The organism is Streptomyces sp. NPDC012769, from assembly GCF_042901205.1.
Taxonomy (GTDB): domain Bacteria; phylum Actinomycetota; class Actinomycetes; order Streptomycetales; family Streptomycetaceae; genus Streptomyces.
Genome location: NZ_JBIBCP010000004.1, coordinates 800,524 through 858,194, shown reverse-complemented (window position 1 = coordinate 858,194; position 57,671 = coordinate 800,524). Strand labels below are relative to the sequence as shown.

Here is a 57,671-nt window from a genome sequence, read left to right as displayed (position 1 = left end):
GTGTCTGGACCCCCTGATTCGCGGTTGCGCACGATGCCGGGCCACCCTACCGGGCACCGGTGTCAGTCGCTGCAAGTAGGATCCTGGTCGTCTCGGGGGTCCGCATTGCACACAGCCGACGGGGGCGCCGGTGCGGAAGTTCCCTCCACGAGCCCGCCCGTAACGAGGGATTGATGCGCCGGTGAGCCAGATCGTCGTCAAACGCCCGCCGAGGTCCCTTCCTCCGGAAGTACCCAGTGAGGAACTGGTCCTGGAGTCTCCGCCGGAACTGCCGCGGGGACAGCAGGAGTCGGCCCTGATGCAGCTCCTGCCGATGCTCGGCATGGGCTCCTCGGTGGTGTTCTTCTTCATGACGCCGTCGCCGATCATGCGGATCATGGGCACGCTGATGCTGGCGTCGACGGTCGGCATGGCGATCGCCCAGTTCGTGAGATTCCGCCGGGGGTCGCAGGGGCAAATGGCCGATGTCCGGCGGGACTACCTCAAATACCTCGCCCAGACCCGGCGTACGGTGCGGCGCACCGCGCGCAGGCAGCGGGACGCGCAGCTGTATCTGCACCCGTCGCCCGAGCAGTTGTGGTCGGTGGTCGCGGAGGGTTCGCGGGTCTGGGAGCGCCGGGTCGGCGACAGCGACTTCGCGCAGGCGCGGATCGGGCTCGGCGCCCAGCAGTTGGCGACGCCGCTCGTGGCGCCGGAGACGGCGCCGGTCGACGAGCTGGAGCCGCTGTGCGCGGGCGCGATGCAGCAGTTCCTCGCGGTGCACGGAACGCTGGACGGGCTGCCGATGGCGGTCTCGCTGCGGGCCTTCTACCACGTGACGGTCTCCGGTGACCCGGAGTCGGCGCAGTCCGCGGCGCGCGGTCTGGTGGCGCAGCTGGTGACCCTGCACTCCCCCGACGACCTGATGCTGGCCGTGGTGGCGGCGCGGGGCGCGCAGGAGCGCTGGGACTGGACGAAGTGGCTGCCGCACACGCAGGTGCCGGGCACCGTCGACGGGGCGGGCACCAAGCGGCTCTTCGGGGACGACCTGGGCGAGCTCGAGCAGCTGATCCGTTCGAAGCTGGACGGCCGGCCGCGGTTCAGCCGGGAGAACCAGCCGGTCCTGGACCAGCCGCATGTGGTGGTGATCCTGGACGGCGGGATGGTGCCGCCGGACTCGCTGTTCGCGGCGGCCGAGGGCCTGCAGGGCGTGACCATCGTCGAGGTGGTCTCCGGCGAGCTGGACGAGCCGCGCGGCGGTCTGTCCGTGGTCGTACGGCCGGGGCGGCTGCGCCTGGAGGCCGGCGGCGGTTTCGCGTACGAGGGCGTGCCGGACGTCATGTCGCCGCAGGCGGCGGAGGCGCTGGCCCGGCAGCTGGCGCCGCTGCGGATGGGCGGCGGGGACGACGACGAGCCGCTGCTCGCCAACCTGGACTTCACGGATCTGCTGAACCTGGGCGACGCGGCGTCGGTGGACGTGGCGCGCACCTGGCGGCCGCGGTCGGTGGCGGAGCGGCTGCGGGTGCCGATCGGTGTCGGCGAGGACGGCCAGCCGGTCATGCTCGACCTGAAGGAGGCCGCGCAGGAGGGCATGGGCCCGCACGGTCTGTGCGTGGGTGCGACGGGTTCCGGTAAGTCGGAGCTGCTGCGCACGCTGGTCCTCGGCCTCGCGGTGACGCACTCCTCGGAGACGCTGAACTTCGTCCTCGCGGACTTCAAGGGCGGCGCGACCTTCGCGGGCATGTCGCAGATGCCGCACGTGGCGGCCGTCATCACCAACCTCTCGGACGACCTGACGCTGGTCGACCGCATGGGTGACGCGATCCGCGGCGAGCTGCAGCGGCGCCAGGAGCTGCTGCGTTCGGCGGGCAACTACGCCAACATCCACGACTACGAGAAGGCGCGGGCGGCGGGTGCGCCCCTGGAGCCGCTGGCCTCGCTCGTGCTGGTCATCGACGAGTTCAGCGAGCTGCTCACGGCCAAGCCGGACTTCATCGACATGTTCATCCAGATCGGCCGCATCGGCCGCTCCCTGGGTGTGCACCTGCTGCTGGCCTCGCAGCGCCTGGAGGAGGGCAAGCTGCGCGGCCTGGACACCTACCTGTCGTACCGGATCGGTCTGCGGACCTTCTCGGCGGCCGAGTCGCGCACGGCGATCGGTGTGCCGGACGCGTACCACCTGCCGTCGGTGCCGGGTTCGGGCTATCTGAAGTTCGGTACGGACGAGATGACCCGCTTCAAGGCGGCGTACGTCTCGGGCACCTACCGCACGGGCGGTCCGCGCCTGGAGGCCGGGCAGCTGCCGATCGAGCGGCGGCCCGCGCTGTTCACGGCCTCGCAGGTGCCGGTGGTGTACGCGGCGCCGGACCCGGCGTACCTGACGGCGCAGCGGGCCGAGGAGGACGACGCGCTCGCGGACACCGTCCTCGACGTGATCGTGCGCCGGCTGGAGGGCCAGGGCGTGCCCGCCCACCAGGTGTGGCTGCCGCCGCTCGACCAGGCGCCGTCGCTCGACCAGCTGCTGCCGGGTCTCGCGCAGACCGCGGACCGGGGCCTCACGGCGACGGAGTACACGCGTCCGGGCGGCCTGACGGTCCCGCTCGGCCTGATCGACAAGCCGTTCGAGCAGCGGCGCGAGGTGCTGTACCGGGACTTCTCGGGCGCGGCGGGCCACATGATGGTGGTCGGCGGTCCGCAGTCCGGCAAGTCGACGCTGATGCGGACGCTGATCTCGTCGTTCGCGCTCACCCACACGCCGGCCGAGGTGCAGTTCTACTGCCTGGACTTCGGTGGCGGCGGCATGTCCTCGCTCGCCGACCTGCCGCACGTCGGCGGGGTGGCGTCCCGGCTCGACCCGGAGCGGGTGCGGCGGACGGTCGCCGAGGTGCTCGGCGTGCTCAACCGGCGCGAGGAGTTCTTCCGTTCGCAGAACATCGACTCCATCGCCACCTACCGGCGCAAGCGGGCGGCGGGCGAGCTGCCGAACGAGGCCTGGGGCGACGTGTTCCTGGTCATCGACGGCTGGGGCGGTTTCCGCAACGAGTACGAGGGCCTGGAGTCCCTGGTCGCCGACCTCGCGGCGCGCGGCCTCGGCTACGGCATCCACGTCGTGATCACCGCGGCCCGTTACATGGAGGTCCGTGCGGCGCTCAAGGACCAGATGCTGGGGCGTCTGGAGCTGCGGCTCGGTGACGTCATGGACTCCGAGTTCGACCGCAAGGTCGCGGCGAACGTGCCGACGGGCGTGCCGGGACGCGGCCAGGTCCCGGAGAAGCTGCACTTCATGGGCGCGCTGCCGAGGATCGACGGGTCGAGCTCGGCGCACGACCTCGCGGCGGGCACGGCGGCCTTCGTCGAGGCCGTGCGCGGCGCCTGGCACGGACCGGCGACGCCGCCGGTGCGCCTGCTGCCGCACAAGCTGCCGGCCGACCGGCTGCCGAAGGGCTTCGAGTTCCCGCAGCACGGCATCGCGATCGGCATCGACGAGACGCGGCTCGAGCCGGTCTTCGTCAACTTCGACACCGACCCGTTCTTCCTCATCTTCGGCGAGAGCGAGTCCGGCAAGACGAACCTGCTGCGCCTGATCGCCAAGCAGATCGGCGAGCGCTACTCCCCCGACGAGGCGAAGCTCGTGGTGGGCGACTACCGCCGTGCGCTGCTCGGCAGCCTGCCGGAGGAGCACCTGCTGGAGTACGCGCCGATGGCGAGCTCCATGCAGATGCACATGGAGGCGCTCTCGGGCGTCTTCGCGCGCCGCCAGCCGCCGCAGGACGTGACGCCGCAGCAGCTGCGGGACCGCAGCTGGTGGTCGGGTCCGCAGGTCTTCATCATCGTCGACGACTACGACCTGGTGGCCACGAGCGCCGGGAACCCGCTGGCCCCGCTGGCGGAGTACCTGCCGTTCGCCCGGGACACCGGCGTGCGCTTCATCATCGCGCGCAACAGCGCGGGCGCCTCGCGCTCGATGTACGAGGCGTTCATGCAGCGCATCAAGGAGCTGGGCGCCCAGGGCGTGGTCCTGTCGGGCGACCCCTCGGAGGGCGACCTGCTCGGCAACGCGCGGCCGCGGCCGATGCCGCCGGGCCGCGGGTACTTCGTGTCGCGGCGCGGGGCGACTTCGCTGGTGCAGACGGGCCGAATGCCGGAAAGGTAAGGCTCGTGACGTACGGACCGGCTTCGCCACCGTCGTGGCGGAACCGGTCCGTACGGTCCGTACACGTCGTTGGACGTGAGCACTTCAGAAATGCAAACATCGCCGTATCCCAGCCCAAGGCCAGCCAAGGGGGAATCCGTGTCGTTCGACGACGAGTGGGCACAGCAGAAGAGCACCGTCATGGAGCGTCAGGCGACGAGCATGCAGCTCAACCAGCTGCCCGCCGACCCGGGCGGGGGTGGCGGCGGGGGCGGACAGCCGGATCTCGCGACGTCGCCGGCCAAGAAGAAGGCCGCCGCCAACACCATCGAGACCCAGATCCAGCCGGACCTGAAGTCCGCCGCGGACGCGGCCGACGAGGGCACCAACGGCGCTGTCGCCGAGTTCAAGGGCTGGGAGACGGCGAGCGGCCTGAAGAAGGCCCACGAGCACTGGGACAGCCAGGTGAAGCGTCTGAACGCGCGCCTCGAATCGGAGAAGAGCTCGTTGCGGAACACCTCGACGCTCTTCCAGAACAACGACCTGACGACGGGGTACAGCTTCGCCCCGACGCAGTCCAAGGTCTCGGGAATCTAGGGGGAATCGCGATGCCGACGTACCAGGAGATCATGCAGACCGACCTGGGCAAGCTGAGCACCGCCGCCGACGGCTGGAAGAGCATGGCGGAGAAGCTCAAGAAGGTCGAGGACCTCTACGAGAAGGAGGTCCAGAGCGTCGCCACCAAGAACCCGCTGTGGACCGGCCAGGCCCAGCAGTTCAGCGCGCAGAACTTCCAGATAACGCGCAACGAGCTCGACGCGTCTCAGAAGGAGGCGCTCGCGATGGAGTCGCTGCTCCGCGACGCGCACGGCACCTTCACCGAGCTCAAGGGCCGGGTCAAGGCGGCGGTCGACGAGGCGATAGCGGCCGGCATGAAGGTCTCCGAGTCCGGCAGCGCGAGCTACGACTTCAGCAAGGTCAGCGCCAAGGAGGCGTACACCATCCGCCACGACCCGGATCTGCGGGAAGTGGAGATGTCCTACACGCGCAAGATCAACGACGCGGTGAAGGCGGTCACCGACTTCGACGCCGACGTCAAGGTCGCCCTCCTCAACGCCTCCGGCGCCGACGGCACCGCCCCGTTCGGCTTCAACTCCAAGCCGGTCAACGACGTCGAGGCCGTGGAGGCGCTCGCCCTGTCGGAGAAGGTCCGCGAGGGCAAGGCGTCGAAGGAGGAGCTGGAGCACTACCGCGACCTGCTGAAGCAGAACTCCGACGACAAGCACTTCAGCGAGGCGTATCTGAACGGCCTCGGCGCCAAGGACACTCTGACGATCGCGGACCGCATGAACCTGGCGGCGAACGAGCGGGGCATCCCGGCCGACCAGAAGAAGCTGTACGAGTCGATCCAGGCGGGCCTGGCGGACACGATCGCCTCGGGCACGAAGGACCCGAACAGCTATGCGTACCGGCCGTTCGTGGACGGGCTGAAGGAGTTCGGCGACAAGAACGTCACCAAGGACACCGGCCCCTTCGGCGACAACGTCCCGACCCAGGGATACCAGGTCCTGGTCACCCTCATGAGCCAGGGCAACCCGGACGGGTACGGCAAGGAGTTCCTCAACGAGCTCGGTCACGACATGATCGAGATCGAGAAGAAGGAACCCAACCAGTGGCAGCACTTCCGGGACGTCCACCGTCCCAACATCGCCGCCGACCCGCTGGACGGCCTGCTCAACATCATGAGCAAGGACCCGGCGGACGCCGAGTACTTCCTCGACCCGAAGGCCCCGGGCAACGAGAACGACCACCTGAAGTTCCTCCTCACGGACCGGGAGTGGCCGAAGGAGGGGATGAACAACATCTACGGGCCTCCCCAGTTCATGGACGACCCCTCCAAGGCCACGGGCCTCGGCGCGGCGATCCAGGCGGCGGCGACGGGCCAGGAGCCGGGCTCGAAGCCGGGCGAGGTGGGGGCGCACACGGAGGGGCAGGCGCGGGTGATGCACCATGCCGTGAAGTACCTCGACAGCGAGATGAACGGCGACAAGTTCCCCGAGAACCTCACGAACATCCAGAAGCCGATGGCACACGCGCTCGCGGACTACGTCGCCGACACCCACGTCGTGCTCGGCGGCCAGGAGGCGAAGTACGGCGGCATCAACGGCAACGACGACATCACAGGGTCCGGGGACAACGCGCACATCGCGGTGGGCCAGGGCAGCCTGGTCCGCGTCATGCGTGGTATCTCGGACGACAGTGAGGCCTACGCCCTGCTGTACGAGGCGGAGCGCCACTACGCGGCGGGCGAGCTCGCTTCGGCCCCCCCGTACAACGGGGACAAGACGCACGGGTCGAGCGCCGAGTGGAACGACCGTGGCCGAGACATCGGCGCGGCGATGGGCGCGCTCAACGGCATCGGCGCCGACGTCTATCGCGACAAGACGAACGACAAGGTCGAATGGGCCGAGGACACCGCCGAGTACTCCGCGAACGGCGTCAACAGCGTGGTCGGCGAGATTCCCATCGCGGGCTCGGCAGCCGGCGCCATCGTGGACACCATCAAGTACGACTGGGTCAAGGACGTCACCGACGCGGCCGAGGAGCAGGGCAAGAAGGACGCGAGCAGCAACTACGCCAGGGGCATGGAGGGCACCAACCGCATCTTCGACGCCTGGGGAGAGAAGAATGGCATCTACGGTGACGGTGCCTGGAAGGAAGCCAAGAACAGTGCCAATGACGGCTATGACGCCGGGCGAAACGCGGCGACGGCTCACCTGCAGCATGGCTCGTAAGCTGCGGACCTGGCCCGCGGTCCTGGCCGCCACCGCCCTGGCGGCAACGGCGTGCTCCGCCGGAGACTCCTCCTCCCAGGTGGAGGGCATGTGCGGTCATCCCGCCGACTCCCCGGCCGGTAAGTCGCTGCGCGAGGTGCTCGGCACGGACGACTTCAGGACCGACGTCCTCCGGTCGGATCAATCCTTCGTGAAGGAGTTCAGGAAGGACCTGAAGGAGTGGACGGGCTACGCCGGCAACTCGACCTCGCCCTCCTTCCTGTGCAGGTACGTGCCCGAGGACAGCAAGGGGCACCTCCTGATCGGCTTCGCGTGGTCTCCCGCCGACACACCCTCGAAGGAGCGGACGCAGGGCAGGAAGCTCTACGACGTGAACGCGACCCCGGGGTCGGTCTCCGACGGCGGCGCCACGCTGTACGTGAAGTGCGATCTGACGGGTGAGCTGAGCGGTCAGGCCCGCAAGGCCGTACTCCGCGCCGACGCGAACTTCCCGCTCAAGGGCAAGGAACCGGACGAGGCAGCGACCACCCAGCGGCTCTCCTTCCTGTACCTGATGACCCGCGAGGTGACGGAAAGCCTCGGCTGTCAGAACAAGCCGCTGGCGAAGGACCCCGTCGTCAAGCCCCTCACCGAAAGCACACCGTCATGATCCGCGCGAAGCACATCGTCCTGGGCGCCACGAGCGCCGTCCTCCTCGGCTCGCTGGTCGGGTGTGGGGGCGGCGGGGCCGAGGCAGGTGGGTCCCTTTCCGTCGACCGGCTCGTCCAGGTCGCGGAGGAGGTCGGTAGGGACGGGGCCGACACGTGCCCCCTGCCGTACGACACCGGTAAGGCGGCGGAGGCGGCCAAGGTCGACGCCTCCGTCGAGCCGGGCACGGCGGACGCGGAGCCGAACGAGCCGACGGCGACCGCCGAGGGCGGTAAGACGACGGATCCGCAGTCGGCGTTCGCGGGCAAGGGCGGTGCGTGGATCACGTGCTCGTACCACGTGGGCGGGGACGATCTGGTGGTCCACACCGTCGGTACGGAAGCGGGGAACGCGGTCAACGTCCTGCTGCCCACCACGCAGCAGGCCGCAGGCATGAGCGCCGACGAGGTCAAGGCCTACTACGAGAAGGCCGACAAGGCGAAGCCCGGAGAAGCGGTGCCGAGCCCGGGCGGGAACGTCGTCACCGTATCGCTCGATTCCGGCGGCAAGGGCGACGTCGCCCTGCTGCTGACCGTCGGCGAGGACGACAAGAGCGCGCTGAAGCCGGAGCAGGTCCTGCAGCTCGCGCGGACCTTTGCCGCTCAGGCCGAGTGAACCGGCGGTGCCGATTCCGGGGTCCGGCTGACAGCCGGACCCCGCGGCACCCATGATTGACCTGCAACGACGCGCGTTCCACCGCTGTACGAAGGAGCAGAGCCAGATGGGCACTCAGCAGGAGAAGGACGAGCTGTACGCGCTCGACATCAGCGGCGTCGAGTGGCAGGGCGCTCCGGGAACGAGCCCCGACGAGGAGCGCGTGGAGATCGCCCACCTGCCGGGCGGCGCCGTCGCGATGCGGTCCTCCCTCGACCACGACACCGTGCTGCGGTACACGAAGGCCGAGTGGGACGCGTTCGTCCTGGGTGCGAAGGACGGGGAGTTCGACCTCCAGTAGCCGTCGGAGAGACAAACGGAAGGGGCCCGCTCCGGGTGGAGCGGGCCCCTTCTCGTGGACCGGACGGTCCGAGTGGATCAGTACGACTCGGTGAACAGGCGCGAGGCCTTGACGTCCGTGGAGCGGTAGCTGTCCTTGCCCTGCTCGACGATCTTCGCCGTCTGCTCGAGGCGGTTCTTCATGTCCTCGGCGCGCTTCTTGTACTTGCCCTGGAGGATCTCGTACTCGCGGTGCGCGTCACCGTCCCAGGTGTCCGTGACGACGCGAAGCGCGGCGTCCATCTCCTGGATGTCCTTGACGATGTTCTGCGAGACGGTACGGATGCGGTTCGCCATCTCCTGAACGCTCTCGTACCGGACCTTGGTCCCTGCGTTGTCGGCAGACATGGTGCTCCCCCTTTACGTCAGATGTTGTTGAGCGACGAGTTGTTGACGGCGGCGAAGGTGGCACGCACCTCGTCGTCGTTGGCGTTGCTGAGGTTCTTCGTCTCGCCGACGGCGTTCAGGAGAACGTTCAGCAGGCGACGGATGACGTCGTGGTCCTCGTTGAGGAGCGTCTGGGCCTGCTTGAAGCCCACCGCACCCACACCGGTCCAGCCGGCGCTGCAGGTCTCGAGGATGTTGGCGAGCTCACGGGCCTGCTTGGTGACGGCGTCACCGGTCTCCATGATCTTGTTCTTCGCCTGGACGATCGGATCGTCTGCGAGTCCGAACCCACCCGGAGTGCTCATTGAAGCTCCTCGTTCTAGTCGATGGCGTTGTTCATGCGTCTGTCGACGCTCTCCTGCGTACGCCCGCCGCGACGACGAGGCCGATGACGGCCACGACGGCGACGGCACTCGCGACAATGGCCCAGAGCGGGAAACCGCCCTCGTCGGACCCTGCGGCCTGGTCCTTGACCTGGTCGCTGCCGCTTGCCCCCGTGTTCTCAGGAGAGGGGGAGGTCTGTGAAGCCTTGGAAGGCTCGGAAGGCTTGGACGTCGTCGGCTGGCCACCGCCTTGCGCGGCGAGCAGCGGATTGACGTTGGGGTCGCCCGGATTCCCCTTGCCTTCGAGAAGCACCTGGGCGGGACGGACGGATCCGTAGCCGATGTACTTGCTGGGCACGGGGCCGTTGTGGCCGGCCGTCTCCATCATGACCCGGAGGACCTGGTTGCCGGTCCAGTCGGGGTGGGCGGACCAGATGAGGGCGGCGGTGCCGGAGGCAATGGCGGTGGCGTGGCTGGTGCCCTTGAAGGCGCAATACTTGTTCTTGTTGTCAGTGCAGCGGCCGGGCATCTCCATGCCAGGAGCGGCGAGCGCAAGGTGGGAGCCATAGTCGGAGAACTTGGCCACCTTGCCCTTCGTGTCGAGGGCACCCACGGCGACCACTCCGGGGACGGCGGCCGGATACGACCGGCTTTCAATCCCATCGTTACCGGCGGCCGCGAAAATCAACGCGCCTTTCTTGTGGGCATAGTCCACAGCGGCAAGCCAGTCAGCGGTGGACGCCTCGTCCGCCACTCCTCCGGACGAGATGTTGATGACGCGAGCGCCGTTGTCCACGGCGTAGCGGATGCCTTTAAAGGTCGGCCCCCAGCCGTTGAACGCGAAGTCGCCCGTCTTGACCGGCAGAATAGTCGCATCCGGTGCGATGCCCTTCACTCCGCCGGCGGCTCCACTCCCAGCGATGGCAAGCGCCATATTCGTGCCGTGGCGGTCCCTGTCCTTGTTATCCACCCGCCCCGGCCCCTCCCCTGCATCAGAGAAGTTGCGGCCTGGCAGCACCTTTCCGCGCAGCTCTGACACGGTCGAGTCGACTCCGCTGTCGAGTACGGCGACTGTGATGCCCTTACCCGTGGCCACCTTCCACATCTCATCGGCCTTCATCGCGTCCAGGTACCACTGACGCGACCGCATGTCGTCGGCCTGCGCCGCCGGCGCCGCGACGGTCCACGTCGCGACGACGGCGGCCATGGCGCCGAGCAGGCCGACCGCTCGATTGCGAGCGGCCCGGGTGAGGGGGGACATCAGAGAGTGCTCCTAGTCGATGACGGGCGGGACGATCGGGCGCTGGCCCGAGTTCCACGTCTCTTCGTCCTCGGACAGGTAGTCGGGACGGCGACGCGACGCTCGCCGCTCCTCCTGGCCCGGCTCCGTCGAGGCTGGCGGACGGACGAGGCCCGTACCGCCCGGCGTGAACGCCGAGCGTCCCGTGACTCCGGACGCTGCGGGACCGCCGACGGTTCCGCCCGGCTGCGTCGCCAAGCGACGACCGGAGCCGTTGCCGACGCCGGTGGGTGCTCCCGGTCCCATGGCGCCGGGACCGTGCAGGCCGGCTGCGCCGCGGCCGTACTGGGAGCCCCTCTCCTCGCCAATGACGGTGGCCATGGGCGGTCGCCCCATCGGCGGTGCCATGCCGGGGCGGCCGGGCACCTGGCGGCCGCCGGTGATGCCCTCGGGCCGCGGCCCCGCTCCCAACGGGCTCGGCGTGAACGGGGTGGTGCGACCGGCAGGGCCCGGAAGACCCGGGTGGGCCGTCCGGCCCTGCGGACCGATCTGAGGATTGGTCTGCGGGCCGATCGGCGGAGCGACGGGCGGCAGCACCGGCTGCGGGCCGTTCGTCATCGGCGGCTGCGCGGTCGGAGGCTGCACCGTGGGCTTCGTCGGCGCGTCCGGCGTGATGGTCACCGAGTCGAGGTTGGTGTCCACCTCGGAATCCGGACGCGTCGGCGCGGTCGGCGGCAGGGTGACGCGGTCGTCGCGGACCTGACGGTCGGTACCGCTGGTCGTGGTCGTCTCTTCGGCACGCCGAAGGGACGTGTGGCTGGACTCGATGGAGCCCGTGCCCGTCCCGGAGGAGGTTCCGGAGCCAGTGCCGGTACCGCTTCCTGTGCCGTATTCCCGCTCTCCACCATCCCAGCGGGCGTCCATCGGCTTGAACTCAGGCTGCCGCTCCGCCGACATCCGGTTGTTCGTCTCCGTGTAGTACGAAGACAACCGCTGCATCGCCGCGATCGCTTCCTGAAGCTTCGGCCCCGTCTCCGCCTCCTGGCGGGCCTTCTCCTTCTCCGGGTCCGCGAAGCACATGCCCGCCGGCTTCGGCACGGAGGACTTCGCCTCCCGCAGTGCCGTGCCCGCGCGCTTCATCTCCTCGGAGACGACCTTGGTGAAGTCGCCCAGGACCAGCGTCTCCGAGACCATGCCGGCGCCCCACTTGCGGAAGGCCTCGGCACCCTCGCCCTCCCACTGCACGCGGGAGATGTAGTGCCGCAGGTCGGCCGCGATGTCGAGGATCTTCGGCACCGCCGCCGCGAGGGCCTCTCCGGTGCTGGTGATCTCCTCGGGCTTGGCGGACGCGATCATCGCGTACAGGGCGTCCAGGGACTTGCCCTCGAACTCTCCAGACATCGTTCTGCACTCCCCCGCTTAGCTGAATCCGCCGGAATCACCGGTGTTGGTCGTCGGCTTGGGCGCCGGCTGGTTCGGGCCGGTCGGGCCGGTCGCCGGCTGCTGGCCGCCGCCGTGGCGCTCTTCGTAGTGTTCCTTGGTGGCCTTCTGGATCTCCGCGAAGCGCTGCCGCTCCTCTTCGTCCACGCCCGCGTAGCCCTTGTCGGCGATCTGGGCGCGGATACCCATGGCCTCGATCGTCTCGCCGAAGATCTTCGTCAGCTCTTCGAGCCGCGTGCGCACCTTCTCGTACGCCCCGTGCAGCTCGGTGGCCGCGGCGAAGCCCGTGCCGTACGAGGCCGCCGTGACCTTCTGCTCGCCGATCTTCTTGTGCTCGGCGGGTGAGCCCTTCAGATCGTCGACCAGCTTCTGCATGCGCGACTGGAAGGTCTGGAGGGTGACGTCCCCGACTTCCAGACCCTGCTTGCCGCTGCCGTCCCCGTTCGGCCCTGCCACTTCAGTTCCCCCTCGTCACACGCTCGAACTCGCTCACTCTAACGACTTGGTACGACAGTTCCAACTGCAAAGCTACCTAGGTATTCCTACTCATGGGATGGCCCGTGAGGTGATTCATCTGACGGTTCATCGGGTGGCCCCGCGTCGCCGGCTGTCCCGGATCACGACGGCCGCTCCTGCGACGACCGCGACCAGCACCGCGCCGATGCCCAACGCGTAGGTGGCGAGCCGTTCGGAGCGCTCCTGGGGAGTCTCCGACATCGCCATGTGGGCGGGTTCCGGTGCGGGGGGCTTGGGCGGGCCGGGGTCCGGGGTGGGACCGGACTTCGGCGGTTCGGGGCCGTCGGCGAGCGCCTTCACGGGGTCGACGACTCCCCAACCCACGTGGTTGTCATGGCCGTTGATGGAGCGGATGGCCGTCTGCTCGATTCTCGTCACGATCTGCGCGGCCGTCCACTCCGGGTACTTGGCGCGCAGCAGCGCCGCCACTCCTGCGACGTACGGGGCCGAGAAACTGGTTCCGTTGTCGACGCACTGGCCGCCGCCGGGCACCGTGGAGACGATGTCGACGCCGGGTGCGGCGACACCGACGAAGGTGCCGGACTGGGAGAACACGGCGCGCTCGTTGTTGCGGTCGGAGGAGGCGACGGCCAGGACGCCCGGGAAGGCGGCCGGGTAGGTGTCCTTCAGTTTGCCGTCCATGCCGTCGTTGCCGGCGGAGGCGACGACCACCACGTTCTTGGAGAGGGCCCGGGCCACGGCCTTGGCCATCAGCGAGTCGGGGCCGAGCGGCTGGGTGGTGTCCTGGGAGATGTTGATGACGTGGGCGCCCTTGTCGACCGCGTAGTCGATGGCCTGCGCCATGGTGTCGGACTTGCCGCTGTTCTTCTCGTCGTTCTGCCGGATCGGGATGATCGTCGCCTCGGGCGCGAGACCGACGAAGCCGGTGCCCTTGCGGGGCCGGGCGGCGATGATGCCGGCGACCTTCGTGCCGTGGCCGACCTCGTCGACGGTGCCGTCGGTCTTGCCGCGCTGGTCGTTGCCGCTGCCCGGGTTCTCCTTGTCGGGCTTCAGGTAGTCCTTGCCCAGTTTGGCCTCGACGGCGGGCTTGAGCTGCGGGTTGACGTCGTCGACACCGGTGTCGATGACGGCGACCTTGATGCCCTTGCCCTTGGTGTCCTGCCACAGCTCGTCGAGCAGCACCCGCTGGAGCGACCAGGGGATGCCCTCGATCTGCTTCTTCATCGGGAAGGTGCACTCGCCGCTGCCGTCTATGTCGACCGGGCTCTCGGCGGCCGCCGGGGGCGCCACCAGAAGGCCGGTCAGGGTCGCGGCCGCGAGGAGTCCCGCCGTGCGCCGTGCCGGCACCGTGCGCCCTGCCGTCGCCGTCGCCGTGCGCGCTGCCGTCGCCGTACGCCGTGTCGTCACCTGGAGCCCCCTCACGAACCCTGCGGCTGGCGTGCGCTGTTGGTGTCGAGGCGCGGACCCTTCGACAGGAACTCCGACCACTCCAGCGGTACGAGCACCGGGGTGACCTTCTCGTAGCCGAGACGCTTCTGGGCGTCGCTGGGTTCCGGGCGTCCGTCGCTCTGCTGGTTCTGTTCGGGCGCGCCGATCTCGGAGCGGCCGGAGTCACTGTCGCCGTTGGCCTGTACCGCGTAGCGCAGCCCGGTGTCGGTGACGAGGAAGAGCGAGCCGTCGGGACGGGACTGGTTGCCCTGGATCTGGGTGTAGAGCAGGCCGGTGCCGGGGGTGACGTACGTGCTGGTGCCGCCGGCCGTGATGTCGGCCGGGTACTTGGTGCCGGCCCAGGTGGAGAGGGTGGGCCGGCCCTTGGAGTCCACGTTCTCCAGGACGGAGCAGATGGTGTCGCGGGAGCCGGCGCCGCCGACGGAGTTGACCTGGCCGGACTTGAGCTCGGGCCAGCGCAGTCCGGCGCCGAAGTTCTCGGAGTCGGGGCTGAGCGAGACCTGGTCGACGGCGGAGGGTTCGCCCTTCATGTCGAGCATGTCGGTCTGCGGGGAGTTGATGAGCAGCCAGGCGGTGAAGCCGGAGACCGGCTGCACCTTGCCCTGGAGGACGACGTAGTGCTGGGGGCCGGAGCCGGTCTGGGCGAGGAGCACCATGCCGACCCGGTCCTGGGCGGGGGTGAGTCCGCCGTCGACGTGGGCGTCGGCGCCGACCGCGCCGGGGATCTGCGGGAAGTCGACGGGGCTGCCGGTCTTCAGGGTGGCCAGCCAGTCGTCGGTGACCTGCTGCGGCTCCCGGTTGACGCCGAAGAGCGTGGTGGTGAGGCCCTTGGCCTTCTCGTTGACGCGGTACTTGGTTCCGGTGTGGTCCACCAGGTACTGGGCGCTGTCCTTCTGCCCCTTGACGTACAGGATCTGACCGGCCTTCAGCTTGTTGCTGTTCTCGGTGCGTCCGAGGTCGCGCTGGGCGAAGACGAAGGTGGCCTTCTGCACGCTGCCGCCGTTGCCGCCGCCGGGCTGTTCGCACACGGCCCAGCGCTTGGCGTTGCCGGCGTCCTGGGCGCCGGGGAGGCGGTCGGGGGCGTACGGGATGCCGAGGATCGGGCCGCGCGGCGGCTTGCCCTGGTCGAGGGTCTTGTCGTCGACCTGGATGACCTTGAAGTCGTCGGGGTTGAGCAGCAGCCGGGCGGAGGCCAGGTTGAGGACCGGGTGGAGCAGGGTCTTCTTGTCCTTGCCCTTGCCGGTGGTGAGGACCACATAGCGGGTGGTGGACTGCTTGCCCACGATCACCTTGGTGCCGGGCTCGTCCCATCCCTTGGGCGCGGTCGGCTTGAACATGCCCCAGGCGCCGAAGCCGGCGATCACGAGCGCGCCGACGATCAGCCCGGGAAGCACCGCGCGCAGCGGCTTGGGCGCCCCCTCCTCCGTACCGGAGGGAGAGGGTTGGAGGAATGCCGCGACCGTGCGCTTCTTCGCAAAGGTGTACGCGTTGAGCTCGTCCCGCCGTGATGCCATGAGTCCCCATTTTCGTCAGGCGCAGTCTTCGCGCGGGAGTCCGGGGAGCATGGCGCCCGGGCCCCGGCTGTCGGACCGGCCCCCTACTATGCCTGCTGTCCGCCGGTGCTCGTGGGGCGGGTAGGGTGATCCAGCCGCCAAAGGCCTGGCGAGCGAGGGTGATCGGGACGAATTGAGGGGGATTCTCCATCATGGCTTCCGCGACGCGGACGCGGCCCGCTGCGGCCGCGTCCACTTCCGCGCCCCCCGCTGTCCCCTCGCAGGGGTCCGGTTCGCCGGTTCCGTCCTCGGTCTCACCGAGGCTTCAGGCGCGCCCGGGACACTTCGGTGCGTTCCGATTGCAACAGCTCGTGTTGATCGAGGTGGCGGCGGCGCTGCTGTTCGTCGCCGCGGTCGTCGACAAGCTGCTGCTCGTTCCGGCCGGTGTGGTCGCTGCGCTGCTGGTGCTTCTCGCGGTGGTGCGCCGGCACCGGCGTTCGCTGCCCGAGTGGCTCTCCACCTTCCTGGCGCTGCGCGCCCGCAGCCGCCGGGCGGCCTCCTTCACCGTGCCGGAGGGCACGGAGCCGGGGCTCGCCCCGGTGGTGGAGGCGGACCCCGCGCTGCGGACGTACACGTACAGCGACCGCGACCGGCGCCCGATCGGGATGATCGGTGACGGGACCTTCCTCACGGCGGTCGTACGGGTCGAGTCCGACGGCTCGGCGCTGCGTCCCGACCGCGGGGCGCGGCCGCTGCCCGTGGGGCTCGTCCGGGACGTGCTGTCGGTGGACGGCATCCGGCTGGAGTCCGCGCAGATCGTGCAGCACACCCAGCCCGCGCCGGCGCCGCACCTGCCCGCGCAGTCCATGGCCGCCCGCAACTACGGGCCGCTGCAGGCGCAGACGGGTTCGCCCGCGGTCCGCATCACCTGGATCGCGCTGAAGCTGGACCCCGAGCTGTGCGCGGAGGCGGTCGAGGCGCGCGGCGGCGGTCTGGAGGGGGCGCAGAAGTGCCTGGTGCGGGCGGCGGACCAGCTGGCGAGCCGGCTCTCCGGTGCCGGGTTCCGGGCCACGGTCCTCACCGAGCAGGAGCTCACCTCGGCCATCGCCACCTCCACGTGCGCGAGCCCGATGGCGATAGCGCAGGCGGGCCGGGGGCAGGCGCCGGGGCGGCGCACCCAGGAGACGGCGCGCACCTGGCGGGTCGACGACCGGCGGCACACGACGTACTGGGTGGGGCGCTGGCCCCAGTTGGGCGGTGCGGGTGGCGCGGGGGCGTCGATGCCGCAGCTGGTGGCGCTGCTGACGTCGCTGCCCGCGCTCGCGACGACCTTCAGCCTGACGCTGAGCGGTGGTGACCGCCAGGAGGTGACGGTCACCGGTCATGTACGGATCACCGGGCGCAGCGACGAGGAGCTGGTGGCGGCCCGGCACGAACTGGAGCGCGCGGCGCGCGGTGTGAAGACGGGTCTGGTGCGGCTCGACCGCGAACAGGTGCCGGGCATGCTGGCGACGCTGCCGCTGGGGGGTGCGCGCTGATGACGACTCCGGCGATGGGGCCCGGTGCGGGCGGACCGGCGACGGGTGGACCCGTGGCGGGTGGCCCGGTGGTGGGCACACCCGTGGCGGGTGGGCACGTGCAGGGTGGCCAGATGACCGGCGGGCCGGTGGCCGGTGGGCAGATGACCGGCGGGCCGGGAGTGGGTGGGCCCCTCCACGGTGGGCAGATGGCCGGCGGGCCCGGCGTGGGTGGTTTTGTGGCGGGCGGGGTGTCCGGCGGGGGTACGGCCGGGGCACCCGGCGGTGCGCCCTCGCGGCGGGCCCATGCCGGACGCGGCCGGGCCGCTCGGCGTACGGGGCGGGGCGGCAAGCCCCGGTTCGGCTTCGGGCTCATCGGTCCGCGCCGCGACCGCCACTCGGTCCCCGTGGACCAACTGGGCGCGCTGGCGCTGCCGGTGGGCGACGACGGCGTGGTCGTCGGCGTGGACGCCGAGGGCCGGCCCGCGGTGCTGGGCATCAACCAGCCGAGCCCGTACGACGTCACGCTCATCGGCGGGCTGTGGACCGCGCAGGTCCTCGCGCTGCGGGCGGCGGCGACCGGTGCCCGCATCGCGGTCGAGACCGGCCGGGCCCAGGCGTGGACCGCGCTCGCCCAGGCGGCCGGCGGCGGACAGCCCTGCGTCACCCTGCACGACGTGGGCCGGGTGCCGCCGCAGGGCGCGTCCGCGGGCAGCCCCGTGGTCGTCGTCCGCGACTGCGGCATGCGGCCGCCGCGCGGCCGGGTCGTCTCCGGGCCCTGGCAGTCGGTCGTCACGCTCCTCCCCTATCTGAGCCCGGTCGCCCCGCGGCTCCTCGAGAAGTCCTCGCTCGTCGGGGTGCAGCGGGTCTCTCCCGACGAGGCCGCGCAGATCGGCCGCATCATGGGCCTGCAGCGCGCGGAGTGGGAGGCGCTGTCCACGCTGGCCGACGGCGTGACGCTGTGGTGCACGCCGGGCGACCGGCAGTTCGTGATGACGCAGGCGACGGATGCCGAGACCGGATTGCTGGGCGGCGCCCGCCGGATGGACTGACCCGGGTCCGTCCCGGGGAGACGACACGAGAAGCCGACGCGAGAACAGCTGACGCGAACACATGGAATACAGCCGAACCTGTCCGCATTTGTACGGGTTCGAAACACCCGGGGTTTCACTCTCCGGTACCTGCGGGTCACTTGGGGGTCGCGCGCCGTGGGCGCGAGGGGCAGCGGCGGGCCGTCGGCCCTGCCGGGCGGACCCGGTTGGCGTTTAGGGTGGGATGTGCCCGCCCACGACTGCACACGGGTGCGCGACCACACCAGGAGGCAAAGTGAACCGCGATCGGGACGAGATCAACGGGGGTTGGAACCCGCCCGTCGACGATCAGTCCGACGCAGATCCCGCCGAGATGACGGGTGAGTTCACCATCGACTACACCCCGCCGGCCTGGTACACGCAGAACGCGTCGTCGGGCGGTACGGGGGGCGGGGCGCCCACGCCTCCGCCGCCGACCGGCGCGCCGGTCGCGATTCCCGGCCCTCCGGCGGGCGGTGGCTACGAGGCGACCTGGGCTCCCACGCCGCCGCCTCCGGCCGCCCAGGTCCCGCCCGCCGCTCCGGTGCCGCCGGCCACACCTGCACCGGCCGCGCCTGCTCCGGCCATGCCTGCTCCGGCCGCCCCGGCCCCGCCGGCCGTTCCGGTCGCCGCCACCCCGCAGCCCGACCCCGCACCGGCGCCCGCGCCGCCGTTCGGCGGCGGGGACGTGGAGAGCGGGGCGACCATGCGCTTCTCCCCCGCCGCGCTGAAGCGCGAGATGGCGGAGCTGGCCGAGCAGCAGCAGGCCGGTCCGGCCGACGCGCCGGCGTCGGCTCAGGCAGCGTCTCCGGCTCCGGTACCCGCGCCGCTGGACACGGCCGGTCAGCCGACCGGTTCCACGGACGGCCAGGCCACGGCTGCCGCCGTGAGCTCCGATGAGGTGTCGCAGCAGGCCGAGCAGCCCGCGCGGGAGTCCGTCGACGACCACACCACCGGGCCGGTCGCGGCCGCCGGTGAGCCCGAGGCAGCCCCCGCGTCCGGCACCGGCCAGGGCACGGACCCGGAGGACGCCACGCCGTCCGACGCCCACGCCGAGGCCCACGCCCACGCCCACGCCGACACGACCGCGAGCACGAGCGCCGGTGCGGACGACACCGCTCCGGCGGCCGTCGAGAGCGCAGCGTCGGACGCACCCGAGGGCGCCGCCGAGGACACGGCCGCGGACAGCGCTGCGACGGCCGACGACACGAACGACTCGCCCGCCGACGGCTCCGGCACGGCCCTGCCCGCCCCGGCCCTGCCGGAGGCGGCCTCGGACGGTACGGACGAGAGCCCCGTCACGGCCGCGCCCGCCGAACAGCCGCAGGACGCCGTACCGGCCGCCCCGCTGCCGCCCGTCGGCGCGCCGCTGCCGCCGCAGACCCCCGGGCTGCCGCCGCTGCCGCCGTCGTTCCAGCCCGCGACGCCGGCGTCCGCGCCGCAGTGGCCCACCCAGGGGGCCCCGGGCGACCAGGCGATGCCTCCGGCCGCCCCGCTGCCCGCCGCCGCGTCCTGGCCCCCGCCTCCGGTACCGGGCGCTCCCGGACCCGTACCGCCGCAGGGTGGTTACGGCTTCCCGCACCCCGCCCAGCACGGACACCCCGGCCAGCACGAACAGCCCGGCCAGCCCGGTCAGCCGCCGGTGCCCGCGCAGGCCCAGCCGCCGCAGGGCGGTTACGGGTTCCCGCACCCCGGCCAGGCCCCGCAGCCTCCGGCCCCGGCCTCGGCCCCGGCTCCCGACCCGCAGGGCGGCTACGGCTTCCCGCACCCCGGCCAGCCGGGCCAGCCCGGTCAGCCCTACCCCCCGGCGCCGGACCCCCAGGGTGGTTACGGCTTCCCCCACCCCGGCCAGCCGGGCCAGCCCGGTCAGCCCTACCCCGCGGCCCCGGACCCGCAGGGCGGCTACGGCTTCCCGCACCCGGGTCAGCTGCCGCAGCCCGCGCCTGCGCCCGGGCCCGGTTCGCCGGCGATCGATCCGCGGACCGGGGCCGCGTGGCCGTCCTCGGTGACGCACGACCAGCGTGAGCGTTCCGTGCCGGGTGCCCCGCTCGGGTACACCGCGGCCGTCGAGCTGTCCTCCGACCGGCTGCTGCGCAACAACAAGCAGAAGCCCAAGTCCAGCCGCAACCCTGGCGCTTCGGCACGCTTCAAGCTGGGCGGCAAGAAGGAGGAGGCGGAGCGGCAGCGGAAGCTGGAGCTGATCCGGACGCCGGTGCTGTCCTGCTACCGGATCGCGGTCATCTCCCTCAAGGGCGGCGTCGGCAAGACCACGACGACCACCGCGCTGGGCGCGACCCTCGCCACCGAGCGGCAGGACAAGATCCTGGCGATCGACGCCAACCCGGACGCCGGCACGCTCGGCCGGCGGGTGCGGCGCGAGACCGGGGCGACCATCCGCGACCTGGTGCAGGCGATCCCGTACCTCCACTCGTACATGGACATCCGCCGCTTCACCTCGCAGGCGCCGTCCGGTCTGGAGATCCTCGCCAACGACGTGGACCCGGCCGTCTCGACGACCTTCAACGACGAGGACTACCGGCGGGCGATCGACGTCCTGGGCAAGCAGTACCCGATCATCCTGACCGACTCCGGCACCGGTCTGCTCTACAGCGCCATGCGCGGCGTGCTCGACCTGGCCGATCAGCTGATCATCATCTCGACGCCGTCCGTGGACGGTGCCTCCAGCGCCTCGACGACGCTGGACTGGCTGTCGGCGCACGGGTACGCGGAGCTGGTGCAGCGGTCGATCACGGTCATCTCCGGTGTCCGCGAGACCGGCAAGATGATCAAGGTCGAGGACATCGTGCAGCACTTCCAGACCCGCTGCCGCGGTGTGGTCGTGGTGCCCTTCGACGAGCACCTGGCGGCCGGCGCCGAGGTCGACCTCGACATGATGCGGCCGAAGACCCGCGAGGCGTACTTCCACCTGTCGGCGATGGTGGCCGAGGACTTCGTACGGGCGCAGCAGGCACAGGGGCTGTGGACCGGTGACGGCCAGGGCGCGATGCCCCCGCACCTGGCCCCGCCCATGCCGGGCCAGCCGGGCCACCCCGGTCAGCCGATGCCCGGTCAGCCGTACCCGCCGCAGCAGTCCGCGCCGGGTCAGCCGTACGGGGCTCCGCCCGCGCCCGGGCAGCCGTTCCCGCAGCAGCCCTACCCGCCGCAGGCGGCTCCGGGCCAGCCCGGTCAGCCCGGTCAGCCGGCTCCGGGTCAGCCGTACGGAGCACCGCCCGCACCCGGACATCCGTACGGGGCGCAGCCCGGCCAGCACGGTCAACCCGGCCAGCCCGGCATGCCGCAGGGCTGGCAGCAGCCCCCGGCGCAGCCGCTGCCGCCGCACGCCGACCCGCAGGCCGACCCCCAGGCCCAGGCACAAGCCCAGGCTCAGGCCACGGGCCAGGTGCCGCCGCCGAACTGGCAGCAGCAGCCTCCGCAGGCGCCGCCAGCCCCTCAGCAGTAGGGCGTCACAGGAGTAGACCAATGAGGCCCCGTACCGGTGTTCCGGTACGGGGCCTCGTGGCATTCCCGCAGACCACATGGGGTTTGAGGGATCGTTGACGACGGCAGACCACCGCTGATACACCTTCGCTTCATCCATCGTCAGCCCAAGATCCACGGCACTTCCCCCGACGCACGCATCCCGACGCGAGGTCACGTCCCATGGTCATGGTCACGAAGGCTCCACCCCCTCCGGCACCCACCCTCAGAGCCGTCCGCCTCCTGGCCGCGGCCGGCGTCATCGCCGCCTCGCTCGTCGCGGTCCCCCCGGCGGCCCAGGCGGCGCGGGCGGACGACAATCCCGCCGGGACGACGCTCACCGTCGCCGTCTCGCAGAGCGTCGACTCGCTCTCGCCGTTCCTCGCCCAGAAGCTCGTCTCCACCAGCATCCACCGGCTGGCCTACGAGTACCTGACCAACTACGACGCGAAGGACGCGCGCCCGATCCCGGGCCTTGCCACCGCGTGGACGTCCTCGCCGGACAAGCTGACCTGGACGTACACGATCCGCGAGGACTCGACCTGGTCCGACGGGAAGCCGGCCACCGCCGAGGACGCCGCCTGGACCTTCAACAAGATGATGACCGACCCGAACGCGGCCACCGCCAACGGCAGCTTCACGGCCAACTTCAAGAAGGTGACCGCGCCCGACCCGCGGACCCTGGTCATCGAGCTGAAGAAGCCGCAGGCGACGATGACGGCGCTCGACGTGCCGATCGTGCCCAGGCACATCTGGGAGAAGGTCGGCGACTTCTCCACGTTCAACAACGACCAGCGGTTCCCGATCGTGGGCAACGGGCCCTTCGTCATCACCGACTTCAAGGTCGACCAGTACATCAAGCTCAAGCCGAACAAGAAGTTCTGGCGCGGCGCCCCCAAGTTCGACGAGCTGGTCTTCAAGTACTACAAGGACGGTGACGCGGCCGTCGCCGCCCTCCAGAAGGGCGAGGTGTCCTTCGTACCGAACCTGACGCCCGCTCAGGCGGCCGCGCTGAAGACCCAGAAGAACATCAAGGTCAACGACGCGCCGGGCCGCCGCTTCTTCGCCCTCGCCACCAACCCGGGCGCGCGCGCCAAGGACGGCAGGACCTTCGGCAACGGGCACAAGGCGCTGCTGGACCCCGAGGTGCGCAAGGCGCTGTTCCTCGCCGTGGACCGCGCCACCCTCGTGGACAAGGTCTTCCGGGGCCACGCCGTCGAGGGCGAGGGCTACATCCCGCCGCGCTTCGGCTCGTACTTCTGGAAGCCGGCCGTCGGCCAGAAGCGCTCCTACGACCCCGCCAGGGCGGAGCAGGTCCTCGACGCCGCCGGCTACCGGAAGAACGGCGACGGCAAGCGGATCGGCAAGGACGGCAGGCCGCTGGACTTCCGCATCCTGTGCCACGCCACCGACCCCAACGACAAGGCCGTGGGCAAGTACCTGCAGGAGTGGTGGGGCAAGCTCGGCATCGGGCTGAAGGTCGAGTGCCTCGACAGCGTCTCCGACCCGTGGGTGAAGGGCGACTACGACCTCGCCTTCGACGGCTGGTCGGTGAACCCCGACCCGGACTACGTGCTGTCCATCCACACCTGCGGGACACTGCCCGCGACCCCCAAGGACACCGGCGCCACCGACAACTTCATCTGCGACCCGCAGTTCGACGCGCTCTACGCGCAGCAGGCCGTCGAGTACGACGCCGCCAAGCGCGCCGACCTGGTCAAGCGGATGCAGTCGCGGCTCTACGACACCGGGTACATGAACATCCTGGCGTACCCGAACGCCCTGGAGGCCTACCGCACCGACCAGATCGGCTCCATCACCACCATGCCCGAGGCCGCCGGCAACCTGTGGGGCCAGGACGGCTACTGGAGCTGGTGGTCGGCCGTGCCCGCCGCACAGGCCTCCGACGGGCAGTCCGGCGGCGGCTCCTCCACCGGCGTGGTGATCGGGATCGGCGCGGCCGTCGTGGTCGTCGTCGGCCTCGGTGTCTTCCTCGTGCTGCGCCGCCGCACCACCGCCGACGACCGCGAGTAGCCCGTGACGAGCGCAAGCACCCCCGCCTCCTCCGTGGCCGGCACCGACGCCGGCATCACCGACCCCGACACCGGCACGACCGACACCGGCACCACCGGCTCGGTCCGCGCCACGGAGGGCGGCGCCCGGGCCCGTACCGCCTCCGCGTATCTGCGGCACGCGGCGGGGAAGGCGGCCGGCGCGGCCGTCTCGCTCCTCGCCGTCCTGGTCACCAGCTTCTTCCTGTTCCGGATCATCCCGGGCGACCCGGTGAAGACGATGACCCACGGGATGCCCACCACGGCCGAACAACTCGCCACCCTGCGCAAGCAGTTCGGTCTCGACCTGCCGCTGTGGCAGCAGTTCACCGACTACTGCGCCAAGGCGCTGACCGGCGACCTCGGCACCTCCTACCAGTTCCGTGCCCCGGTCGGCGAGCTCATCGCGCAGAAGCTCCCGGCGACGCTGCTGCTCACCGGCACGGCCGTGCTGCTCTACTCGGCCCTCGGCCTGTGGCTCGGCACCCGCTCCGCGTGGCGGCACGGCAGCCTCGGCGACCGGCTGAACACGGGCGTGGCGCTGACCCTGTGGTCGGTGCCGTCGTTCTGGCTCGGGCTGCTGCTGATCATCGTGTTCTCGGTGGGCATCGGCCCCGTCCCCGGGCTCTTCCCGACCGGCGGCATGGAGTCCGGCACCGGCGAGACGGGCTTCGGATACGTGCTCGACGTCGCCCACCACATGGTGCTGCCGGTGCTCACCCTGGTCGCCGTGGGCTACGCCCAGACCCTGCTCGTGATGCGGTCCTCGCTGCTCGACGAGATGGGCGGCGACTATCTGACCACCGCCCGGGCGAAGGGGCTGCGCGACGACGCCGTGCGGCGCCGGCACGCCGTACCGAACGCGCTGCTGCCGACGGTGACGATGGTGTTCATCAACCTCGGCCATGTGGCGGCCGGTTCCATCCTGGTGGAGACGGTGTTCTCCTGGCCGGGGCTCGGCGGCCTGTTCTACCAGGCGCTCAGCGTGCCCGATCTGCCGCTGGTGCAGGGCCTGTTCGTCGTGTTCGCCGGAGCGATGATCGTGATGAACCTGATCGCCGACCTGCTCTATCCGCTGCTCGACCCCCGGGTGGGCCGATGACCTCGCCGAACGAGACCACACCGACGACCTCACCGACGACCTCGGGGACGACGGCCCCGACGAAGACCTCCCTGACATGGCAGCGCAGGCGCGGGACGGTCGCCCGCTTCTGGAAGCAGTACCGCGGCCACCGGGCCGGGCTGTGGGGCCTGGCCGGCCTCGCCCTGATCGGGCTGCTCGCGCTCGCCGCGCCGCTGCTCGTCGGCGCCGACGTGCAGTCGGTGACCAATGCGCCCGGCACCGCACTCGAGTCGCCGAGCGCCGAGTTCCCGCTGGGCACAGACCAGTTCGGGCGCTCGCTGCTCGGCCTGCTGATCTGGGGCGCCCGGATCTCGCTCCTGGTCGGCCTGCTCGCCGCGGCGCTGTCCGTCGCCATCGGCACCCTGGTGGGCATCGTCGCCGGGCACTACGGCGGCTGGTTCTCCACCGTGGTCATGCGGATCACGGACTGGTTCCTGGTGATGCCGGCTCTGGTCCTCGCGATCGTGCTGGCGACCGTGATGTCCCGGTCGATGTGGACGGTGATCCTGGCGATCGGGGTGACCTGCTGGCCGACGACCGCCCGGCTGGTGCGGGCGCAGACGATCGCGGTCGAGTCCCGTCCGTACATCGAGCGGGCGAGGGCGCTCGGCGGCGGGCACGGGCACGTCATGACCCGGCACGTGCTGCCGAACGTGATGCCGCTGGTGCTCGCCCAGACCACGCTCATGATCTCGGCGGCGATCCTCACCGAGGCGACACTGGCCTTCCTGGGGCTCGGTGACCCGACCGTGGTGTCGTGGGGCGGGATGCTTCAGGACGCCCGTGAGGCGGGCGCGGTCTCGTCCGGGCACTGGTGGTACCTGGCGCCGCCGGGGCTCGCCATCGCGCTGGTCGCGCTGGCGTTCACCCTGTGCGGGCGGGCGATCGAGTCCGTACTCAATCCGAGGCTGGGGGTGGGGCGTTGAGCACGCGGCCGTTGCTCGAGGTACGCGACCTGAGGGTGACGTACGGGTCGGGGGCGGCCGCCGTCCCCGCCGTACGGGGAGTGGACCTCACCCTGCCGGCCGGGCGGAAGCTGGGACTCGCCGGCGAGTCCGGGTGCGGGAAGTCGACGATGGCGCTCGCGCTGCTCCGGCTGCTCCCGGCCTCGGCCCGGATCACCGGGGAGATCCTGCTGGACGGCGAGGACGTCCTCACCATGAAGTGGGGACGGCTGCGGGCCGTGCGGTGGGCAGGGGCGTCGATCGTCTTCCAGGGCGCCATGCACTCGCTGAACGCGGTGCGGCGGATCGGCGACCAGATCGCCGAGCCGCTGCTCGTCCACGGCCGGGCCACCCCGGCGGCGGCCCGCGCCCGGGTCGGTGAGCTCCTCGAGCACGTGGGCCTGCCGGCCGCGCGGGCGGCGGCGTATCCGCACGAGCTGTCCGGTGGGCAGCGGCAGCGCGTGATGATCGCGATGGCGCTGGCCTGTGACCCGCGGCTGATCGTGGCGGACGAGCCGACCACCGCGCTCGACGTGATGATCCAGGCGCAGATCCTTCGGCTGATCGAGCGGCTGGTCGCCGAGCAGGACATCGGTCTGCTGATGATCAGCCACGATCTGGCGGTGCTCGCCGACACCTGTGACCGGCTGGCCGTGATGTACGCCGGGCGGGTGGTCGAGGAGGGCCCGGCGAAGGAGGTGTACGAGGCCGCCGCGCACCCGTACGGGCGGGCGCTGTCCTCGGCGTTCCCCCGCATCGGTGATCCGGCCTCGCGGCGCGCCCCGCGCGGGCTGCCGGGCGACCCACCGGACCCGGCCGACCTGCCGGGCGGCTGCACCTTCCACCCGCGCTGCCCGGTGGCGGTGGAGGGGTGCGCGGACCGGGACCAGGAGCTGCGGGAGGCGGGCGCGGGGCGCCGGGCGGCCTGCGTACACGTCGGAACCCAGATGGGGAGCACCTCATGAGTTCTTCCGGTTCTTCCGGTTCTTCCGGTTCTTCCGGTTCTTCGGGGCCGTCGCGGCCGCTGTTGTCGGCGGAGGGCCTGCGGGTGGTGTTCCCGGGGCGGCGGGGCGCGCCGGCCGCGCGGGCGGTGGACGGGGTGGACCTGGACATCGGCGCGGGCGAGATCGTGGCCCTGGTCGGCGAGTCCGGCTGCGGCAAGACCACGCTGGCCCGCTCGCTGCTCGGTCTGGTCCGGCCGAGCGGGGGCACGGTGCGGTTCGGGGGTGCGCCGCTGTCGTACACGGGGAAGGCGCTGAAGGCGTACCGGAAGCGGGCGCAGCTGGTCCTGCAGGATCCGAGCGGTTCGCTGAACCCGCGGCACACGGTGTACGACGCGGTGGCGGAGGGACTGCGGATCCACGGGTACGCGGGAGACGAGCGGGCGGCGGTCGCCGAGGCGCTGTCCCGGGCCGGGCTGCGGCCGCCGGAGCGGTTCTTCCTGCGCTACCCGCACGAGCTGTCCGGGGGCCAGCGCCAGCGGGTGGTCATCGCGGGCGCGCTCGTGCTGCGTCCCGAACTGATCGTCGCGGACGAGCCGGTCGCCTCCCTGGACGCCTCGGTGCGCGGGGAGATCCTGGCCCTGCTGCTGCGTCTGCGCGACGAACTGGGCCTGTCGGCGCTGGTCGTGACCCATGACCTGGGTCTGGCGTGGAACATCGCGGACCGGGTGGCGGTCATGTATCTGGGCCGGATCGTGGAGACCGGCCCGGTCGAGTCGGTCCTGACGGACCCCCGCCACCCGTACACGCGGGCGCTGTTGTCGGTGCTGCCGGAGTCCGACGGCGATCCGGTGGTGCTGACCGGCGAGCCGCCGGACCCGACGCGGATCCCGGCGGGCTGCCGCTTCCACGTGCGCTGCCCCGTGCTGGCGTCGGGCACGGCCGCCGCGGTGGCGGAGCGCTGCCGCACCGAGGACCTTACGGTCCTCGCGGCGGGCGCGGACCGGGCGGAGGCGGCCTGTCACTGGGCGCGGGAGGTGGGGGCGGGGGTGGGTCGGGGCTGACGCGGGAGGGCGGCGGGGCGGGCCGCCAGGTCCGTCTGGCTGCCCGCCCGGCCGGCCCGTGTGTCCGCTCGGCCCCTCCGGCCTAGAAGCCGGGCACGCCGAAGACCTGGGGCGGCATCCCGTGGTCCTGAGGCGGCGCCTCGTGGTTCTGGGACGGCACGCCGTGGTCCTGAGGCGGCACCCCGTGGTCCTGAGGCGGCGCCTCGTGGTTCTGAGGCGGCTTCCCCTGCTCCTGAGGCGGCGCCTCATGGTTCTGAGCCGGCTTCCCCTGCTCCTGAGGCGGCTTCGCCTCCGAGTTGGGGGCGCTGGGGTTCTGGGGCTGGCCCGCGGGCTTCTGCGCCAGGGAGTCCTTCGGGAGGATCTCGCAGGAGCTGATGGAGGTCCGGGTGGAGACGGACTTCACGGTGCAGGTGTCCTTGCCGACGCCGGCGTCCACCGTGCCCCAGTGCTCGCCCACGATCAGGACGGCGCCGCCCGGGCCCTGGATCGTGTCGTCGCCGGGGCCCGACTGGATCATGCCGCCGGACTCCGGGCCGAGCGCGGCGGCCTCGATGGTGTCGTTCTCGCTGCCGCCGAGGACCCGGCCGGAGAAGTCGATGACGCCGGTCTTGATGGTGTCCGCGCCGTCGTTGCCGGTGACGATGCCGCCGCCGCGGTTGAACTGGCCGGGCGCGCCGTGGACCGAGCCGGTGGTGATCTTGTCGTTGCCGTCGTCACCGTGGACGACGGCGCCGAGCTTGGCCCCGTCGCCGTGCACGGTGGCCACCTTGATGATGTCGTTGCCGCGGTTGCCCCGGACCATGCTGAAGGTGGTCTGCGGCACCAGGTGCTTGGTGCGGATGACGTCGTCGCCCTCGCCGCCCGTCACGGCCGAGTCGATGACCAGGCCCCTGACCTCGATCATGTCGTTGCCGTTGCCGCCCGAGATGGTGACGCCCTCGATGTCGCTGTCGCAGAAGATGTGGTCGTCCTGGGGCGTGCCGTTGACCTGGGCGCCAGGTGGCGCGGGGACGTCGTTGACCCAGCACTGGTGCATGGGCACGCGGGCGGAGGCATGGGCGGGCACGCCGGTGAGGGAGGCCGCGGCGACCAGGACCGCCAGGGCGGCGGGGCCGCGCAGCGATCTGGCGAGGGAGGGTGGCGTGGCGGACATGGGGATCTCCTCTGCGGTGGGGAGCGGGGCGAGACAGGGGTCAGGTGGGGTCGGGGGTCCGGGCGGGCCGGGAACGGGGCCTGCCACGGCCGGGCTGGCCCGGTGCGCGGTCAGGCGGCGGCGGTACGGACCGGGGAGGCGTGCCGGGGGGAGTAGCCGACGATGCGGCGGGCGTTAAGGCCGGGCTCGTGCGCGGGCTGCTGCCCGTTCGTCCACCGCCCCAGGCACATCTCGGCGGTGATGCCGGGGCCGAAGCCGGCCAGGATGCCCCGCGCGCCCTCCGGGAGGCCGCCCTCGTCGAAGAGCCGGCGCACCGCGTCCAGGACGACGGCGCTGGCGATGTTGCCGTACTCCGTCAGGGTGGCCCGGCTGAAGCGGAAGTCCTCCGGGGGGACTTCCAGGAAGCGGCTGAGGTCGTCCAGGATGCGCGGGCCGCCCGCGTGGATGATGTAGAAGTCCAGTTTCCCGGCGTCCCAGCCGTGGTCGCCGGCGAGCTCGCGCAGCGCGGGCGCGAGCGGCTCCATCGTCCCGGGGACCCGCTTGTCGAGCAGGAAGTGGAAGCCGGTGGCGCGCACGCTGTAGGCGATCCAGTCCTCGGTGTCGGGCACCAGGTAGGAGTTGTTGCGCTCCAGGGCGATGCCGGTGCCGCCCCGGCCCCGCACGACGGCGGATGCCACCGCGTCGCCGAACAGGCCGTTGGACAGCAGCGAGCCGACGCCGAGGTCGGTGGGCTGGTAGCACAGCGAGCAGAACTCGCAGGCCACGATGAGGACGTTGGCGTCCGGGTAGGCGGTGCAGAAGTCATGGGCGCGGTTGACGGCCGCGCCGCCCGCCGCGCAGCCGAGCTGGGCGATGGGCATCTGCCGGGTGTGGCTGGGGAAGCCCATGGTGTTGATCAGCCAGGCGGTGAGCGAGGGCATCATGAAGCCCGTGCACGACACGTAGACGATCATGTCGATGTCCTCGGGGCCCAGCCCGGCGTTGTCCAGGGCCTCCTTGATCACCGCGGGCACGCGGGCCTTCGCCTCGGCCTCGTAGAGCGCGTTGCGCTCCTCGAATCCGGGGTGCTTCAGGGTCTCCTCGATCGGCTGCACGATGTGCCGACGAGTGACCCCGGTGTTCCCGATCAGCCGCAGGGCGAGGGCCAGTTGGGGGTGGTCGGCATGGCGTGAGCGGGCGAGGTCGAGGGTCTCCTCCATCGTGATCACGTACTCGGGTACGGACACCGCGGGCTTGCACAGAGTCACCACGACACGCGCTCCTTCGTCTCGTTCGCCGTGAACTGGGCCCACACTCACCCCGCCGTCGCGAGCCCGCAACCGCGAGTCGACCAAGTGGTCGCTGAGCGTGAGCGCCGGGCGGGCGAACACCGGAGGGCGCGACGCCGCCCGGCGGGGCCGGGCGCGTCCTCCGTTCAGGGGGCTGTCGGCACCCGGCGTGTCGCGGTCGGGCCCGGCCGGGAACAGCCTCCCCATGACCACCGAACCCACGGCCGCGCCGCGGCCCGTCCGCACCTGGGCGGTCGAGGATCTGCCGGCCCTCGAATTCGACCCGCTGCTGCTCGAACTGCTGAATGAGGAGCCCGTCGCCCGGATCCGGCTGCCGTTCGGAGCGGACCACGAGGCGTGGCTCGTCACCCGGTACGACGACGTCCGCGCGGTGACCTCCGACCCCCGCTTCAGCCGTACGGCCCTGCTCGACCGCACCGTGACCGGGATGACCGGTCACATGGTGGCCTCCAAGGCGGCGCTCAACTACGCCGATCCGCCGTACCACACCCAGCTGCGCAAGGCGGTGACCAAGGCCTTCACCGGGCAGTCGACCAAGCGGCTGCGTCCGCTCGCCCAGGCGACCGCGGACCGGCTCCTCGGCGCCATGGAGCGCTCCGGGCGGCCCGCCGACCTGATGAAGCACCTGCACGGCCCGCTGCCGATGGCGGTGGTGTGCGACCTGCTCGGCATTCCCGAGGAGGACCGGGCGGAGCTCGCCTCCTGGCCGGACCTGATCCTGTCCTCGGGCCCGGGCCCGGAGAGCAGCCGGGCGGCGAAGGCGCAGATCCACGGCTACATCTCCCGGCTCCTCGACCGGCGCCGGGCCGAGCCGTCCGACGACCTGGCCGGAGTGCTCGCCGAGTCCCTCGCCGAAGGCCGTGTCGACATCGACGAGGCCGTGTCGCTCGCCATGGCGATCCTGATCAGCGGCGCGCACGCGGTACGGAACAACAGCGCCAACATGGTCTATCTGCTGCTCACCCGGCCGGACCTGACGGCCCGGCTGCGCGCCGAACCGGAACTGCTCCCCCAGGCGGTGGACGAGCTGCTGCGCTGGATCCCGCACCGCAACGGCGTCGGACTGCCGCGGATCGCCCTGGAGGACGTGGAGGTCGGCGGGGTGGTGATCCGGGCCGGCGAGGCGGTGTACGCCTCCTACCTGGCCGCCAACCGCGACCCGGCGGTCTTCGAGGACCCGCACACCGTCGACTTCGACCGTACGGGTGTCGGGCACGTCTCCTTCGGCCACGGTCCGCACCACTGCATGGGCGCGATGCTGACCCGCATGGAGTCCGAGGTGATGCTCTCGACGCTGCTCACCCGCTACCCGGACCTGCGGCTCGCGGACCGGCCGGAGGACACGGTGTTCCAGTCCAAGGGATTGATCCGCGGGCCGAAGGAGCTGTGGGTCACCTGGTGAGGAGGACGGGCCGGCGGGGCACCTCGTGCGTGAGCCGGTGCGTCAGCCGGTGAGCGACCGGCGGCCCCCGTCGTACGCGGCGGTCAGCTCGCGGCACTTCTCGACGTCGTCGGCCATCGCCACGAGCAGGTCGTCGAGGGTGTCGAACTTGAGCATCCCCCGTACGTAGGCGAGGAAGTCGACGGTCACGTGCAGGCCGTAGAGGTCGAGGCCCTCGCGGTCGATCGCGTACGCTTCCACGGTCCGCTCCGTGCCGTCGAACTGCGGGTTGGTGCCCACCGAGATCGCGGCGGGCATCCGCTCGCCGTCGGCGGTCAGCCAGCCCGCGTAGACGCCGTCGGCCGGGATCGCGGTGTGCGGCAGGGTCTCGACGTTGGCCGTAGGGAAGCCGAGCTCGCGGCCGCGCTGGGCGCCGCGCACGACGACGCCCTCGACGCGGTGCGGGCGGCCCAGGATCTCGGCGGCGCCCGCCATGTCGCCCTCGGCGACGAGCCGGCGGGCGAGCGTCGAGGAGAACGGCTGCCCGCCGCCCGCGGTGCCGCTCACCCGAAGGTCGATCACCTCGACGTCGTAGTCGTACGTGGCGCCGAGCTCGGCCAGGAAGTCGACGTTGCCGGCGGCGCGGTGGCCGAAGCGGAAGTTGGGGCCCTCGATCACACGCCTGGCGTGGAGCTTGTCGACGAGGACCTTCACGATGAAGTCGGCCGGGGACAGCTGCGAGAACTCCGCGGTGAACGGCAGGATCAGCACCGCGTCCACGCCCAGCTCGGCCATCAGCTCCGCGCGCCGGTGGTGCGGGGCGAGCAGCGGCGGGTGGCTGCCGGGGCGGACGACCTCGGAGGGGTGCGGGTCGAAGGTGACGACCACCGAGGGGACGCCGAGCTCCCGGGCGCTCTCCACGGCCCGCCCGATGATCAGCTGGTGCCCGCGGTGCACTCCGTCGTAGGAGCCGATGGTGACGACGCTGCGCCCCCAGTCCTGGGGGATGTCCTCCAAGCCACGCCAGCGCTGCACTGTGACCGCTCCTCGTCCGCCTGTACCCATGTCCGCGTGTACGCCTGTTGGCGCAGGTCTAAGACTGCCATGAGCATGCGACTTCGTAGGCATCGGCATGGTGTTGGCCATGTCTCGGAGCGTGAGGGCGAGCTCGGCGGCGAGCTCCCTGCGGAGGAAGCGGGAGGCGCCGGTGCCGGGGGCGGCGAGGACGGGCGCGAGGGCGGGTGCGAGGGCGGCGCGGGTCGCGGGGAGCGTCAGGAGGTGGACCACCAGGGGGTGCAGGACGCAGCGGACCACCGGCCCCTCTTCGAGGCGGCGGTCGACGAAGGCGGCGACCAGCGGTGCGCCCTCGGGGTGGCGTTCGGCGTACTCGGCGACGAGGGCGGCGGCGCGGCGGGCGAGGCGGGGCGGGTCGACCTCGGCGAGGACGCAAAGGACGGGCGCGGGGTCGGCGCCGTGGAGCCGGGTGCGGAGGGCGTCGAGAACCGGTTCGGGGTGGGCGGGCAGGGCGGCGGCGAGGGCGTCCACCGGCACGTCGGGGTCGGCGAGCGCACGCGGCAGGAACCGGCCCCGGACGTCCGGGTCGCGGAGCAGCAGTCCGAGGGCGGCGCCGTGCAGCGGCCGGTCGGCGGGGCGGGCGAGGAGGGCGAGGGCGGCGTAGCGCAGGGTGTCGCGGTCGGCGGCGGCCGTCACGTGCGGGGCGACGAGCAGTCCGTACGTCGCTGCCGCCGCGCGCCGCTCGGGGCGCCCGTCGTCGTGCGCCCACCGGTCGACGGCCCGGCACACGGCCGCCGGCTCGTCCTCGGCGAGCGCGGCGAGCAGCCCTTCGGCGAGCGGGTGGGCGGTGGCGACCAGGGCCTCGCACAGGTCGTCCACGGCGAGCGAGCGGTGGGTGTGCAGCAGCGCCTGCGCGGCGGTGCCGACGGTGGCGCCGGGTGCCGCGGCGAGGGGCCGCTCGTCCCCGAACCACCGGCACAGCAGGGGCTGCACCCCGCGCGGGTCGGCCACGAGCCGCGCGGCGGCGAGGTCGAGGTACCGGGGGTCGTGGCCGCGTCCGGAGGGCGCGGGGTCGGCGACCACGAGCCGCCGCAGCAGATCGAGCCCTTCCCCCTCCCCCACCCGCAGCCGCCCCCAGAACTCCGCCCCGAACCCGGCGACCGCCCCCTCCCCCACGCGATCCGCGAGCCGCCGCACCACCGGCAGATACGGCCGCACATCCCGCAACCCCTCAAGCACCCCCCCGAGCAACCGCGAGGCCCACCAGCTCCCTTCGCCGCGCAGACCACCCCGGGGGCCGGCACCAGGAACGGCCTCCGTGCCAGGGCGCACGGCCCTCGCCGGGGCCGAGCCGGCGGGCGCCCCGCCAGCGCCAGAAGCGGCTGGCGGCCCGGCGCACACGGCTCTCATCGAGGATGGGCCGACGGGGGCCTCGCCGCCCAAAGCAACTACCGGCCCCCGGCCCACGGCCGGGGCCGAGCCGACGGCGGGTGCGGCAGTCGGCGAGACGTCACCGGACGGCACCGCCTGGCTCGCTCCGTGAACGGCGGACGGGGGCACGGGGGCACCGCCGACGCCGAGAGCGGCCTCCGGCCCGGGGCACGCGGCCCTCGCCGGGGACACGTCACCGGACGGCTGCGCCTGCTCCGATCCGTGGGCGGCGCCCGTCCCCGGAACGACTGCCACGTCCCGGCCCACGGCCGGGGACGCGCAGACACCGGGTGCGGCTGCCGGCGACACTGCACCGGGCGCCACCGCATGGCCCGATCCGGGGACGGCGGACGCGCTCACCGGGGCACCACCGGTGCCAGGAACGGCTTCCGCCCCGGGGCTGGCCGGGGCCGAGCCGACGGCGGACGCGCTCGCCGGGGCACCATCGGTGCCAGGAACGGCTTCCGGCCCGAGGCTGGCCGGGGCCGAGCCGACGGCGGACGCGATCGCCGGCGAGGCGTCACCGGACGCCACCGCGTGGCCCTGCCCGTGGGCGGCGTATGCGGTCGCCGGGGCACCGTGGCCGAACGGCGCCGCGTACCCGCTCCCATAGGAGGCCGGGCCCGCCGGGCCGGCGTCGGCCGGAGGCCACGCCCCGGCCGCACCGCCACCGGACTCACCCGGGCCACAGGGCACCGCCCAACCGGCCCCACCCGCGCCCGGCCCCGCGAGGCCACGGCCTGCCGATCCCGGCCCAACGGCTCCCCCGAGGACCGGACCCGCCGCAGCGGCGCCCGCAGGCGGCACGACGTCGTCAGGAAGCCACGCACCGACAGCACCACCACCGGAATCACGCGGGCCACAAGGCACCGCCCGTCCAGCGCGGCCCGCACCGGGCCCCCCGAGACCACCGCCTGCCCCACGGGCCGCACCCGCCGCACCCGCCGCAGCGGCGCCCGCGGGCGGCACGGCGTCGACCGGAGACCACACCTCGGTAGCGCCGCCACCGGGCTCACCCCTGCCACGCGGCACCGGCCGTCCGGCCCCGCCTGCACCCGGCCCCGCGAGTCCGTCGCCTGCCGGTCCCAGCCCCACGACTCCCCCGGGGGAAGGCACAGGGGCGGCCGGAGCCCCGGCGTGGAACGGCACCGCGTAGTCGCCGCTCCCATGGAGGGCTGGGCCGGCGACAGCCGGAGGCCACGCGCCGGGGCCCTGGCGTCTCCCACCGCCCGCGCCACGCTCGGCCTCCTCCCCGGTGGCTACCGGGTCGGCCCTCCACGCCGCCTCCGCGGGCGCGGGGCACCCAGGGGGTTCCGTGGCCGTCGCCGCTACGACCGGTCGCCCGTCGCCGGATCCTCCGCCGGCACACGCGTCGGGGGCGGCGCCGCCGTGCACCGCGATTCCGGAGCCACCGAAAGCCGAACCGCACCCGGCCGAGTCGACAGCGAAGCCGGCAGGCTCGTCATCCGGGCCCCAGGGACTCCCCGCCACCGCCGGCGCCGCGGTGCCGAAGCCACCGCTGCCGGGCCCCACCCGACGACCGGGAGCCGCCCCGGACCCAACGGCCTCCGCAGGGGCCGGGACAGACCCGGCCTGAGCACCGGCCAGGCCGACGGGAGCAGCCCCGGACCAGGTAGACCCCGCAGGAGCCGGAAGGGGCCCGGCCGGGGCACTCGGCCCGGCCGCATCGCCAACGCTCGCCGCCCCCCGGGGGCCCGCAGCCGCAGCCACGACGAGACCGTCGACAGCCACCCCAGGCCCAGCCTGCCCGGCCACACCGCCGACCGTCCCCGCACCCCCGGATCCCGGAACCGCAGCCACGACGGGACCAGGCCCCACCCCACCAGCCGCGAAGCCCGCCCGAGCCGCATCCGAGCCGGCCGCAGGCCTCGGCCCCGAAGCCGGAGGCACGACGGGCCCGCCGGCCGCAGCCCCCGGCCCCGCGGACCGCAACACCCCAGCCCCCCGCCCTGACCCGCCCGCGCCGTCGACGGCGTCCGCCAGGTCGGGCGCCCGGTGGCGGCCCCGGGCCGGAGGTGCCGCCGGAGCGGCGGCGTCAGCATCGGCGGCGGCCTCCTCCGTCGCAGCCTCCAGCGCGTCCACCAAGTGCATCAGTCTCGGTGTCAGGCCCGCCGGGCCGTGGTCGTGGTGGAGGTGGTGGAGGGACTGGAGGACGGGGCCGATGCGGTGGTGGGGGACGGGGAGGGGGGCGGGGTGGTGGATCAGGGTGTCGAGGGCGCGGTCGATGTCGAGGTGGGCGCCCTGGAGCCAGTCGGCGAGCTCCTCGTGGGCGAAGCGGTAGCCGCCGCCCGCGGGGACGAGGAGGGACTCGGTGAGGACGGCGGAGGCCCAGCCGGTGCGCCAGGGGAAGAGTTCCTCGAAGGACGCGCGGTCCAGTTCGCCCTGGCCGGGGCCGAGACAGCGGCGGGCGGCCTCGTGGACCTGGCCGCTGACCTTCGCGGCGAGGCGTCGCACGGCGGTGCCGCGCAGGACGGGGCGGCCCGCGGCGGCGATGCGGACGGCGACGCGCAGGCACATGAGGTCCAGGTGGGCCTGGAAGATCGCGTGCCGGTCGGGCCGCCCCGGCAGCTCGCCCCGCGCGGCCGCCCGGACCTCGCCGAGGAGCCGCAGCGCGAGCGGGTGGCGGGCGTCCTCCTCGGCGATGCCGTCCTCGGGGACGCCGTGGCGCCGCCGGGCCTCGGCCGCCTCCGCCTCGGTGAGGTCGCCCAGGACGACGGTCGCCGGCTCCTTCTCGTACAGCCCGCGTGCCTGCTCCCAGTGTTCGGGGCGGCAGGCGACCACGAGACGGGCGCCGTGTCCGGCGAGCCACCGCTCGGTCGCGGCGGTCCAGGCGGCGAGGCGGTGGGCGAGGTGCGGCGGCATCTCCTCTGGGGCGTCGAGGAGCACGAGGAGGGGGCCGTGGGCGGCGGCCTGCTCGGGGGTGACGGAGGCGGGGTCGCCGGGGGTGCCGGAGGCGGCGGCGACGCGCCCGGCCCGTCGCAGGGCGCGGCCGATGGCGTCGGCGACGGAGCGGTCGTCGGCGCGCAGGTCGGCGCCGCGCAGCCAGACGGTGGGTGCCGGCTCCGGGGCCTGGGCGCGGGCCCGGGCCAGGCCGGCGAGGGCGGTGGTGCGGCCGGTGCCGGGGACGCCGACGACGGCGAGGACGGTCGTGGTGCCGTCGTCGTGGACGCGGGCGGCGGGCAGGTCCTCGTACGCCCCGGTCGTCGTCGCGGTGAGTTCCAGGACGCCGGCCGGGTTGAGGTCGTGGCCGTAGCAGGGGACGGTGGCGGCGTTGCGCCGCAGGAGCGGGCCGAGCGGCCCCTCGGGCGGGATCGGCAGGGCGTGGCCGGCGGCGCGCCGGTCGCCGTGCCGGGCGGTGCCGAGGACGGCGAGGACGGCGCCGGTGACGGGGTCGAGGACGGGGCCGCCGGCGGCCGGGCCGCCGTCGTGCAGGGCCTCGGCGCCCTCGGTGCCGATGGCAAGTTCCAGCGCGGGTCCCGGCGTGGCGCCGAGCACGCGGGCCTCGCGCCAGCCGTGGGCGGCGATCCGCACGTACGTACCGGGTTCGAGGTCCTGCCGGGTGGAGAGCGGCAGGGGGCGGGCGTCCAGGCCCTCGGTGCGGACGAGCGCGAGCCCGGTGTCGGGCAGCGGCGTGATGTCGGCGGCCCCGGTCCGGAAGGCCCGGCCGCCGGGGACCCTCAGCAGCAGGCCCTCGGGGCCCGCTCCGGCGACGACCTCATGGCCGGTGAGGACGGTGCCGTGGTGGTCGACGAGGAATCCGGTGCCGACGGCACGGCCGGACGGATCCTCGATCCGTACCAGCGTCGCCCGGTCCCCGCTCCCCATGGTTCGACGGTAGGCGGGCGGTGATCACCAGGGCACCATGCCTGCCGAACGCGCCCCCTCGCACTCCCCCCGTTCACTCCGAGCGCCTGCCCGAAGGGGTGAACGCGGACGAAGGAGGGGGCGGGGCACCCACGGTGCCCCGCCCCCCACCCCCGGGCTGCCGCCCTCCGGCGGCGCCACGCCGATACGGCTCGGCAGAAGACGGCTCAGCCGAAGACCGCCAGGCTCTTCGCCTTGCCGCGCTGCTCCTCGACCAGGGCGAGCAGCCGCCCGTCCGGGCCGAAGACCGCGACCGGACCCGCCGGATACTCCGGCATCTCCAGGCGCACGCCGTTCAGCAGCAGCCGTGCCCGCTTCTCGTCGACGTCCCAGCGCGGGAACGCCGCCGCGGCCGCCTCGGCGACCGGCATGACCGTCAGCTCCTCCTGGAGCTGGTCCAGGGTGCGGGCCGCGTCCAGCTTGTACGGGCCGACGCGGGTGCGGCGCAGCGCGGTCAGGTGGCCGCCCACGCCGAGCCCGGCGCCCAGGTCCCGGGCGAGCGCCCGGATGTAGGTGCCGGAGGAGCAGACGACGGAGACCACCAGGTCCACGACCGGGGTGCCGTCCTCCGCGGTGTCCTCCCGCACGTCGTACACGCGGAAGGAGGAGACGGTGACCGGACGGGCCGGGATCTCGAAGTCCTCGCCGCCGCGGACCCGCGCGTAGGACCGCTTGCCGTCGATCTTGATCGCGGAGACCTTCGAGGGCACCTGCATGATGGCGCCGGTGAGCTCGGCCACGCCCGCGTCGATCTGCTCGCGGGTGACCTTCGACGCGTCGACCGACGCCGTGATCTCGCCCTCGGCGTCATCGGTGATCGTGGTCTGCCCGAGGCGGATGGTGCCCAGGTACTCCTTCTCGGTCAGCGCGAGGTGACCGAGGAGCTTGGTCGCCCGCTCCACGCCGAGGACGAGGACGCCCGTGGCCATGGGGTCGAGCGTGCCGGCGTGGCCGACCCGGCGGGTCCTGGCGATCCCGCGCATCTTGGCCACGACGTCGTGCGAAGTGAAGCCCGACGGCTTGTCGACGATGACAAGCCCGTCGGGCGTGGTGGTGGTTGCCTTGCTCATTCGGCGGCTTCGTCCTCGCCGGGCTTCTTGTACGGGTCGGCTTCGCCGGCGAACCGGGCGCCCGAGGACGCCTCGCGCACCTTGGCGTCCGAGGCCCGCGCCTGGTCGAGGAGGTCCTCGATGTTGCGGGCGGTCTCCGGGAGCGCGTCGGCCACGAAGGTGAGCGTGGGGGTGAACTTGGTGCCCGCGGCCCGGCCGACGGCCGAACGCAGGACGCCCTTGGCGCTCTCCAGGCCGGCGGCGGCGCTGGCCCGCTCCTCCTCGTCGCCGTAGACCGTGTAGAAGACCGTGGCCTCCCGCAGGTCACCGGTGACGCGGGTGTCCGTGATGGTCACGTGCGTACCCAGGCGCGGGTCCTTGATGCCGCGCTGCAGCTTCTCGGCGACCACCTCCCGGATGAGGTCCGCCAGTTTCTTCGCCCGCGCGTTGTCGGCCACTGGTCCTTCTCCTTCTTTGCCTTGCTCATTCAGTCTTCATCAGTGTGGAGCCTGCGTCGCACCGACAGCAGTTCCACCTCGGGACGGGCCGCGACCAGCCGCTCACAGCGGTCGAGCACATCCGATACGAACCCCGCGTCCCCGGCGACCAGCGCGACCCCGACTCGGGCCCTGCGGTGGAGGTCCTGGTCGCCCACCTCGGCCGCGCTCACGGAGAACTTGCGCTGGAGCTCGGCGACGATGGGCCGGACGAGGGAGCGTTTCTCCTTCAACGAATGAACGTCGCCGAGGAGCAGATCGAAGGACAGGGTCCCCACGTACATGCGGTGCCGGATGTCCCGCCGGTTCGGGTTCGACGGCCTGCCGGGCGACGGCCCGGCAGGAACATCAAAACCGTACACGCAACGGCCGGGGCCGATCGACGGAAATACTTCCCGTCGACCGGCCCCGGGTCTCAGCGCTGTGCGTTACGAGCGCGGCTTCTCGCGCATCTCGTAGGTCGCGATGACGTCGTCGACCTTGATGTCGTTGAAGTTTCCGAGGTTGATACCACCCTCGAAGCCCTCGCGGATCTCGGTGACGTCGTCCTTGAAGCGGCGCAGACCCTCGATGTTGAGGTTCTCGGCCACGACCTTGCCGTCGCGGATGAGGCGCGCCTTGGTGTTGCGCTTGACCTCGCCGGAGCGGATGAGGACACCGGCGATGTTGCCCAGCTTGGACGAGCGGAAGACCTCGCGGATCTCCGCCGTACCGAGCTCGACCTCTTCGTACTCCGGCTTGAGGAGGCCCTTGAGCGCCGCCTCGATCTCCTCGATCGCCTGGTAGATGACCGAGTAGTACCGGACGTCGACGCCCTCGCGCTCCGCCATCTGCGCCGCGCGGCCCGCGGCGCGGACGTTGTAGCCGATGACGATGGCGTCGGAGCCCATGGCCAGGTCGATGTCGGACTCGGTGACCGCACCCACACCGCGGTGCAGGACGCGGATGTCGACCTCTTCGCCGACGTCGAGCTGGAGCAGCGAGGACTCGAGAGCCTCGACCGCACCGGACGCGTCGCCCTTGATGATGAGGTTGAGTTCCTGGACCAGACCGGCCTTGAGCACCTTGTCGAGGTCCTCGAGGGACACCCGGCGGACGCGCTTGGCGAAGGCGGCGTTGCGCTCACGCGCAGCGCGCTTCTCGGCGATCTGACGGGCCGTACGGTCCTCGTCGACCACCAGGAAGTTGTCGCCGGCACCCGGGACGTTGGTGAGACCGAGCACCAGGACGGGAGTCGACGGGGTCGCCTCCTCGACGTTGTTGCCCTTGTCGTCGAGCATGGCCCGGACGCGGCCGTACGCGTCGCCGACGACCATCGTGTCGCCGATGCGCAGCGTTCCGCGCTGGACCAGGACGGTCGAGACGGCACCGCGGCCCTTGTCCAGGTGGGACTCGATCGCAATACCCTGCGCGTCCTGGTTCGGGTTGGCCCGCAGGTCGAGCGAGGCGTCCGCGGTGAGGACCACGGCCTCCAGCAGGGAGTCGATGTGCAGACCCTGCTTGGCGGAGATGTCGACGAACATCGTGTCGCCGCCGTACTCCTCGGCCACCAGACCGAACTCGGTCAGCTGGCCGCGGACCTTGGTCGGGTCGGCACCCTCGACGTCGATCTTGTTGACCGCGACGACGATCGGGACGCCGGCGGCCTTGGCGTGGTTCAGCGCCTCGATCGTCTGCGGCATGACGCCGTCGTTGGCCGCGACCACGAGGATCGCGATGTCGGTCGACTTCGCACCACGGGCACGCATGGCGGTGAACGCCTCGTGACCCGGGGTGTCGATGAAGGTGATGCGACGCTCTTCGCCGTTGACCTCGGTACCGACCTGGTACGCACCGATGTGCTGCGTGATGCCGCCGGCCTCGCCCGCGACCACGTTGGTCTTGCGGATGGCGTCGAGCAGTCGGGTCTTACCGTGGTCGACGTGACCCATGACGGTCACGACCGGCGGACGCGAGACCAGGGCCTCTTCGCCGCCCTCGTCCTCGCCGAACTCGATGTCGAAGGACTCGAGCAGCTCACGGTCCTCCTCCTCCGGCGAGACGATCTGAACGGTGTAGTTCATCTCGTCGCCGAGGAGCTGCAGCGTCTCGTCGGAGACGGACTGCGTGGCCGTGACCATCTCGCCGAGGTTCATCATCACCGCGACGAGCGACGCCGGGTTGGCGTTGATCTTCTCCGCGAAGTCGGTGAGGGACGCACCGCGCGACAGGCGAATGGTCTCGCCGTTGCCGCGAGGCAGCATCACGCCGCCCACGGACGGGGCCTGCATGGCCTCGTACTCCTGGCGCCTCTGCCGCTTCGACTTGCGACCGCGACGCGCGGGACCGCCGGGACGACCGAAGGCGCCCTGCGTGCCACCACGGCCGCCGGGACCGCCGGGACGGCCACCGAAGCCACCGGGACGACCGCCGAAGCCGCCGCCACCGCCGCCGGGACCACCCGGACGACCGCCGCCGCCACCGGGACCACCGGGACGGCCGGCGAAGCCGCCGCCACCGCCGCCGGGACCGGCCGGACGACCGGCGAAGCCGGGACGACCGCCGCCGCCACCGCCGGGACCGCCCGGACGACCGCCGGGGCCACCGGGGCCACGGCCGCCGGGGCCCGGACGCGGGCCGGCAGCGGGACGCTGCGGCATCATGCCCGGGTTCGGGCGGTTACCGCCGGGCGCGCCGCCCGGACGGGGAGCCTGCGGGCGGGGCATGCCACCCGGGGTCGGACGCGGAGCGCCGCCCTGGGGACGCGGGGCGCCACCGGGGCCGCCCTGCGGACGCGGCGCACCCGGAACGGCACCGGGGCCGCCGGGACGCGGCGCGCCGCCACCCGGACGGGGCGTCTGGGGACGCGCCATGCCGGTGGAGCCGCCGGAGGTGAAGGGGTTGTTGCCCGGACGGGGACCGGCCGGACGGGCACCCGGACGCGGGGCCTGCTGGCCACCGGGGCGCGGGGCCTGCTGACCGGGACGCGGGGCCTGCTGGCCCGGGCGAGCGCCGGTCGGGCGCGGACCGGGGGCCGCACCGCCGGGGCGCGGACCGGCGGCCGGGGCCGACGGAGGCGCGGTGAACTCCGGGGTGGTCGGAGCCGGGGCGGCGGGCGCCGGCTTGGGCGCGGCCGCGGGCTTCGGGCCCGGGGTGGGACGGGGACCCGGGGCGGGGGCCGCCGCGGGCTTCTCCGCGGCCGCCGGCTTGGGCGCCGGGGTGGGCGCGCCAGGCTTGGGGGCGGCCGGACGTGCGGCCTGCGCCGGGGAGGGCGCGGGGGCCGGCTTGGGGGCAGGCGTCGCCTTGCGGGGCGCGCCAGGCTTCGCAGCGGTCTTCCCGGCGCCACCGCCGGGACCCTGCAACGCATCAGTCAACTTGCGCACGACCGGCGCCTCGATCGTCGAGGACGCCGAACGGACGAACTCACCGAGTTCTTGGAGCTTGGCCATGACGACCTTGCTCTCCACACCGAACTCCTTGGCGAGTTCGTATACCCGGACCTTAGCCACTTCGCTCCTTTTAGGTCCGGTTACCGCCGGACCGTCGCTACTTCATGGGCGTACTCATCGCGTACTCATCGAGTGCTCATCGCAATCTCGACCTACTTCCAACTCGCGAGGTACCTGACCGCACGGGGTTCCGTGCCGTACTTCTTGTTCACTGCGGTGCCGCCTGCTCGACGTGGTGGCGCAGCGCCGCCGTGTCGAGCGGCCCCTGGACCCGGAAGGCCCTGAGGAACGCCCGGCGACGGACCGCCAGGTCGAGACAGTGCAAGGCGGGGTGCACGTACGCACCCCGGCCGGGCAGCGTACCGCGATGATCGGGGACGCACTCGTCCTTGTTCATCACGATCCGCAGCAGGTCGCTCTTGGCCGCTCGCTCCCGGCATCCCACACAGGTTCGCTCAGGGCACGCGCGGGCATGCGTCCGGCCAGACACTATTAAGTCTACCTCCCCGTAGCGACCTCACCCGTTCGGGGCAAAAATCGAACAATCGTTGGCCAAAAACGATCTCCGCCGTGCGGCGGCGCCGCTCAGCGCTCCTGGCCGGACGGCCCGTCGGGCTCCGTGTCCGGACGGATGTCGATCCGCCAGCCGGTGAGTCGTGCGGCCAGACGGGCGTTCTGGCCCTCCTTGCCGATGGCCAGCGACAGCTGGTAGTCGGGCACCGTCACCCGGGCCGAACGGGCGGCCAGGTCGACGATCTCGACCTTGGAGACCCGGGCGGGGGACAGGGCGTTCGCCACCATCTCGGCCGGGTCGTCCGACCAGTCGACGATGTCGATCTTCTCGCCAAGGAGCTCCGCCATCACATTGCGCACCCGGCCGCCCATGGGGCCGATGCAGGCGCCCTTGGCGTTCAGGCCCGAACGGGTGGAACGGACGGCGATCTTGGTGCGGTGTCCGGCCTCACGGGCGATGGCGGCGATCTCGACGGAACCGTCGGCGATCTCCGGCACCTCCAGCGCGAAGAGCTTCTTCACCAGATTGGGGTGGGTGCGCGAGAGGGTGACGGACGGACCGCGGACACCCTTCGCCACCCGGACGACGTACGTACGCAGCCGCAGACCGTGCGAGTAGTCCTCGCCCGGCACCTGCTCCTGCACCGGCAGGATGGCCTCGAGCTTGTCGTCCAGCCTGACGAGGACGTTCTTCGGGTCCTTGCCCTGCTGGACCTGGCCGGCCACGATGTCGCCCTCACGGCGGGCGTACTCGCCGAAGGTGACGTCGTTCTCGGCGTCACGCAGCCGCTGCTGGATGACCTGGCGGGCGGTGCTCGCCGCGATCCGGCCGAAGTCCGACGGCGTGTCGTCGAACTCCTTCGGCTGCTGCCCCTCCTCCAGCTCGGCCGGGTCCTCCTTCGCCCACACCGTCACGTGACCGGTGCTCTTGTTCAGCTCCACACGGGCGTGGCGGCGGGCGTCGGGGGTGCGGTGGTAGGCGATGAGGAGGGCCGACTCGATCGCCTCGACCAGCATCTCGAAGGAGATTTCCTTCTCCTGTGCCAAGCCCTTCAGGAGCTTCACGTCGATGTCCACGGCTACGCCTCCTCTTCCTTCTTGTCCTTGCGGTTGAACTCGATCTCGACACGCGCCTTGGCGATCTCGGCGAACTCCACCCGGCGGGCGGTGGCCTTGCGGCCCTTCACGCCCGGCACCTCGGTGTCCAGACCGTCCTCGTCCACGGCGAGAACGCGGGTGACGACCTCGCCGCCGCCCGCCTCGGGGGTCAGCTGCAGCTTCACCAGACGGCCGGTGGCGCGCACGTAGTGACGGTGCTGGGTGAGAGGGCGGTCGGCGCCCGGCGAGCTGACTTCGAGGACGTACTCGCCCTCGCCCATCGCGTCCGTCTCGTCGAGCTTCTCGGAGATGACGCGGCTCAGCTCGGCGCAGGCGTCCAGCTCGACGCCCTCGTCCGAATCGACGATGACCCTCAGCAGTCCGCGGCGGCCGGCCCGGGACACCTCGATCTCTTCGAGGTCGAGGTCCTTCGCGTGAACGAGCGGCTCCAGAAGACCGCGCAGCCGTTCGCTCTGGGTGGTGCTCATCCGGGTGACTCCTCGGCCGCGTGTGCTGTTGTGGGTTCGTCGCGTGTCAGATCAAAGGGTATCCGGTCCAGGAGGGTGTTGCCGTCCACCGGGCCGGGGGCCGCGGGTACGCTCGCCTGCGGTGATCTTCGAGATATTCGAACACGCGAGGGAGCAGGCGTGACGACAGTGGGCAGGCGCGCGCTCCTCACGGCGGGCGCGGCGGTGACCCTCGCGGGCTGTACGTCCGGCGGGAACGACGGCCCGAGGAAGCCCGATGCCGCCGAACGGGCGGCGCGCGCCGAGGCCGCCCTGCGCGCCCGCTCCGCGAACACCAGCCGGGACCTGCTGCTCCGGTACGACGCCGTGATCTCCGGGCACCCGGCGCTCGCGGCCCGGCTCGCGCCGCTGCGGGCCTCGGTGGCGGCCCATGTGAAGGCGCTGGGCGAGGGCGGTACGGCCCGGGCGCCCGGCTCCTCCGCGTCCGACTCCCCCTCCGGGGCCCCGTCACCGTCCCACTCGCTCGCCTTCATCCGCGTGCCCGGCGATCCGGAAGCGGCGCTGAAGACGCTCGCCTCCGCCGTACGGGCGACCGCCGACACCCACGCGGCCGCGCTCCTGACCGCGCCGCCCGAGTACGCCCGGCTGCTCGCCTCCGTCGCCGCCTCCGTCGCGGCCCACGCCTATCTGCTGACCGCTCCGACCGAAGGGGGCCGGGGATGACCGCGCTCGACGCGGCCCAGGCCGCGCTCGCCGCCGAGCACGCCGCCGTGTACGGCTACGGGGTCGTCGGCGCCCGCGTCGGCGACGCCCGCCGCCCCGAGGCCACCGCCGCCTACCAGGCGCACCGTGCCCGGCGGGACGCGCTGCGCCGCACCGTGCGGGACCTGGGCGGCGCGCCGGTCGCCGCGGCCGCCGGCTACGCGCTGCCGTTCCCGGTGCCCGACAGCGCCGCCGCCGTCCGCCTCGCGGCGGTCCTGGAGGACCGGATCGCCGGTGTCTACTCCGACCTGGTGCGCGCCGCCGACGGCCCGCTGCGCCGGGACGCGGCGGCCGCGCTGCGCGAGGCGGCGGTGCGGGCGGTTCGCTGGCGCGGCAGCGACGTAACCTTTCCTGGGCTCGCGGAACGGGCCTGAGCCGAGCCGAAGGAACAACGCACGCATGGGTTTCGAACCGCCGCAGCGACTGGTGCGGGCTCTCGGCGAGACGTACGGGGACGCTGCCGCGGCCGACTGGCTCGGCAAGCTCCCGGAACTCGCCCGGGACACGCTCGACCACGCCGGTCTCGCCGCCGAGCGGGTGATGGCCCCCGGCGGGCGCAGCAGCCTCGTCGTGCTCGTCCCCGACGCCGTCGTGAAGATCGCGCCCGGATTCACCCGTCCGGACCTGGAGCGGGACGCGCTCGCGCACTGGAACGGCTGGGGCGCGGTCCGGTTCCTCCACGAGACGGAGGAGGGCGCGCTGGTCCTGGAGCGGCTGCACCCCGAGGTGTCGCTGCGCTCGCTGCCGGAGGCGAAGGCGCTTCTGGAGGCCGCCGGGACGGTGCGGAAGCTGTGGGTGGAGCCGCCCGCGGGTCACGGCTTCGAGTCGGTGGCGGAGCGGACGGCCCGCCAGGCGTCGGCCATGGACCCCTACCGCGCCGACGCCGAGGCCGGCGAGCTGGTGGCCGCCGCGCTCACCGCCCGTGACGAGCTGGTCGCCGGTGCGGCGGAGACGGTGCTGCTGCACGGCTGCTTCCGGCAGGGCAAGGTCCTGGCCGGCGACCGGGCCCCGTGGCTCGCGGTCGGGCCCGAGCCGCTGGTCGGCGAGCGCGCCTACGACCTGGCGCGGCTGGTACGGGACCGGGTGGAGGACCTGGTGGCCGCGTCGGCCGGCGCGTCGTCGGCCCGGCGCCGGGTGAACAAGCTCGCGGACTCCCTGGAGCTGGACCGGGAGCGGCTGCGCGGGTGGACCCTGTTCCGCGCCGTGGAGTCCGCGACGCGCGCGCTCGCGGCGGGGCGGCGGGCGGACGCGGAGCTGCTGCTCGAGTTCGCGGGCTGGCTGTAGGGGAATACCCTTGCTGTAACCCTTCCTGAGGGGGCCGTGATGATCGAAGAAGTCCTGATGGCGGCCGCGGGAGCGGGGGCGGCGATCGCGGCGTACGTGGGCGCTGCCGCGCGTGTGGTGAAGCAGTACGAACGCGGCGTGGTGTTCCGCTTCGGGCGGCTGCGCGGCGAGGTGCGCAAGCCCGGGTTCACAATGATCATTCCGGGCGTGGACCGGCTGCACAAGGTGAACATGCAGATCGTCACGATGCCCGTGCCCGCCCAGGAGGGCATCACCCGGGACAACGTGACGGTGCGGGTGGACGCGGTCGTCTACTTCAAGGTGGTCGACGCGGCCGAGGCGCTGGTGCGGGTGGAGGACTACAAGTTCGCCGTCTCGCAGATGGCGCAGACCTCGCTGCGGTCGATCATCGGCAAGAGCGATCTCGACGACCTGCTGTCGAACCGGGAGAAGCTCAACCAGGGTCTGGAACTGATGCTGGACTCGCCGGCGATCGGGTGGGGCGTGCAGATCGACCGGGTCGAGATCAAGGACGTCTCGCTGCCGGAGACGATGAAACGGTCGATGGCCCGGCAGGCGGAGGCGGACCGCGAGCGGCGGGCGCGGCTGATCAACGCGGACGCGGAGCTGCAGGCGTCGAAGAAGCTGGCGGAGGCGGCGCACCAGATGGCGGACGCGCCGTCCGCGCTGCAGCTGCGGCTGCTGCAGACGGTGATGGCCGTGGCCGCGGAGAAGAACTCGACGCTGGTGCTGCCGATCCCGGTGGAGCTGCTCCGCTTCCTGGAGCGCGCGGCGCCCACGCCTCCGGCACACCACGTGCCGCCGGTGCCGCCGCCGGTGCCGCCGTGGAGCGAGGCGTATCTGGCGGGGCGGGCGGCGGGGCAGAACGCGATCGAGGACCTGACCGGCACGTCCGTAGAACCGTCCCCTCACGAGGACGGCGGCTGAGGAGCCACCTTGTGCGGGCCCGCCGCCCCGCGCCCGTGCGGCCTGTGGCCCGCTCGTGTGGGCAATCGTCCCGCAGGGCGGGACGGGTGGGCACACGGGACGGCGCCCATGCGGGCGCGCTCCGCACCTGTTCCTAGCCGCACCACGAGCACGGGGCCATCGTGGTGCGGGTCAAAGCAACAGGAGCCTAGGCCCGGCAAGGGGCACCGTTCCGTTGTGCCCACCCGTTCCGCCCCAGCGGAACGTATGCCCACAACGGGGGGCGATGGCCCACGCCGGCGCCCTGCCGCCCCAGCGGGCGGCAGGGCCGCAACGGCGGCGCGTCGCGCCGGGGACGGAGGCGGGTAGGCACCGGCCCGGCGGGCGGGAAGCCCACCGGCGGGCCACAGGCCCAGCGGGCGCTGGGCAGCGCCGCCCCAGTGGGGCGGAGGGCGCCGGGGGAGGGTCAGGAGGTGAGGCGGGTGAGGGCTTCGGCTACGGTCAGTTCTTCGCGCTCGCCGGTGCGGCGGTCCTTCAGTTCCACCACGCCCTCGCCGGCCCGCCGGCCCGCCACCAGGATCTTCGGGACGCCGATGAGCTCGGAGTCGGTGAACTTGACGCCCGGGGAGACGCCGGCGCGGTCGTCGACGAGGACGCGCAGGCCCGCGGCGGACAGCTTGTCGGAGACCTCCAGGGCCAGCTCGGTCTGGAGGGCCTTGCCGGCGGCGACCACGTGGACGTCGGCCGGGGCGACCTCGGCCGGCCAGCACAGGCCCTTGTCGTCGGCGGTCTGCTCGGCGAGCGCCGCGACCGCGCGGGAGACGCCGATGCCGTACGAGCCCATGGTGACGCGGACCGGCTTGCCGTTCTGGCCGAGGACGTCGAGCTTGAGCGCGTCGGCGTACTTGCGGCCCAGCTGGAAGATGTGGCCGATCTCGATCGCGCGGTCCAGCTTCAGGCCGGTGCCGCACTTCGGGCAGGGGTCGCCGTCCTGGACGACGACGACGTCGACGTACTCGGCGACCTCGAAGTCACGGCCCGCGACGACGTTCTTCGTGTGCGTGCCCTCCTTGTTGGCGCCGGTGATCCAGGCCGTGCCCGGCGCGACCCGCGGGTCGGCGAGGTAGGTGACCTTCTCCAGGCCCTGCGGGCCGACGTAGCCGCGGACCAGGTCGTGGCGCTCGGCGAAGTCGGTCTCGGTGACCATCTCGACGGTCGCGGGCGCGAAGTGCGCCTCGACCTTGCCCATGTCGACCTCGCGGTCGCCGGGCACGCCCACGGCGACGATCTCGCCGTCGACCTTCACGAGGAGGTTCTTGAGCGTGGCGGAGGCCGGGACGCCGAGGGAGGCGGCGAGGGTCTCGATGGTGGGGGTGTCCGGGGTGGGGATGTCCTCGGCCGCGGGCACGGCGGCGGCGTCCACCGGCTTCAGCTCGTAGGAGACCGCCTCGGTGTTGGCGGCGAAGTCGCAGTTCGGGCAGTCGGCGAAGGTGTCCTCGCCGGCCTCGGCGGGGGCGAGGAACTCCTCGGACTTCGAGCCGCCCATCGCGCCCGCGGTGGCGGCGCAGATGCGGTAGTCGAGGCCGAGGCGCTCGAAGACGCGCCGGTAGGCCTGGCGGTGCAGCTCGTAGGAGTGGGCGAGGCCCTCGTCCTCCAGGTCGAAGGAGTACGAGTCCTTCATCAGGAACTCGCGGCCGCGCAGGATGCCGGCCCGGGGGCGGGCCTCGTCGCGGAACTTGGTCTGGATCTGGTAGAGGATCACGGGCAGGTCCTTGTAGGACGAGCACTGGTCCTTCACCAGCAGGGTGAAGATCTCCTCGTGGGTGGGGCCGAGGAGGTAGTCGCCGCCCTTGCGGTCCTGGAGGCGGAAGAGCTCGGCGCCGTACTCGTCCCAGCGGCCGGTCGCCTCGTAGGGCTCGCGGGGCAGCAGCGCCGGGAGGGACACCTCCTGGGCGCCGATGGCGTCCATCTCCTCGCGGACGATGCGCTCGACGTTGGAGAGGACCTTCTTGCCGAGGGGCAGCCAGCTCCAGATGCCGGCGGCGGTGCGGCGGACGTAGCCCGCGCGGACGAGGAGCTTGTGGCTGAGGACCTCGGCGTCCGCCGGGTCGTCGCGCAGCGTCTTCGCCATCAACTGGGACATGCGCTGGACCGGTGCGTTGGCCATGGTTCTCGTACTCCTGCCGGATGTTTAGGTGATGGCTAGGAGGTTAGCCGGGCGGGCCCGGGACGGTGAAATCAGTTCCGGGTGGCGGCCGCGCGCTGGAGCGGCAGCGGCGCGCCCATGACCGCGTACGGGCGGGGGGCGCTGGGGAAGTGGACGCGGCGGGCGAGGTCGGTGTAGCCGAGCGAGCGGTACAGGCCGCGGGCCGGGCTCTCGGTGTCGATGGCGGAGAGGATCGACTTCGGGAGGTCGGATCCGTCGGTGATCGTGGTGATCAGCCGGCGGCCCACTCCGCGGCCCTGGAAGCGGGGGTGGACGTGCAGCTCGGTGATGACGAAGGAGTCGTCGAGCCACTCGGCGTTGCCCTCGGTGCGCAGGTACGGCTCGACGATGGTGGACCACCAGTGGGTGCGGTCGTTGGGCATGCCGTAGACGAAGCCGACGAGCCGGTCGTCGGGGGTCGTGGCGCCGTAGGCGCGGGCACCGGGGTTGAGGAGGTGGCGCAGGACGATGTGGCGGCGGACGGCGACCTCGCCCTCGTCGAGTCCGAAGGCGACGGCCTGTACGGCGAGGGCCTCGTCGACCCGGGCGGCGAGATTGACCGGCGCGATCACGACCTCGGTGTCATCCATGCGCGCACCCTACAAGCCGGTCAGAACAGCACGCTCATGAAGGCGCCGACCTCCTGGAAGCCCACGCGGCGGTACGCGGCGCGGGCGGGGGTGTTGTAGTCGTTGACGTAGAGGCTGACGATCGGGGCGATGTCGTTGAGCGCGTGGCGCAGGACGGCGGCCATGCCGGTCTCGGACAGGCCCTTGCCGCGGTGTTCGGGGGCGACCCAGACGCCCTGGATCTGGCAGGCCTGGCGGGTGGCGGCGCCGATCTCGGCCTTGAAGACGACCTTGCCGTCCTCGATGCGGGCGAAGGAGCGGCCGGCGCCGACGAGTTCGGCGACGCGGGCCTGGTAGAGCAGTCCGCCGTCGCCGGCCATCGGGGAGACGCCGACCTCCTCGGTGAACATGGCCACGCAGGCGGGCATGATCACCTCCATCTCGTCCTTGCGGACCCGGCGGACGAGCGGGTCGGGCGCGACGGTGGCGGACGGTTCCTCGGCGATCATCAGGGGCTGGTGGGCGCGGACGTCGCGGGCGGGGCCCCAGCTGGGTTCGAGGAGGCTCCAGAGCCGGGCGGTGGGTTCGGCGGGGCCGACGATGGAGGAGCACCGGCGGCCGACCCGGCGGGCCCGGTCGGCGAAGGCGCGGACGGCCTCGGGCCCGGCACAGATGGGGACGAGGTTGGCGCCGGAGTAGCACAGCGAGCGGAGCTGCCCGTCGGCGTACCAGCCCCACATCTCGCCGCCGAGGCGCCAGGGGTCGAGCCCGGCGAGCTGGACGCGGGCCGTGACGAAGGCGTTCTCGACGGGGGCGCTCTCCAGGACGGCGAGCGCGTCGCCGAGGTCGGCGGGTTCGAGGACCCGCGTCGATGATTGCGTCAACACGTGGGGCCTCACGGTGCGTTTCTCTGCGGTTCTCCGCACTGTACCCCCACTTCCCGGGCCTATGGGGGGTGCGCGAAGCCCCTCCGTTCCCGGTGGGTTCGGAGGGGCTTCGCGGCGTGCGGTGCGCGGGCGGCGGTTCTCAGCCGGCGACGGCGACGGTGGGCTCGCCGCTGGTCACGCCGTCCTTCTCCATCTGCTCGGCGATCTTGAGGGCTTCCTCGATGAGGGTCTCGACGATCTTCGACTCGGGGACGGTCTTGATGACCTCGCCCTTGACGAAGATCTGGCCCTTGCCGTTGCCGGAGGCGACGCCGAGGTCGGCCTCGCGGGCCTCGCCGGGGCCGTTGACGACGCAGCCCATGACGGCGACGCGCAGCGGGACGGTCATGCCGTCGAGGCCGGCGGTGACCTCCTCGGCCAGCTTGTAGACGTCGACCTGGGCGCGGCCGCAGGACGGGCAGGAGACGATCTCCAGGCGGCGCTGGCGCAGGTTCAGCGACTCCAGGATCTGGATGCCGACCTTGATCTCCTCGGCCGGCGGGGCGGAGAGGGAGACCCGGATGGTGTCGCCGATGCCCTCGGCGAGCAGGGCGCCGAAGGCGACGGCGGACTTGATGGTGCCCTGGAAGGCGGGGCCGGCCTCGGTGACGCCGAGGTGCAGCGGGTAGTCGCACTGGGCGGCGAGCTGGCGGTAGGCGTTGACCATCACGACCGGGTCGTTGTGCTTGACCGAGATCTTGATGTCGTGGAAGCCGTGCTCCTCGAAGAGGGAGGCCTCCCAGAGGGCGGACTCGACGAGCGCCTCGGGGGTGGCCTTGCCGTACTTCTGGAGCAGCCGGCGGTCGAGGGAGCCCGCGTTGACGCCGATGCGGATCGGGGTCCCGGCGTCGCCGGCCGCCTTGGCGATCTCCTTGACCTTGTCGTCGAACTGCTTGATGTTGCCCGGGTTCACCCGGACCGCGGCGCAGCCGGCGTCGATGGCGGCGAAGACGTACTTCGGCTGGAAGTGGATGTCGGCGATGACCGGGATCTGCGACTTCTTCGCGATGATCGGCAGCGCGTCGGCGTCGTCCTGGGTGGGACAGGCCACGCGCACGATCTGGCAGCCGGAGGCGGTCAGCTCGGCGATCTGCTGCAGCGTCGCGCCGATGTCGGAGGTGCGGGTGGTGGTCATCGACTGCACCGACACCGGGGCGTCGCCGCCGACGGCCACCGACCCGACCTGGATCTGGCGGCTCTTGCGCCGCTCGGCGAGCTTCGTCGGAACGGACGGGATACCGAGAGAGATCGCGGTCATCAGCTGTACAACCCCAAGGTGTGGTTCATCGGGCTCAGGTCTTCGAGATTACCGCCCCGGCGGCGGCAGGCCGGACACCGCAGGGGTGTCCGGCCGCGAGCTCACTACGTCAGCTTCACCGGATTGACGATGTCGGCGACGAGGACGAGCAGGGTGAAGCAGACGAAGACGCCCGCCACGACGTAGGCGGCCGGCATCAGTTTGGCCACGTCGAAGGGGCCCGGGTCGGGCCGCCTGAAGATCCGGGCGGTGTTGCGGCGGATCGACTCCCACAGGGCGCCGGCGATGTGGCCGCCGTCGAGCGGGAGCAGCGGGAGCATGTTGAACAGGAACAGCGACACGTTGAACATGACGAGCAGGTTCAGGAAGAAGACCAGCCTGGTCTGGGGCGGGGCCTCGATGGCCATCAGCTCGCCGCTGATGCGGGCGGCGCCGACGACCCCGACCGGCGAGTCCTGCTTGCGCTCGCCGTCGCCGAAGGCGGCGTCCCACAGGGCGGGGATCTTGCTCGGCAGGGCGATGACGGACTCGACGCCGGCCTGGAGCTGGTCGGTCATGCGGTCCGCGGACTGGCCGAAGGTGAGCGGTACGACCTCGCGGCCGGACTCGAAGCCGAGGTAGCCGGCGGAGACGTACTGGAGGGGCTGGGCGACGTTGCCGTCCGCGTCCTTCTTGAGGACCTTGTTCTCCAGGAGCGTCGCGTGCAGGTCGAGCTCCTCGCCGTCGCGCTGGACGGTGACGGTGGCGGGCCCGGTGGTGGCGCGGATCCGGTCGGAGAGGGTGTTCCAGTCGGAGACGCGTTCGCCGTTGAAGGCGACGATCCGGTCACCCTTGAGCAGGCCGGCCGCCTTGGCGGGCGAGGGGCGGTCGCTCGGCTTGCAGGTGTCGCGCTTCTCGCTCTGGTCGATGACGCAGGTGGTGACGCCGGCGACCTTGGTGGTCTGGGTCTCGAAGCCGATGGCCATGGCGCTGCCGAAGAACAGCACGACGGCGAGCACCAGGTTCATGAACGGCCCGGCGAACATGACGATGACCCGCTTCCACGGCTTGCGCGTGTAGAAGAGCCGGGACTCGTCGCCGGGCTGGAGCTCCTCGAAGGAGGCCTCGCGGGCGTCCTCGATCATGGAGCGCCACGGGGAGGTGGAGCGGGCCTCGATCTTGCCGTCCTTGCCGGGCGGGAACATGCCGATCATGCGGATGTAGCCGCCGGCCGGGATGGCCTTGATGCCGTACTCCGTCTCGCCCTTCTTCTTCGACCAGATGGTCGGACCGAAGCCGACCATGTACTGCGGCACGCGGATGCCGAAGAGCTTGGCCGTGGAGAGGTGGCCCAGCTCGTGCCAGGCGATGGAGACGAGCAGTCCCACCGCGAACAGCACGATGCCGAGGACGGTCAGGAGTGTGGTCATGCGCGCGCCTCCGCGATTGCCTTCGCCGCGAGTTCCCGGGCCCGGGCCCGGGCCCAGGTCTCCGCTTCCAGGACGTCCGACACCGTGAGCGAGGTTCCCGTGCCGGGGGCCCCGTGCTCGGTGACGACTGCGGTGACCGTATCCATGATTCCGTTGAACGGCAGCCTTCCGGCGAGGAAGGCGTCCACGCACTCCTCGTTGGCGGCGTTGAAGACGGCGGGGGCGGTGCCGCCGAGGGTGCCGACGTGGCGGGCCAGGTTCACCGACGGGAAGGCCTCGTCGTCGAGCGGGAAGAACTCCCAGGTGGAGGCCTTGGACCAGTCGAAGGCGGGGGCCGCGTCGGGGACCCGCTCGGGCCAGCCGATGCCGATGGCGATGGGGCCGCGCATGTCGGGCGGGGTGGCCTGGGCGAGGGTGGAGCCGTCGGTGAACTCGACCATGGAGTGGACGTACGACTGGGGGTGGACGACGACCTCGATGCGGTCGAACGGGATGTCGTAGAGCAGGTGGGCCTCGATGACCTCCAGGCCCTTGTTGACCAGGGTGGCGCTGTTCACGGTGATGACGGGGCCCATCGCCCAGGTGGGGTGGGCGAGCGCGTCCTCGCGGGTGACGTCCGCCAGCTGCTCCCTCGTACGGCCGCGGAACGGGCCGCCGGAGGCGGTGACCACCAGCTTGCGGACGTCGGCCCGGGTGCCGGCGGCGAGCGCCTGGAACAGGGCCGCGTGCTCGGAGTCGACCGGGATGATCTGGCCGGGCTTGGCCAGTGCCTTCACCAGCGGGCCGCCGACGATCAGCGACTCCTTGTTGGCGAGCGCGAGCGTCCGGCCGGCCTCCAGGGCGGCGAGGGTGGGCGCCAGGCCGATGGAGCCGGTGATGCCGTTGAGGACGGTGTGGCACGGCGAGGCCGCGAGCTCGGTGGCCGCGTCGGGGCCCGCGAGGATCGCGGGGAGCGGCTCGGAGCCGTACAGCGCCTTCAGCGCCTCCCGCAGCTCGGGCAGGGCCTCCTCGCGGGCGACGGCGACCGCGCCGACCCGCAGCCGGTGCGCCTGCTCGGCGAGCAGCCCGACGCGGCCGCCGGAGGCGGCGAGGGCGGTGACCCGGAACCGGTCGGGGTTGCGCAGCACCAGGTCGATGGCCTGGGTGCCGATGGACCCGGTGGAGCCGAGGACGACGATGTCCCGGCGGCCTTCGGACACGTCGAAGGCGATGTGCGGGTCGGCGAGAGGAGAGGGGCGGTCGCTCATGCCCCCCATTCTTGCCGCAAAGACCGTGCGCTCTTCACAGGGCCTGTCGGAACGCCTCGAAAACGGGGTGGAAGTCCGGGAACGTCTTCCGTACGCAGTCGGGGTCGTCGAACGTGATCCCCTGGGTGCGCAGGGCGGTGACCGCGAAGGACATCACGATGCGGTGGTCGCCGTGGGTGGCGATCTCCACCGGGCCGGCCGGGGTGCCGGGGTGGATCTCGATCCGGTCGGGGCCGGTGGCGACGGTGATGCCGAGGCGGCGCAGGTTCTCGGCGCAGGCGTCGAGCCGGTCGCACTCCTTGACCCGGGTGTTCGCGACGTCCTCGATGCGGACCGGCCCGTCGGCGAAGGGCGCGAGGGCGGCGAGGGTGGGCATGGTGTCGGAGATGTCCCGCATGTTCACGGTGAGGCCGCGCAGGGTTCCGGTGCCGCGGACCGTGGTGCCCTCGGCGCCGACCGAGACGTCTGCGCCCATGCGGCGCAGCACGTCGACGAAGGCGAGGTCGCCCTGGAGGGCGCCGGTGCCGAGGCCGGGGACGGTGACGGCGGCGCCGGGGGTGAGGGCGGCCGCGGCGAAGAAGTAGCTCGCGGTGGAGGCGTCCGGCTCGATGGCGTAGGTGGTGGCCCGGTAGCCGGTGGGGGCGACGGTGTACGTACGTCCTTCGGGACCGTCCGCACGGGTGATGCGGGCTCCGAAGGCCCGCATCATCGCGAGGGTGATCTCCACGTACGGCTCCGAGACCAGGTCCGTGACGGTGATCGCGAGCCCTTCGGCGGTGAGCGGGCCGAGCATCAGCAGGGCGGTCAGGTACTGCGACGACTGGCCGGCGTCGAGCCGGATCGCGCCGCCCTTGATGCCGCGGCCGGTGACGGTGAGCGGGTGGTGGCCCTCGCGCTCGCCGTGGGTCAGCTCGACGCCGAGCTCGCGCAGGGCGGTGGTGAGCGGGCCGAGCGGGCGCCGGCGCATCTGGGCGGAGGCGTCGAAGCGGAAGGTGCCGTGGCCGGCGGCGGCGAGGGCGGGCAGGAAGCGGGCGGTGGTGGCGCCGTCGCGGCAGTACACGTCGGCCTCGTCGGCCCCGGGCCCGGCGGGCCGTCCCTCGATGTGCCAGGCGCCGGGCTCCTGTCGTACGGCGTAGCCGAGGGCCTTCAGGCCTTCGGCGAAGCCCTCGGTGTCGTCGGAGCGGAGCGGCCGCAGCAGGGTGGTGGTGCCTTCGGCGGCGGCGGCGAGGAAGAGGGCGCGGGCGGTGACGGACTTGGAGCCGGGGATGTCGATGACGGTCACGGCGCCATCCTGCCGTGGCGGGCGGCGCCGTCGCCGGGTCGTCCCGGCAGGTGGACGGCACCGGCCCGGACCGGGACCGTGCCCGGCCGGGACCGTGCGGGGGCGGCGCCGGCCGGGACCGTGCGGGGGCGGCGCCGTCGTCGCGCTAGCGGATCTTGCGGTGGACGTTCTCCTTGTCGGACGGGCCGGGGGTGGTGTCGGCGATCCAGGGGCCGTCGTCGCTGGGGTCGAGGATGCCCTCCTCCAGCCAGGTGTACGAGCCGGCCAGGACGCCGTCGACCACCTTGCGGTCCAGGTCGTCGGTGTTGGCCCACAGCCGGCCGAAGAGCTCGGCGATCCGCAGCCGGGCCTGACGGCAGAAGGCGTCCGCGAGCTGCTGGGCCTCGCGGCCGTGGTCGCCGGTGGTGCGCAGCAGTTCGGCCCGTACGCAGACCGCGCTCATCGCGAAGAGCTCGGCGCCGATGTCGACGATCCGGCCCAGGAAGGCCTGCTTGAGCTCCATCCTCCCCTGCCAGCGGGACATCGCGTAGAAGGTGGAGCGGGCGAGCTTGCGGGAGGTGCGCTCGACGTACCGCAGATGGGTGGCGAGCTCGCCGAACTCGCCGTACGCGCCCGGCACCTGGCCCTGTCCGGCGACGAGTTTCGGCAGCCAGCGGGCGTAGAAGCCGCCGGCCCGGGCGCCCGCCCTCGCCTTGTCGGCGAGGGCCTTGTCGGGGTCGATGATGTCGCCGGCGACGGCGAGGTGGGCGTCGACGGCCTCGCGGGCGATCAGCAGGTGCATGATCTCGGTCGAGCCCTCGAAGATGCGGTTGATCCGCAGGTCGCGCAGGAGCTGTTCGGCGGGCACGGCGCGTTCGCCGCGGGCGGCGAGGGAGTCGGCGGTCTCGTAGCCGCGGCCGCCGCGGATCTGGACCAGTTCGTCGGCCATCCGCCAGGCCATCTCGGAGCCGTACAGCTTGGCGAGGGCGGCCTCGATGCGGATGTCGTTGCGGTCCTCGTCGGCCATCTGGGAGG

Annotated in this window: 44 protein-coding genes and 1 pseudogene (1 of these 45 running past the window's edge); 19 read left to right on the top strand and 26 right to left on the bottom strand. The window is 72.4% G+C overall.

Features of this window, described 5'->3' with window-relative positions; genetic code table 11:
* The first annotated feature begins 181 nt into the window (after positions 1–181).
* The 6 genes from eccCa (at position 182) to ACFY7C_RS25050 (ending at position 8,548) form a co-directional block, all read left to right on the top strand.
* Positions 182–4,132, top strand: a complete 3,951-nt coding sequence (gene eccCa, locus ACFY7C_RS25075) for a type VII secretion protein EccCa (protein ID WP_389654421.1) — start codon at positions 182–184, stop codon at positions 4,130–4,132.
* Positions 4,133–4,270: 138 nt separating this feature from the next.
* Positions 4,271–4,708 carry a hypothetical protein gene (locus ACFY7C_RS25070; protein ID WP_389654419.1) on the top strand — a complete coding sequence of 146 codons (438 nt, stop codon included), beginning with the start codon at positions 4,271–4,273 and terminating at the stop codon, positions 4,706–4,708.
* Between the two features lie 11 nt (positions 4,709–4,719).
* Positions 4,720–6,906 (top strand): hypothetical protein, encoded by a 2,187-nt coding sequence (locus ACFY7C_RS25065; RefSeq protein WP_389654417.1) that lies wholly within the window; start codon positions 4,720–4,722, stop codon positions 6,904–6,906.
* Positions 6,896–7,555 (top strand): hypothetical protein, encoded by a 660-nt coding sequence (locus ACFY7C_RS25060; RefSeq protein ID WP_389654415.1) that lies wholly within the window; start codon positions 6,896–6,898, stop codon positions 7,553–7,555. The genes ACFY7C_RS25065 and ACFY7C_RS25060 overlap by 11 nt, the downstream gene beginning before the upstream one ends.
* Entirely contained in the window at positions 7,552–8,208 is a 657-nt protein-coding gene (locus tag ACFY7C_RS25055) for a hypothetical protein (protein ID WP_389654413.1), read from the top strand. Before ACFY7C_RS25060 ends, ACFY7C_RS25055 begins: the two co-directional genes overlap by 4 nt.
* 106 nt (positions 8,209–8,314) lie before the next feature.
* Positions 8,315–8,548 carry a DUF397 domain-containing protein gene (locus ACFY7C_RS25050; protein WP_345485215.1) on the top strand — a complete coding sequence of 78 codons (234 nt, stop codon included), beginning with the start codon at positions 8,315–8,317 and terminating at the stop codon, positions 8,546–8,548.
* A gap of 77 nt (positions 8,549–8,625) precedes the next feature.
* On the opposite strand, the gene ACFY7C_RS25045 is transcribed toward ACFY7C_RS25050, so the two are convergent.
* The 7 genes from ACFY7C_RS25045 to eccB all read right to left on the bottom strand — a co-directional run bounded on the left by ACFY7C_RS25045 (position 8,626) and on the right by eccB (position 15,416).
* Positions 8,626–8,934: a WXG100 family type VII secretion target gene (locus ACFY7C_RS25045; RefSeq protein WP_389654411.1), complete on the bottom strand. Its 309-nt coding sequence runs from the start codon at positions 8,932–8,934 to the stop codon at positions 8,626–8,628.
* Between the two features lie 17 nt (positions 8,935–8,951).
* Positions 8,952–9,278, bottom strand: coding sequence for a hypothetical protein (locus ACFY7C_RS25040; protein WP_389654409.1), 327 nt, complete (start codon positions 9,276–9,278; stop codon positions 8,952–8,954).
* A gap of 31 nt (positions 9,279–9,309) precedes the next feature.
* The gene (locus tag ACFY7C_RS25035; RefSeq protein WP_389654407.1) at positions 9,310–10,557 is read right to left on the bottom strand and encodes a S8 family serine peptidase; all 1,248 of its coding nucleotides are present in this window, start codon (positions 10,555–10,557) and stop codon (positions 9,310–9,312) included.
* A 12-nt stretch (positions 10,558–10,569) separates the two neighbouring features.
* A complete protein-coding gene (locus ACFY7C_RS25030) occupies positions 10,570–11,937 on the bottom strand; it encodes a hypothetical protein (RefSeq protein ID WP_389654405.1) in 1,368 nt (455 codons plus the stop codon).
* Positions 11,938–11,955: 18 nt separating this feature from the next.
* Positions 11,956–12,432 (bottom strand): hypothetical protein, encoded by a 477-nt coding sequence (locus ACFY7C_RS25025; RefSeq protein WP_389654403.1) that lies wholly within the window; start codon positions 12,430–12,432, stop codon positions 11,956–11,958.
* 126 nt (positions 12,433–12,558) lie between these two features.
* Positions 12,559–13,860, bottom strand: a complete 1,302-nt coding sequence (mycP, locus tag ACFY7C_RS25020) for a type VII secretion-associated serine protease mycosin (RefSeq protein WP_389654401.1) — start codon at positions 13,858–13,860, stop codon at positions 12,559–12,561.
* A gap of 11 nt (positions 13,861–13,871) precedes the next feature.
* A complete protein-coding gene (eccB, locus tag ACFY7C_RS25015; RefSeq protein WP_389654399.1) occupies positions 13,872–15,416 on the bottom strand; it encodes a type VII secretion protein EccB in 1,545 nt (514 codons plus the stop codon).
* A gap of 191 nt (positions 15,417–15,607) precedes the next feature.
* On the opposite strand from eccB, the gene eccE reads away from it, so the two are divergent.
* The 8 genes from eccE (at position 15,608) to ACFY7C_RS24975 (ending at position 27,582) form a co-directional block, all read left to right on the top strand.
* The gene (gene eccE / locus ACFY7C_RS25010) at positions 15,608–16,933 is read left to right on the top strand and encodes a type VII secretion protein EccE (protein ID WP_389654397.1); all 1,326 of its coding nucleotides are present in this window, start codon (positions 15,608–15,610) and stop codon (positions 16,931–16,933) included.
* A gap of 188 nt (positions 16,934–17,121) precedes the next feature.
* Positions 17,122–17,964, top strand: a complete 843-nt coding sequence (locus ACFY7C_RS25005; protein ID WP_389654395.1) for a hypothetical protein — start codon at positions 17,122–17,124, stop codon at positions 17,962–17,964.
* A 274-nt stretch (positions 17,965–18,238) separates the two neighbouring features.
* The gene (locus ACFY7C_RS25000; RefSeq protein WP_389654393.1) at positions 18,239–21,442 is read left to right on the top strand and encodes an SCO5717 family growth-regulating ATPase; all 3,204 of its coding nucleotides are present in this window, start codon (positions 18,239–18,241) and stop codon (positions 21,440–21,442) included.
* 206 nt (positions 21,443–21,648) lie between these two features.
* Entirely contained in the window at positions 21,649–23,493 is a 1,845-nt protein-coding gene (locus tag ACFY7C_RS24995; protein ID WP_389654506.1) for an ABC transporter substrate-binding protein, read from the top strand.
* Positions 23,494–23,643: 150 nt separating this feature from the next.
* Positions 23,644–24,612 carry an ABC transporter permease gene (locus ACFY7C_RS24990; RefSeq protein WP_389654504.1) on the top strand — a complete coding sequence of 323 codons (969 nt, stop codon included), beginning with the start codon at positions 23,644–23,646 and terminating at the stop codon, positions 24,610–24,612.
* Positions 24,609–25,559 carry an ABC transporter permease gene (locus ACFY7C_RS24985; protein WP_389654391.1) on the top strand — a complete coding sequence of 317 codons (951 nt, stop codon included), beginning with the start codon at positions 24,609–24,611 and terminating at the stop codon, positions 25,557–25,559. Before ACFY7C_RS24990 ends, ACFY7C_RS24985 begins: the two co-directional genes overlap by 4 nt.
* A complete protein-coding gene (locus ACFY7C_RS24980; RefSeq protein WP_389654389.1) occupies positions 25,556–26,542 on the top strand; it encodes an ABC transporter ATP-binding protein in 987 nt (328 codons plus the stop codon). Before ACFY7C_RS24985 ends, ACFY7C_RS24980 begins: the two co-directional genes overlap by 4 nt.
* Positions 26,539–27,582 (top strand): ABC transporter ATP-binding protein, encoded by a 1,044-nt coding sequence (locus tag ACFY7C_RS24975; protein WP_389654387.1) that lies wholly within the window; start codon positions 26,539–26,541, stop codon positions 27,580–27,582. The genes ACFY7C_RS24980 and ACFY7C_RS24975 overlap by 4 nt, the downstream gene beginning before the upstream one ends.
* Positions 27,583–27,664: 82 nt before the next feature.
* Here the strand turns inward: ACFY7C_RS24975 and ACFY7C_RS24970 are convergent, their stop codons facing one another.
* Positions 27,665–28,735, bottom strand: a complete 1,071-nt coding sequence (locus ACFY7C_RS24970; protein WP_389654385.1) for a hypothetical protein — start codon at positions 28,733–28,735, stop codon at positions 27,665–27,667.
* 110 nt (positions 28,736–28,845) lie between these two features.
* The gene (locus tag ACFY7C_RS24965; RefSeq protein WP_389654383.1) at positions 28,846–29,985 is read right to left on the bottom strand and encodes a type III polyketide synthase; all 1,140 of its coding nucleotides are present in this window, start codon (positions 29,983–29,985) and stop codon (positions 28,846–28,848) included.
* Between the two features lie 223 nt (positions 29,986–30,208).
* Between ACFY7C_RS24965 and ACFY7C_RS24960 the strand changes: the two genes are divergently transcribed.
* Complete coding sequence (locus ACFY7C_RS24960; RefSeq protein ID WP_389654381.1) at positions 30,209–31,426, top strand: cytochrome P450; 1,218 nt, start codon at positions 30,209–30,211, stop codon at positions 31,424–31,426.
* Positions 31,427–31,468: 42 nt separating this feature from the next.
* Here the strand turns inward: ACFY7C_RS24960 and ACFY7C_RS24955 are convergent, their stop codons facing one another.
* From ACFY7C_RS24955 to rimP, 9 genes and pseudogenes are all read right to left on the bottom strand, one after another.
* A complete protein-coding gene (locus ACFY7C_RS24955) occupies positions 31,469–32,440 on the bottom strand; it encodes a bifunctional riboflavin kinase/FAD synthetase (protein WP_389654502.1) in 972 nt (323 codons plus the stop codon).
* A 3,435-nt stretch (positions 32,441–35,875) separates the two neighbouring features.
* A pseudogene (locus tag ACFY7C_RS24950) lies at positions 35,876–37,696 on the bottom strand (trypsin-like peptidase domain-containing protein); the annotation flags it as partial.
* 206 nt (positions 37,697–37,902) lie between these two features.
* The gene (truB, locus tag ACFY7C_RS24945; protein ID WP_389654379.1) at positions 37,903–38,805 is read right to left on the bottom strand and encodes a tRNA pseudouridine(55) synthase TruB; all 903 of its coding nucleotides are present in this window, start codon (positions 38,803–38,805) and stop codon (positions 37,903–37,905) included.
* Positions 38,802–39,242 carry a 30S ribosome-binding factor RbfA gene (gene rbfA, locus ACFY7C_RS24940; RefSeq protein ID WP_389654377.1) on the bottom strand — a complete coding sequence of 147 codons (441 nt, stop codon included), beginning with the start codon at positions 39,240–39,242 and terminating at the stop codon, positions 38,802–38,804. Before rbfA ends, truB begins: the two co-directional genes overlap by 4 nt.
* Before the next feature lie 29 nt (positions 39,243–39,271).
* Positions 39,272–39,565 carry a DUF503 domain-containing protein gene (locus ACFY7C_RS24935; RefSeq protein ID WP_389654375.1) on the bottom strand — a complete coding sequence of 98 codons (294 nt, stop codon included), beginning with the start codon at positions 39,563–39,565 and terminating at the stop codon, positions 39,272–39,274.
* Between the two features lie 144 nt (positions 39,566–39,709).
* On the bottom strand, positions 39,710–42,769 hold the full coding sequence (gene infB / locus ACFY7C_RS24930; RefSeq protein ID WP_389654373.1) for a translation initiation factor IF-2: 3,060 nt from the start codon (positions 42,767–42,769) through the stop codon (positions 39,710–39,712).
* A gap of 148 nt (positions 42,770–42,917) precedes the next feature.
* A complete protein-coding gene (locus ACFY7C_RS24925; RefSeq protein WP_389654371.1) occupies positions 42,918–43,199 on the bottom strand; it encodes a YlxR family protein in 282 nt (93 codons plus the stop codon).
* Between the two features lie 95 nt (positions 43,200–43,294).
* Entirely contained in the window at positions 43,295–44,299 is a 1,005-nt protein-coding gene (gene nusA / locus ACFY7C_RS24920) for a transcription termination factor NusA (protein ID WP_389654369.1), read from the bottom strand.
* Positions 44,300–44,301: 2 nt separating this feature from the next.
* A complete protein-coding gene (gene rimP / locus ACFY7C_RS24915; protein ID WP_389654367.1) occupies positions 44,302–44,808 on the bottom strand; it encodes a ribosome maturation factor RimP in 507 nt (168 codons plus the stop codon).
* A 159-nt stretch (positions 44,809–44,967) separates the two neighbouring features.
* Between rimP and ACFY7C_RS24910 the strand changes: the two genes are divergently transcribed.
* From ACFY7C_RS24910 to ACFY7C_RS24895, 4 genes are read left to right on the top strand one after another with little or no spacing between them, the layout of a single operon-like run.
* Positions 44,968–45,510 (top strand): hypothetical protein, encoded by a 543-nt coding sequence (locus ACFY7C_RS24910; protein ID WP_389654365.1) that lies wholly within the window; start codon positions 44,968–44,970, stop codon positions 45,508–45,510.
* Positions 45,507–45,923, top strand: a complete 417-nt coding sequence (locus tag ACFY7C_RS24905; RefSeq protein WP_389654363.1) for a ferritin-like domain-containing protein — start codon at positions 45,507–45,509, stop codon at positions 45,921–45,923. Before ACFY7C_RS24910 ends, ACFY7C_RS24905 begins: the two co-directional genes overlap by 4 nt.
* Before the next feature lie 25 nt (positions 45,924–45,948).
* Positions 45,949–46,833 (top strand): aminoglycoside phosphotransferase family protein, encoded by an 885-nt coding sequence (locus tag ACFY7C_RS24900; RefSeq protein ID WP_389654361.1) that lies wholly within the window; start codon positions 45,949–45,951, stop codon positions 46,831–46,833.
* Between the two features lie 39 nt (positions 46,834–46,872).
* A complete protein-coding gene (locus ACFY7C_RS24895) occupies positions 46,873–47,781 on the top strand; it encodes a slipin family protein (protein WP_389654359.1) in 909 nt (302 codons plus the stop codon).
* Between the two features lie 445 nt (positions 47,782–48,226).
* On the opposite strand, the gene ACFY7C_RS24890 is transcribed toward ACFY7C_RS24895, so the two are convergent.
* The 8 genes from ACFY7C_RS24890 to ACFY7C_RS24855 form a co-directional block, all read right to left on the bottom strand.
* Positions 48,227–49,927 (bottom strand): proline--tRNA ligase, encoded by a 1,701-nt coding sequence (locus tag ACFY7C_RS24890; protein WP_389654357.1) that lies wholly within the window; start codon positions 49,925–49,927, stop codon positions 48,227–48,229.
* 71 nt (positions 49,928–49,998) lie between these two features.
* Positions 49,999–50,556: a GNAT family N-acetyltransferase gene (locus ACFY7C_RS24885; protein WP_389654355.1), complete on the bottom strand. Its 558-nt coding sequence runs from the start codon at positions 50,554–50,556 to the stop codon at positions 49,999–50,001.
* Positions 50,557–50,576: 20 nt separating this feature from the next.
* Positions 50,577–51,422, bottom strand: a complete 846-nt coding sequence (locus ACFY7C_RS24880; RefSeq protein WP_389654353.1) for a GNAT family N-acetyltransferase — start codon at positions 51,420–51,422, stop codon at positions 50,577–50,579.
* A 139-nt stretch (positions 51,423–51,561) separates the two neighbouring features.
* Positions 51,562–52,719 (bottom strand): flavodoxin-dependent (E)-4-hydroxy-3-methylbut-2-enyl-diphosphate synthase, encoded by a 1,158-nt coding sequence (ispG, locus tag ACFY7C_RS24875; protein WP_389654351.1) that lies wholly within the window; start codon positions 52,717–52,719, stop codon positions 51,562–51,564.
* A gap of 104 nt (positions 52,720–52,823) precedes the next feature.
* The gene (locus ACFY7C_RS24870) at positions 52,824–54,128 is read right to left on the bottom strand and encodes a M50 family metallopeptidase (protein WP_389654349.1); all 1,305 of its coding nucleotides are present in this window, start codon (positions 54,126–54,128) and stop codon (positions 52,824–52,826) included.
* Entirely contained in the window at positions 54,125–55,375 is a 1,251-nt protein-coding gene (dxr, locus tag ACFY7C_RS24865; RefSeq protein WP_389654347.1) for a 1-deoxy-D-xylulose-5-phosphate reductoisomerase, read from the bottom strand. The genes ACFY7C_RS24870 and dxr overlap by 4 nt, the downstream gene beginning before the upstream one ends.
* A gap of 34 nt (positions 55,376–55,409) precedes the next feature.
* Complete coding sequence (gene aroA, locus ACFY7C_RS24860; RefSeq protein WP_389654345.1) at positions 55,410–56,657, bottom strand: 3-phosphoshikimate 1-carboxyvinyltransferase; 1,248 nt, start codon at positions 56,655–56,657, stop codon at positions 55,410–55,412.
* Positions 56,658–56,802: 145 nt separating this feature from the next.
* Positions 56,803–57,671 carry the 3' end of an acyl-CoA dehydrogenase family protein gene (locus tag ACFY7C_RS24855; protein ID WP_389654343.1) on the bottom strand. Its footprint extends 1,057 nt past the window's final position, so only the last 869 of its 1,926 coding nucleotides appear in the window; its start codon lies off the right edge, out of view; the stop codon is at positions 56,803–56,805.

Bases quoted from the DNA above. Each gene is read 5' to 3' on its own strand.
- ACFY7C_RS25065 (WP_389654417.1), top strand. From the start codon at position 4,720: ATGCCGACGTACCAGGAGATCATGCAGACCGACCTGGGCAAGCTGAGC.
- ACFY7C_RS25060 (WP_389654415.1), top strand. From the start codon at position 6,896: ATGGCTCGTAAGCTGCGGACCTGGCCCGCGGTCCTGGCCGCCACCGCC.
- ACFY7C_RS25055 (WP_389654413.1), top strand. From the start codon at position 7,552: ATGATCCGCGCGAAGCACATCGTCCTGGGCGCCACGAGCGCCGTCCTC.
- ACFY7C_RS25050 (WP_345485215.1), top strand. From the start codon at position 8,315: ATGGGCACTCAGCAGGAGAAGGACGAGCTGTACGCGCTCGACATCAGC.
- ACFY7C_RS25045 (WP_389654411.1), bottom strand. From the start codon at position 8,934: ATGTCTGCCGACAACGCAGGGACCAAGGTCCGGTACGAGAGCGTTCAG.
- ACFY7C_RS25040 (WP_389654409.1), bottom strand. From the start codon at position 9,278: ATGAGCACTCCGGGTGGGTTCGGACTCGCAGACGATCCGATCGTCCAG.
- ACFY7C_RS25035 (WP_389654407.1), bottom strand. From the start codon at position 10,557: ATGTCCCCCCTCACCCGGGCCGCTCGCAATCGAGCGGTCGGCCTGCTC.
- ACFY7C_RS25030 (WP_389654405.1), bottom strand. From the start codon at position 11,937: ATGTCTGGAGAGTTCGAGGGCAAGTCCCTGGACGCCCTGTACGCGATG.
- eccB (WP_389654399.1), bottom strand. From the start codon at position 15,416: ATGGCATCACGGCGGGACGAGCTCAACGCGTACACCTTTGCGAAGAAG.
- eccE (WP_389654397.1), top strand. From the start codon at position 15,608: ATGGCTTCCGCGACGCGGACGCGGCCCGCTGCGGCCGCGTCCACTTCC.
- ACFY7C_RS25005 (WP_389654395.1), top strand. From the start codon at position 17,122: ATGGCCGGCGGGCCCGGCGTGGGTGGTTTTGTGGCGGGCGGGGTGTCC.
- ACFY7C_RS24995 (WP_389654506.1), top strand. From the start codon at position 21,649: ATGGTCACGAAGGCTCCACCCCCTCCGGCACCCACCCTCAGAGCCGTC.
- ACFY7C_RS24985 (WP_389654391.1), top strand. From the start codon at position 24,609: ATGACCTCGCCGAACGAGACCACACCGACGACCTCACCGACGACCTCG.
- ACFY7C_RS24975 (WP_389654387.1), top strand. From the start codon at position 26,539: ATGAGTTCTTCCGGTTCTTCCGGTTCTTCCGGTTCTTCCGGTTCTTCG.
- ACFY7C_RS24970 (WP_389654385.1), bottom strand. From the start codon at position 28,735: ATGTCCGCCACGCCACCCTCCCTCGCCAGATCGCTGCGCGGCCCCGCC.
- ACFY7C_RS24960 (WP_389654381.1), top strand. From the start codon at position 30,209: ATGACCACCGAACCCACGGCCGCGCCGCGGCCCGTCCGCACCTGGGCG.
- truB (WP_389654379.1), bottom strand. From the start codon at position 38,805: ATGAGCAAGGCAACCACCACCACGCCCGACGGGCTTGTCATCGTCGAC.
- ACFY7C_RS24935 (WP_389654375.1), bottom strand. From the start codon at position 39,565: ATGTACGTGGGGACCCTGTCCTTCGATCTGCTCCTCGGCGACGTTCAT.
- rimP (WP_389654367.1), bottom strand. From the start codon at position 44,808: ATGAGCACCACCCAGAGCGAACGGCTGCGCGGTCTTCTGGAGCCGCTC.
- ACFY7C_RS24905 (WP_389654363.1), top strand. From the start codon at position 45,507: ATGACCGCGCTCGACGCGGCCCAGGCCGCGCTCGCCGCCGAGCACGCC.
- ACFY7C_RS24900 (WP_389654361.1), top strand. From the start codon at position 45,949: ATGGGTTTCGAACCGCCGCAGCGACTGGTGCGGGCTCTCGGCGAGACG.
- ACFY7C_RS24895 (WP_389654359.1), top strand. From the start codon at position 46,873: ATGATCGAAGAAGTCCTGATGGCGGCCGCGGGAGCGGGGGCGGCGATC.
- ACFY7C_RS24890 (WP_389654357.1), bottom strand. From the start codon at position 49,927: ATGGCCAACGCACCGGTCCAGCGCATGTCCCAGTTGATGGCGAAGACG.
- ACFY7C_RS24885 (WP_389654355.1), bottom strand. From the start codon at position 50,556: ATGGATGACACCGAGGTCGTGATCGCGCCGGTCAATCTCGCCGCCCGG.
- ispG (WP_389654351.1), bottom strand. From the start codon at position 52,719: ATGACCGCGATCTCTCTCGGTATCCCGTCCGTTCCGACGAAGCTCGCC.
- ACFY7C_RS24870 (WP_389654349.1), bottom strand. From the start codon at position 54,128: ATGACCACACTCCTGACCGTCCTCGGCATCGTGCTGTTCGCGGTGGGA.
- dxr (WP_389654347.1), bottom strand. From the start codon at position 55,375: ATGAGCGACCGCCCCTCTCCTCTCGCCGACCCGCACATCGCCTTCGAC.